Origin of the sequence: Streptomyces sp. CBMA291, from assembly GCF_014596525.1 — a bacterium.
GTDB lineage: Bacteria > Actinomycetota > Actinomycetes > Streptomycetales > Streptomycetaceae > Streptomyces.
Window position 1 is genome coordinate 57,672 of sequence record NZ_MSJP01000014.1, and the last position, 57,671, is coordinate 115,342.

The 57,671-nt window shown below is 71.8% G+C and carries 46 protein-coding genes, 1 tRNA gene and 1 pseudogene (1 of these 48 only partly in view); 19 read left to right on the plus strand and 29 right to left on the minus strand.

Annotation, left to right across the window (positions count from 1 at the left end):
• The first annotated feature begins 53 nt into the window (after positions 1-53).
• Entirely contained in the window at positions 54-1,175 is a 1,122-nt protein-coding gene (locus tag BU197_RS04095) for an ABC transporter ATP-binding protein (protein ID WP_188266798.1), read from the plus strand.
• Positions 1,176-1,267: 92 nt separating this feature from the next.
• Here BU197_RS04095 and BU197_RS04100 read toward each other — a convergent pair whose 3' ends face one another.
• Complete coding sequence (locus BU197_RS04100; RefSeq protein WP_188266799.1) at positions 1,268-2,380, minus strand: alpha/beta hydrolase; 1,113 nt, start codon at positions 2,378-2,380, stop codon at positions 1,268-1,270.
• Positions 2,381-2,548: 168 nt separating this feature from the next.
• Between BU197_RS04100 and BU197_RS04105 the strand changes: the two genes are divergently transcribed.
• The 6 genes from BU197_RS04105 (at position 2,549) to BU197_RS04130 (ending at position 7,613) form a co-directional block, all read left to right on the plus strand.
• Positions 2,549-4,528: a phosphatidylglycerol lysyltransferase domain-containing protein gene (locus tag BU197_RS04105; protein WP_188266800.1), complete on the plus strand. Its 1,980-nt coding sequence runs from the start codon at positions 2,549-2,551 to the stop codon at positions 4,526-4,528.
• 28 nt (positions 4,529-4,556) lie between these two features.
• Entirely contained in the window at positions 4,557-5,417 is an 861-nt protein-coding gene (gene folP, locus BU197_RS04110) for a dihydropteroate synthase (protein ID WP_188266801.1), read from the plus strand.
• Entirely contained in the window at positions 5,414-5,998 is a 585-nt protein-coding gene (locus BU197_RS04115) for a nuclear transport factor 2 family protein (protein ID WP_188266802.1), read from the plus strand. Before folP ends, BU197_RS04115 begins: the two co-directional genes overlap by 4 nt.
• A 133-nt stretch (positions 5,999-6,131) precedes the next feature.
• The gene (gene folB / locus BU197_RS04120) at positions 6,132-6,491 is read left to right on the plus strand and encodes a dihydroneopterin aldolase (protein ID WP_411158435.1); all 360 of its coding nucleotides are present in this window, start codon (positions 6,132-6,134) and stop codon (positions 6,489-6,491) included.
• Entirely contained in the window at positions 6,488-7,087 is a 600-nt protein-coding gene (folK, locus tag BU197_RS04125; protein WP_188266804.1) for a 2-amino-4-hydroxy-6-hydroxymethyldihydropteridine diphosphokinase, read from the plus strand. The genes folB and folK overlap by 4 nt, the downstream gene beginning before the upstream one ends.
• A gap of 46 nt (positions 7,088-7,133) precedes the next feature.
• Positions 7,134-7,613: a DUF3180 domain-containing protein gene (locus BU197_RS04130; RefSeq protein WP_188266805.1), complete on the plus strand. Its 480-nt coding sequence runs from the start codon at positions 7,134-7,136 to the stop codon at positions 7,611-7,613.
• A 62-nt stretch (positions 7,614-7,675) separates the two neighbouring features.
• On the opposite strand, the gene folE is transcribed toward BU197_RS04130, so the two are convergent.
• The 6 genes from folE to dacB form a co-directional block, all read right to left on the minus strand.
• Positions 7,676-8,281, minus strand: a complete 606-nt coding sequence (gene folE, locus BU197_RS04135; RefSeq protein WP_188266806.1) for a GTP cyclohydrolase I FolE — start codon at positions 8,279-8,281, stop codon at positions 7,676-7,678.
• Between the two features lie 99 nt (positions 8,282-8,380).
• Positions 8,381-10,399, minus strand: coding sequence for an ATP-dependent zinc metalloprotease FtsH (gene ftsH / locus BU197_RS04140; RefSeq protein ID WP_188266807.1), 2,019 nt, complete (start codon positions 10,397-10,399; stop codon positions 8,381-8,383).
• Positions 10,400-10,571: 172 nt separating this feature from the next.
• Positions 10,572-11,111, minus strand: a complete 540-nt coding sequence (gene hpt / locus BU197_RS04145) for a hypoxanthine phosphoribosyltransferase (protein WP_188266844.1) — start codon at positions 11,109-11,111, stop codon at positions 10,572-10,574.
• 40 nt (positions 11,112-11,151) lie between these two features.
• A complete protein-coding gene (tilS, locus tag BU197_RS04150) occupies positions 11,152-12,186 on the minus strand; it encodes a tRNA lysidine(34) synthetase TilS (RefSeq protein ID WP_188266808.1) in 1,035 nt (344 codons plus the stop codon).
• A gap of 313 nt (positions 12,187-12,499) precedes the next feature.
• On the minus strand, positions 12,500-13,636 hold the full coding sequence (locus BU197_RS04155) for a zinc-dependent metalloprotease (RefSeq protein WP_188266809.1): 1,137 nt from the start codon (positions 13,634-13,636) through the stop codon (positions 12,500-12,502).
• 71 nt (positions 13,637-13,707) lie between these two features.
• Positions 13,708-15,297 carry a D-alanyl-D-alanine carboxypeptidase/D-alanyl-D-alanine-endopeptidase gene (dacB, locus tag BU197_RS04160; protein ID WP_188266810.1) on the minus strand — a complete coding sequence of 530 codons (1,590 nt, stop codon included), beginning with the start codon at positions 15,295-15,297 and terminating at the stop codon, positions 13,708-13,710.
• Between the two features lie 102 nt (positions 15,298-15,399).
• Between dacB and BU197_RS04165 the strand changes: the two genes are divergently transcribed.
• Together BU197_RS04165 and BU197_RS04170 are read left to right on the plus strand one after the other, a co-directional pair.
• The gene (locus BU197_RS04165) at positions 15,400-15,891 is read left to right on the plus strand and encodes an inorganic diphosphatase (RefSeq protein WP_188266811.1); all 492 of its coding nucleotides are present in this window, start codon (positions 15,400-15,402) and stop codon (positions 15,889-15,891) included.
• Positions 15,892-16,038: 147 nt separating this feature from the next.
• The gene (locus BU197_RS04170) at positions 16,039-17,697 is read left to right on the plus strand and encodes a threonine/serine exporter ThrE family protein (RefSeq protein WP_188266812.1); all 1,659 of its coding nucleotides are present in this window, start codon (positions 16,039-16,041) and stop codon (positions 17,695-17,697) included.
• An 81-nt stretch (positions 17,698-17,778) separates the two neighbouring features.
• Here the strand turns inward: BU197_RS04170 and BU197_RS04175 are convergent, their stop codons facing one another.
• Positions 17,779-18,489, minus strand: coding sequence for a DedA family protein (locus tag BU197_RS04175; protein ID WP_188266813.1), 711 nt, complete (start codon positions 18,487-18,489; stop codon positions 17,779-17,781).
• Positions 18,490-18,683: 194 nt separating this feature from the next.
• On the opposite strand from BU197_RS04175, the gene BU197_RS04180 reads away from it, so the two are divergent.
• Together BU197_RS04180 and BU197_RS04185 are read left to right on the plus strand one after the other, a co-directional pair.
• Complete coding sequence (locus tag BU197_RS04180) at positions 18,684-19,052, plus strand: YbjQ family protein (protein WP_188266814.1); 369 nt, start codon at positions 18,684-18,686, stop codon at positions 19,050-19,052.
• A 307-nt stretch (positions 19,053-19,359) separates the two neighbouring features.
• Positions 19,360-20,640: an ion channel protein gene (locus tag BU197_RS04185; protein WP_317452066.1), complete on the plus strand. Its 1,281-nt coding sequence runs from the start codon at positions 19,360-19,362 to the stop codon at positions 20,638-20,640.
• A gap of 93 nt (positions 20,641-20,733) precedes the next feature.
• On the opposite strand, the gene BU197_RS04190 is transcribed toward BU197_RS04185, so the two are convergent.
• From BU197_RS04190 to BU197_RS04200, 3 genes are all read right to left on the minus strand, one after another.
• Entirely contained in the window at positions 20,734-21,357 is a 624-nt protein-coding gene (locus BU197_RS04190) for a PadR family transcriptional regulator (protein ID WP_188266816.1), read from the minus strand.
• A gap of 54 nt (positions 21,358-21,411) precedes the next feature.
• Positions 21,412-22,869 carry an aldehyde dehydrogenase family protein gene (locus BU197_RS04195; RefSeq protein WP_188266817.1) on the minus strand — a complete coding sequence of 486 codons (1,458 nt, stop codon included), beginning with the start codon at positions 22,867-22,869 and terminating at the stop codon, positions 21,412-21,414.
• Positions 22,870-22,952: 83 nt separating this feature from the next.
• Entirely contained in the window at positions 22,953-23,825 is an 873-nt protein-coding gene (locus BU197_RS04200) for a helix-turn-helix domain-containing protein (protein WP_188266818.1), read from the minus strand.
• Positions 23,826-24,153: 328 nt separating this feature from the next.
• On the opposite strand from BU197_RS04200, the gene BU197_RS04205 reads away from it, so the two are divergent.
• A complete protein-coding gene (locus BU197_RS04205) occupies positions 24,154-24,699 on the plus strand; it encodes an ATP-binding protein (protein WP_188266819.1) in 546 nt (181 codons plus the stop codon).
• A gap of 64 nt (positions 24,700-24,763) precedes the next feature.
• On the opposite strand, the gene BU197_RS04210 is transcribed toward BU197_RS04205, so the two are convergent.
• From BU197_RS04210 to BU197_RS04220, 3 genes are all read right to left on the minus strand, one after another.
• The gene (locus BU197_RS04210; protein WP_188266845.1) at positions 24,764-24,976 is read right to left on the minus strand and encodes a DUF397 domain-containing protein; all 213 of its coding nucleotides are present in this window, start codon (positions 24,974-24,976) and stop codon (positions 24,764-24,766) included.
• Positions 24,977-25,246: 270 nt separating this feature from the next.
• Positions 25,247-27,370, minus strand: a complete 2,124-nt coding sequence (locus BU197_RS04215; RefSeq protein WP_188266820.1) for an FUSC family protein — start codon at positions 27,368-27,370, stop codon at positions 25,247-25,249.
• Positions 27,371-27,861: 491 nt separating this feature from the next.
• Positions 27,862-28,986: a DUF2786 domain-containing protein gene (locus BU197_RS04220; protein ID WP_317452067.1), complete on the minus strand. Its 1,125-nt coding sequence runs from the start codon at positions 28,984-28,986 to the stop codon at positions 27,862-27,864.
• Positions 28,987-29,521: 535 nt separating this feature from the next.
• On the opposite strand from BU197_RS04220, the pseudogene BU197_RS04225 reads away from it, so the two are divergent.
• A pseudogene (locus BU197_RS04225) lies at positions 29,522-30,343 on the plus strand (ABC transporter ATP-binding protein); the annotation flags it as partial.
• Between the two features lie 266 nt (positions 30,344-30,609).
• The gene (locus BU197_RS04230; protein ID WP_188266822.1) at positions 30,610-32,703 is read left to right on the plus strand and encodes an ABC transporter permease; all 2,094 of its coding nucleotides are present in this window, start codon (positions 30,610-30,612) and stop codon (positions 32,701-32,703) included.
• Positions 32,704-33,343: 640 nt separating this feature from the next.
• Here the strand turns inward: BU197_RS04230 and BU197_RS04235 are convergent.
• Positions 33,344-33,913: a GNAT family N-acetyltransferase gene (locus BU197_RS04235; RefSeq protein ID WP_188266823.1), complete on the minus strand. Its 570-nt coding sequence runs from the start codon at positions 33,911-33,913 to the stop codon at positions 33,344-33,346.
• A 141-nt stretch (positions 33,914-34,054) separates the two neighbouring features.
• Here BU197_RS04235 and BU197_RS04240 point away from each other — a divergent pair, with 141 nt between their 5' ends.
• Positions 34,055-35,755 carry a bifunctional 3'-5' exonuclease/DNA polymerase gene (locus tag BU197_RS04240; protein ID WP_188266824.1) on the plus strand — a complete coding sequence of 567 codons (1,701 nt, stop codon included), beginning with the start codon at positions 34,055-34,057 and terminating at the stop codon, positions 35,753-35,755.
• A 63-nt stretch (positions 35,756-35,818) separates the two neighbouring features.
• Here the strand turns inward: BU197_RS04240 and BU197_RS04245 are convergent, their stop codons facing one another.
• Together BU197_RS04245 and BU197_RS04250 are read right to left on the minus strand one after the other, a co-directional pair.
• A complete protein-coding gene (locus BU197_RS04245) occupies positions 35,819-37,090 on the minus strand; it encodes a hypothetical protein (RefSeq protein WP_188266825.1) in 1,272 nt (423 codons plus the stop codon).
• 111 nt (positions 37,091-37,201) lie between these two features.
• Positions 37,202-37,711, minus strand: a complete 510-nt coding sequence (locus tag BU197_RS04250; protein WP_188266826.1) for a SigE family RNA polymerase sigma factor — start codon at positions 37,709-37,711, stop codon at positions 37,202-37,204.
• Positions 37,712-37,849: 138 nt separating this feature from the next.
• Between BU197_RS04250 and BU197_RS04255 the strand changes: the two genes are divergently transcribed.
• Positions 37,850-38,242, plus strand: coding sequence for a DUF6479 family protein (locus BU197_RS04255; protein ID WP_188266827.1), 393 nt, complete (start codon positions 37,850-37,852; stop codon positions 38,240-38,242).
• A gap of 499 nt (positions 38,243-38,741) precedes the next feature.
• On the opposite strand, the gene BU197_RS04260 is transcribed toward BU197_RS04255, so the two are convergent.
• The 6 genes from BU197_RS04260 to BU197_RS04285 all read right to left on the minus strand — a co-directional run bounded on the left by BU197_RS04260 (position 38,742) and on the right by BU197_RS04285 (position 46,370).
• Positions 38,742-39,398 carry a hypothetical protein gene (locus BU197_RS04260; protein WP_188266828.1) on the minus strand — a complete coding sequence of 219 codons (657 nt, stop codon included), beginning with the start codon at positions 39,396-39,398 and terminating at the stop codon, positions 38,742-38,744.
• Positions 39,399-39,403: 5 nt separating this feature from the next.
• Complete coding sequence (locus BU197_RS04265) at positions 39,404-41,062, minus strand: DEAD/DEAH box helicase family protein (RefSeq protein ID WP_188266829.1); 1,659 nt, start codon at positions 41,060-41,062, stop codon at positions 39,404-39,406.
• Positions 41,063-41,072: 10 nt separating this feature from the next.
• Positions 41,073-43,409, minus strand: a complete 2,337-nt coding sequence (locus BU197_RS04270; RefSeq protein ID WP_188266830.1) for an ATP-binding protein — start codon at positions 43,407-43,409, stop codon at positions 41,073-41,075.
• Positions 43,410-43,837: 428 nt separating this feature from the next.
• Positions 43,838-44,605, minus strand: coding sequence for a very short patch repair endonuclease (locus BU197_RS31220; protein ID WP_317452068.1), 768 nt, complete (start codon positions 44,603-44,605; stop codon positions 43,838-43,840).
• A 5-nt stretch (positions 44,606-44,610) separates the two neighbouring features.
• Entirely contained in the window at positions 44,611-45,936 is a 1,326-nt protein-coding gene (locus tag BU197_RS04280; protein ID WP_188266831.1) for a DNA cytosine methyltransferase, read from the minus strand.
• A gap of 200 nt (positions 45,937-46,136) precedes the next feature.
• Positions 46,137-46,370 carry a hypothetical protein gene (locus BU197_RS04285; protein WP_188266832.1) on the minus strand — a complete coding sequence of 78 codons (234 nt, stop codon included), beginning with the start codon at positions 46,368-46,370 and terminating at the stop codon, positions 46,137-46,139.
• 401 nt (positions 46,371-46,771) lie between these two features.
• On the opposite strand from BU197_RS04285, the gene BU197_RS04290 reads away from it, so the two are divergent.
• The gene (locus BU197_RS04290) at positions 46,772-49,024 is read left to right on the plus strand and encodes a WD40 repeat domain-containing protein (protein WP_223182713.1); all 2,253 of its coding nucleotides are present in this window, start codon (positions 46,772-46,774) and stop codon (positions 49,022-49,024) included.
• A gap of 123 nt (positions 49,025-49,147) precedes the next feature.
• Here BU197_RS04290 and BU197_RS04295 read toward each other — a convergent pair.
• The 4 genes from BU197_RS04295 to BU197_RS04310 form a co-directional block, all read right to left on the minus strand.
• Positions 49,148-49,221 (minus strand) — tRNA-Thr (locus BU197_RS04295).
• A gap of 84 nt (positions 49,222-49,305) precedes the next feature.
• Entirely contained in the window at positions 49,306-50,853 is a 1,548-nt protein-coding gene (locus BU197_RS04300; RefSeq protein ID WP_188266834.1) for an alpha/beta hydrolase, read from the minus strand.
• Positions 50,854-50,979: 126 nt separating this feature from the next.
• Positions 50,980-52,182: a DNA polymerase III subunit delta' gene (locus BU197_RS04305; RefSeq protein WP_188266835.1), complete on the minus strand. Its 1,203-nt coding sequence runs from the start codon at positions 52,180-52,182 to the stop codon at positions 50,980-50,982.
• 111 nt (positions 52,183-52,293) lie between these two features.
• Entirely contained in the window at positions 52,294-52,467 is a 174-nt protein-coding gene (locus BU197_RS04310; RefSeq protein WP_188266836.1) for a hypothetical protein, read from the minus strand.
• Between the two features lie 209 nt (positions 52,468-52,676).
• Here BU197_RS04310 and BU197_RS04315 point away from each other — a divergent pair, with 209 nt between their 5' ends.
• Together BU197_RS04315 and BU197_RS04320 are read left to right on the plus strand one after the other, a co-directional pair.
• On the plus strand, positions 52,677-54,023 hold the full coding sequence (locus tag BU197_RS04315) for a sensor histidine kinase (protein WP_188266837.1): 1,347 nt from the start codon (positions 52,677-52,679) through the stop codon (positions 54,021-54,023).
• Entirely contained in the window at positions 54,011-54,655 is a 645-nt protein-coding gene (locus tag BU197_RS04320) for a response regulator (RefSeq protein ID WP_188266838.1), read from the plus strand. The genes BU197_RS04315 and BU197_RS04320 overlap by 13 nt, the downstream gene beginning before the upstream one ends.
• A gap of 92 nt (positions 54,656-54,747) precedes the next feature.
• On the opposite strand, the gene BU197_RS04325 is transcribed toward BU197_RS04320, so the two are convergent.
• Together BU197_RS04325 and BU197_RS04330 are read right to left on the minus strand one after the other, a co-directional pair.
• Positions 54,748-57,321, minus strand: a complete 2,574-nt coding sequence (locus BU197_RS04325; RefSeq protein ID WP_188266839.1) for an ABC transporter permease — start codon at positions 57,319-57,321, stop codon at positions 54,748-54,750.
• Positions 57,318-57,671, minus strand: the 3' portion of a protein-coding gene (locus BU197_RS04330) for an ABC transporter ATP-binding protein (protein WP_188266840.1). 435 nt of this gene lie beyond the right edge of the window; the window shows 354 of its 789 coding nt (coding positions 436-789); its start codon lies off the right edge, out of view; its stop codon occupies positions 57,318-57,320. Before BU197_RS04330 ends, BU197_RS04325 begins: the two co-directional genes overlap by 4 nt.

The following is a 57,671-nucleotide window of genomic DNA, read 5'->3' on the forward strand; positions in this document are numbered from 1 at the left end:
CGGCAACACGCCCTTCACACATCCCTGTCATCCAGTGGCCAGAATGAGGAACCATGATCCGGTTCGAGCATGTGACCAAGCGGTACGCCGACGGGACGACCGCCGTGGACGACCTCTCCCTTGAGGTCGCCGAGGGCGAACTCGTCACCCTGGTCGGCCCGTCGGGCTGTGGCAAGACCACCACGATGATGATGGTGAACCGGCTCGTCGAGCCGACGTCCGGCCGGGTCCTGGTCGACGGCCGGGACGTCGCGGGCGTCGACCCCGTCGCCCTGCGCCGCAAGATCGGCTACGTCATCCAGCAGGTCGGGCTCTTCCCGCACCGCACGGTCCTCGACAACACCGCGACCGTCCCCGCGCTCCTCGGCTGGAAGAAGGCCGCCGCACGCGCGCGTGCCGCCGAACTCCTCGAACTCGTCGGCCTCGACCCCGCCGTCCACGGCCCCCGCTACCCCGCCCAGCTCTCCGGCGGCCAGCGCCAGCGCGTCGGCGTCGCCCGCGCCCTCGCCGCCGACCCGCCCGTCCTCCTCATGGACGAGCCCTTCGGCGCCGTCGACCCCGTCGTCCGCGAACGCCTCCAGAACGAGTTCCTCGCCCTCCAGGCCACCGTCCGCAAGACCGTCCTCCTCGTCACCCACGACATCGAGGAGGCCGTCCGGATGGGCGACCGCATGGCCGTCTACGGACAGGGCCGCATCGAGCAGTTCGACACCCCCGCCACCATCCTCGGTTCCCCCGCCACCCCGTACGTCGCCGATTTCGTCGGCAGCGACCGGGGACTCAAGCGGCTCGCCGTCACCCCCGTCACCGAAGCCGACCTCGACCCCGTACCGGAAAACCGGCACAGCACCGACGGGAACGGCCCCTCCCCGCGCGCGTACGAGGACCGTACGGACGGGAAGGACCGCGCCACGCGCGCGTACCCGGACCGAACCGAAGGAAACGCCCCCTCCCCCCGCACGTACGGCGACCCCGCCCCCGTCCCCCTCGGCACCTCGCTCAAGGACGCCCTCGCCGTGCTCCTCCAGCACGACACCGGACGCCTCACCGTCACCGACGCCACCGGACGCCCGCTCGGCGTCCTCACCCCGGACGGCGTCCACCGCGCCCTGCGCCGGGCCACCGAAGGACAGGACCGGGCCACCGACGGACAAGGCGGGGCCACGAGCGCGTAGGACCGGGCGACCGCCCGGGTTCCGGCGGGCGGCCCGGAACCGGGCCCCGGCGGGCGGGAGCCTCGGGCGGGCCCGTCGGGCGGGAGCCGTCCTCAGGCCGCGCTGAGCTTCCCGCTCAGCCACACCATGCCCGGCGGGATCTCCCGGTTCCAGGTGTTGAAGTTGTGGCCGCCGCTCTCCAGCGTGATCGACGAGACCGTCGCCGGGCTCTTCACCCGCGCGACGAACTCCCGTGTCCCCCGCAGGTTGTCCTCGCCCTGCTTCGACGTCGTCACCAGGAACGACGACTTCCCCTGCGTCAGGTGCCCCAGGCTCCACAGCAGGTCGGAGCGCCTGCGCAGCCCCTCGTCACCCCGGAAGAGATCCCCCGTCGTCACGTCCTCGGCCGCCCGGTAGTACGCGGAGAACCCCGCCGCCGCCGCGAACCGGTCCGGGTGGTGCAGCGCGATCTTCAGCGCGCAGTAACCCCCCGTGGAGTTCCCCATGAACCCCCAGTTCCGGGGCTTCGTCCCCACCCGGTACGTCCCCGAGACCGCCGCCGGCAGATCCCGTGCGAAGAACGTCTCCGTCCGCGGCCCCCCGGGCACGTCCACGCACTCCGTGTCCCTCGGCGGCGCCACCGTCGGCCGCAGCATCACCAGGATCATCGGCTGCATCCGCCCCTCCTTCGCCAGGAGGTACGCCGTCTTCGGATACTTCAGCCCCTCGATCAGGTTCTCCGCCGTCCCCGGATACCCCGTCAGCACCACCGAAGCCGGGAACACGCGCCGCGCGTACCGGGGCTGGAAATACTCAGGCGGCAGATACACGTACGCCGGCGAGACGATCCCCGACCGCTCCCCCGCCACCACCACCTTCTGTATCTGGCCGCCGACCTCCGGCCGCCCCCCGCCGGGCACGTCGAGCTGTCGCGTCCCCACCACCCGGACGTCCCGCGAACCGGCCCCGTGGTCGACGACCACCCCCATCTCCTGCTCCTGCCCGAACAGGTCCGCCCACGAGCCGTAGAACAGGAACGAACGGTTCGCCGCGAGCCCCACCGCCGCGAACAGCGTCACCTGCGTCACGAGCAGCAGTCCCGCCCGCCCCACATACGCGCGCCACCCCCGGCGCGCGAGGCGCGGCCACCACACGAGCGTCGCCAGGAACAGCAGCACCGCCAGCGCGACCGCTGCCCAGAGAACATTGCCGCTGGTGAGACCCATGGGGCGACCACCCCCGCCTTTCCGAGAATTTCCGGTGAACCGATGAACCCGAGCCCGCACGGCTCCGTCCTAGAAAGCGCACCATCCGGGACGACCCGCCGAAACGCACCATCGGGGCCTGACCGGACCAAGAACCCACACGCAGGACCACGGGAAGTACGGGAAGCCATGTCTGTCACGCTAGATGGGGACAAATCAGGATTGGTTCCGGTTCGGGTACGACGGATTCTGCGAGGCCCACGCCCCGAGACGGTGCCCGCCCTCGTCGGCACCGCCTGCACCCTCATCGGCCTCATCGACATCGCCGCCGGAGTCTTCCCCCGATTCCGCGCCAGCCGCGTCCACACCCTGGCCGAAATCCTCCCCGGCACCCTCGGCCCCCTCTCCGCCGCGCTCTCCCTGAGCGCCGGAGTCCTCCTCCTGCTCCTCGCCCACGGCCTCAAGCGCCGCAAGCGCCGCGCCTGGCGAGCCTCCGTGGTCCTCCTCCCCCTCGGCGCCGCCGCCCAGTTCGCCTGGCGCCACTCCGTCGTCGGAGCCCTGCTCTCCCTCTGCCTCCTCGCCCTCCTGCTGCGCCACCGCGAAGAATTCGCCGCCCTCCCCGACCCCCGCAGCCGCTGGCGCGCACTCGCCAACTTCGTCGTCATGGGCGCGGGCTCCATCGCCCTCGGCCTCGTCATCGTCAGCGCCCACCCCCGCCGCGTCATCGGCGACCCCAGCCTCGCCGACCGCCTCGAACACGTCCTCTACGGGCTCCTCGGCGTCGAGGGCCCGGTCGGCTACACCAAGGGCGTCGACTGGACCGTCGGCTACTCCCTCGGCGCCCTCGGCATGCTCACCGCCCTCACCACCATCTACTTCGCCTTCCGCCCCGAGCACCCCGCCGCCCGCCTCACCGACGAGGACGAGATCCGCCTCCGCGCCCTCCTCGACCAGCACGGCGCGCGCGACTCCCTCGGCCACTTCGCGCTCCGCCGCGACAAGGGCGTCGTCTTCTCCCCCAGCGGCAAGGCAGCCGTCTGCTACCGCGTCGTCTCCGGCGTCATGCTCGCCAGCGGCGACCCCATCGGCGACGTCGAAGCCTGGCCCGGCGCCATCGAACGCTTCATGGACGAGGCCAAGGCCCACTCCTGGACCCCCGCCGTCATGGGCTGCTCCGAGACCGGCGGCCAGGTCTGGACCCGCGAGACCGGACTCGACGCCCTCGAACTCGGCGACGAGGCCATCGTCGACGTCGCCGGCTTCTCCCTCTCCGGACGCGCCATGCGCAACGTCCGCCAGATGGTCAAGCGCATCGAGCGCAACGGCTACACCACCCGGGTCCGCCGCGTCGCCGACCTCGACCCCGAGGAACTCGAACAGGTCCGCCGCGCCGCCGCCGACTGGCGCGGCACCGACACCGAACGCGGCTTCTCCATGGCCCTCGGCCGCATCGGAGCCCCCGGCGACGGCGACGCGGTGATAGCGACCGCCCACAAGACCACCCCCACCGGCCGCCCCGACGACACCGCCGGTGCCGACAGGGCCTCCGACGCCGGCGCCTCCGGCGCCCCCTCCGCCGACACGACCGGCACCGGTACGGCCGCCGGAGACACCGGCACCGGCACCAGCCCCCGCACCCGTACCAGCCCCGACGACTCCCCCTACGGCGACCTCAAGGCGATCATCCACTTCGTCCCCTGGGGCTCCGACGGCATGTCCCTCGAACTCATGCGACGCGACCGCTCCGCCGACCCCGGCATGAACGAGCTGCTCATCGTCGCCGCCCTCCAGGCCGCCCCCGCCCTCGGCATCGAGCGCGTCTCCCTCAACTTCGCCATGTTCCGCTCCGCCCTCGCCCGCGGCGAGAAGATCGGCGCGGGACCCGTCCTGCGCGTCTGGTGCGGACTCCTCGTCTTTCTGTCCCGCTGGTTCCAGATCGAATCGCTCTACAAGTTCAACGCCAAGTTCCAGCCACGCTGGGAACCCCGCTTCGTCGTCTACCGCACCACCCGTGACCTGCCCCGCATCGGCTTCGCCGCCATGCAGGCCGAAGGCTTCGTGACCCTTTCCCGGCCCCGCCCCTTCGCCCGCCGCCGCCCCGCCCCCGCCCCACGGCCCTGCACCCACATCGTCGCCGCACCCACCGAGCGCGAGATCCACGCGGCCTGAACCCTCCGCCACGCCCTACGCTGGTCGTATGAGTACGACGATCGACCGGGGTACCGCCCGAGGCCTGCCGGAGTGGGACCGCTGCGCGGTCATGGGCGTGGTCAACGTGACCCCCGACTCCTTCTCCGACGGCGGCCGCTGGTTCGACACCGCGACCGCCGTCAAACACGGCCTCGACCTCGTCGCCCAGGGAGCCGACCTCGTCGACGTCGGCGGCGAGTCCACCCGCCCCGGCGCCAGCCGCGTCGACGAGGACGAGGAACTCCGCCGGGTCATCCCCGTCGTCCGGGGTCTGGCCGCCGAAGGCGTCACCGTCTCCGTCGACACCATGCGCGCCACCGTCGCCGCCCGCGCCGTCGAAGCCGGCGCCCTCCTCGTCAACGACGTCAGCGGCGGACTCGCCGACCCCGGCATGGTCCCCGCCGTCGCCGCCGCCGAGGTCCCCTTCGTCGTCATGCACTGGCGCGGATTCAGCCAGGACATGAACAGCCTGGCCGTCTACGACGACGTCGTCGGCGAGGTCGTCGACGAGCTGCGCGTCCGCCTCGAAGCCGTCGTCGACGGCGGCATCGACCCCGAGCGCCTCATCGTCGACCCCGGGCTCGGCTTCGCCAAGCTCGCCCCCCACGACCTCGCCCTCGTCGCCCGTCTGCCCGCCCTCCGCGCGCTGGGCCGCCCCCTCCTCGTCGCCGCCTCCCGCAAGCGGTTCCTCGGCCACGTCCTCACCCGCGAGGGCGCCGCCCCGCCGCCCGCCCGCGAACGCGACGCCGCCACCGCCGCCGTCTCCGCCCTCGCCGCCCACGCCGGCGCCTGGGCCGTACGCGTCCACGAGGTCGGCGCCTCCGCCGACGCCGTCCGCGTCGCCCGCGCCGTCGAAGGAGCCGTGTGAGCCCCGAAGAGCACCCGAGCGACGAAGAGAACACCCCGGACGACGACGGGCCCACCGGCCGGCACGGCGGCGGCGAGCGCCCCGACGCCGAGCGCACCCACTCCGAGCGCACCGACTCCGAGCGCACCGACCGAAGCGCCGTGGAAGCCGCCAACACCGCCTTCTACGACGCGATGGAGACCGGCGACTTCGACACCGTCGCCGCGCTCTGGCTCGACGACGGCGCCACCCCCATCACCTGCGTCCACCCCGGCTGGCCCGTCCTCACCGGGCGCGGCGAGGTGCTCCGCTCGTACGCCCTGATCATGGCGAACACCGACTACATCCAGTTCTTCCTGACGGACCTGGAGATCTCCCTCGCCGACGGCTTCGCCATCGTCACCTGCACCGAGAACATCCTCAGCGGCGGACCCGCCGAGAACGGCGCCGAACTCGGCCCCCTCGTCGGCCAGCTCGTCGTCGCCACCAATGTGTTCCGGCACACACCCGAAGGCTGGCGGATCTGGTCCCACCATGCCTCCCCCGTCCTCGCCGAAACCGAGGATTCCAAGGCCGAAGACCCCGGTACGGACGACAACTGAATCCCCTGGCCTGACCCGCCCACCGCCCCCAAGGGCAAGCCCTGTCAGTGCCCAAAGGTAGATTCGAGGACGGACACCGGCCGCCGCACTCGGCTGCGTGACCACCCGAACTACGACAGCAGGAGTGATTCGCGTGGATCGTGTCGCGCTGCGAGGCCTCAAGGCCCGGGGCCACCACGGCGTCTTCCCCAAGGAGCGCGAGGAAGGCCAGACCTTCATCGTGGACCTGGTTCTCGGCCTCGACACCCGCCCGGCCGCCGCCGAGGACGACCTGACGAAGACCGTGCACTACGGGATCGTCGCCGAGGAGGTCGTCGCCGTCGTCCAGGGCGATCCCGTCGACCTCATCGAAACCCTCGCCGAACGCATCGCGCAGCAGTGCCTCCGCCACACCGGGGTACAGGAGGTGGAAGTGGTCGTCCACAAGCCGGACGCGCCCATCACCGTTCCCTTCGACGACGTGACCGTCACGATCACCCGGAGCCGACGATGAAACCGACCCAGAGCGACCCGACCGTCCAGCCCGTACCCGCCTCCGTCGTCGAGACCGTCGACGCGGCCGACGTGACCCTCTCCAACCCCCGCTGGGCCGTCCTCGGCCTCGGCGCCAATCTCGGCAACCGCCTGGAGACCCTCCAGGGAACCGTCGACGCCCTCGCGGACACCCCCGGTCTCCGGGTCAAGGCCGTCTCCCCCGTCTACGAGACGGAGCCCTGGGGCGTCGAGCCGGGGACCCAGCCGTCCTACTTCAACGCGGTCGTCCTCGTGAAGACCACCCTGCCGCCCTCCTCCCTCCTGGAGCGGGCCCAGGCCGTCGAAGAGGCCTTCCACCGCGTCCGCGAGGAGCGCTGGGGCGCCCGCACGATCGACGTCGACATCATCGCGTACGCCGATGTCGTCTCGGACGACCCCGTCCTCACCCTGCCTCACCCCCGCGCCCATCTGCGGGCCTTCGTCCTCGCGCCCTGGCACGACGTCGACCCGGCGGCCGAGCTGCCCGGTCGCGGAGCCGTCGCGGGACTCCTCGCCGCCCTCGGCACCGAAGGCATCGGCGTCCGCGCCGACCTGGAACTCCGTCTGCCCGAGTAGTCGTTACGCTCGTGGCAACCGACCGCGCCCACATGAAGGACACCCGGTGAAACAACTGCGGCTGAAGGTGCTCGCCGGACTGTTCCTCGTGGCCGGGGTGCTCTCCTGGGGCACCGCCCGGCTCTGGGACTCGGTGGGCACGCTGCCCAGCGTGCCGCTCGCCGCGCCGATCGTCCTCGCCGTGATCGCGGTCGTCCTCGCGGCGACCGCCCTGTCGATCCGCGCCCGCCTCAAGGCCCAGCGCGACCGCCGCCCCGGCGCCAAGGGCGTCGAACCCCTGATGGCGGCCCGCGCGGTCGTCTTCGGCCAGGCGAGCGCCCTGGTGGCCGCCCTCGTCGCCGGAATGTACGGCGGCACGGGCGTCTTCCTCCTCGGCCACCTCGACGTCCCGGCCCGCCGCGACCAGGCCCTCTACGCGGGCGCCTCGGTCCTGGCGGGCCTCGGCGTCATCGCCGCCGCCCTCTTCCTCGAACGGATCTGCAAGCTCCCCGAGGACGACGACAAGAACGCCTCACCGGCGGCCTGAGGGCCCGGCCGGGGCGGCCGGGCCCTCAGGGCACGCGGGACGGGCACGGGGGCGGATCGCCCTTATCGGGCGAGTATCAGGGACATGGCCTCGGCGCGCGTGGTGGCGTTGCGCAGCTGTCCCCGTACCGCCGAGGTCGTGGTCTTCGCGCCCGGCTTGCGGACCCCGCGCAGGGTCATGCACATGTGCTCCGCCTCGATGACGACGATCGCGCCGCGCGCTTCGAGGATCTCCATCAGGGAGTCGGCGACCTGCGTCGTCAGGCGCTCCTGGACCTGCGGGCGGCGGGCGTAGACGTCGACCAGCCGGGCCAGCTTGGACAGGCCGGTGATCTTGCCCGACTCGGCCGGGATGTAGCCGATGTGAGCCACGCCGTGGAACGGCAGGAGATGGTGTTCACAGGTGGACATCAGTTCGATGTCCTTCACCAGGACCATCTCGTCGTGGCCCAGGTCGAACGTGGTCGTCAGGACGTCCTCGGGCTCCTGCCAGAGCCCCGCGAACAGCTCCCGGTACGCCCGCGCCACCCGCGCCGGCGTCTCCTTGAGCCCCTCGCGCTCCGGGTCCTCGCCGACCGCGATGAGCAGCTCCCGTACGGCGGCCTCGGCGCGCTTCTCGTCGAACTCGCCGATCGTGCCCGTGCCGTCCAGCGTCACCGGGTCGGTCATCTCTGTGCCTCGTTCCGTCCGAACTGAAGTGCGCGAAATGCCGCGCCCCCACAGGCTAAAACCTGTGGGGGCGCGGCAGCCATTCCGGGGTCGGTCCGGTCAGTCCTCGGGGGTGTCCACCGGGGCGATGTCGATGCCCTTGGTGGTGTCGACCGCCGGGGTCGCCGAGCCGTTCGCCGTGTTCGTCAGGGCCAGCTCCTTGGGGGAGAGGACCGGCGGACGCGTCGACGGGGTACGGCGGGAGGAGCCGGTCCACGCGGGGCGGGCCGGGCGCTTGACGAGGTGGGCGAAGATCTCGGCGATCTCCTCCTTGCCCAGCGTCTCCTTCTCCAGGAGGGCGAGGACCAGGTTGTCGAGGACGTCGCGGTTCTCGACGAGGATCTCCCAGGCCTCGTTGTGCGCGGTCTCGATGAGCTTCTTGACCTCTTCGTCGACCAGCGCCGCGACCTCTTCCGAGTAGTCGCGCTGGTGCGCCATCTCGCGCCCGAGGAACGGCTCCGTGTTGTCGCCGCCGAACTTGATGGCGCCGAGCCGCTCGGTCATGCCGTACTGCGTCACCATCGCGCGGGCGGTGGCGGTGGCCTTCTCGATGTCGTTGGCCGCGCCCGTGGTCGGGTCGTGGAAGACCAGTTCCTCGGCGGCGCGCCCGCCCAGCATGTACGCGAGCTGGTCGAGCATCTCGTTGCGCGTGGTGGAGTACTTGTCCTCGTCCGGCAGGACCATCGTGTAGCCGAGGGCACGGCCCCGGGACAGGATGGTGATCTTGTGGACGGGGTCGGAGTTCGGGGAAGCCGCAGCGACGAGGGCGTGGCCGCCCTCGTGGTACGCGGTGATCTTCTTCTCCTTGTCCGACATGATGCGGGTCCGCTTCTGCGGGCCCGCGACCACACGGTCGATCGCCTCGTCCAGCGCGTGGTTGTCGATCAGCTTCTGATCGCTGCGGGCGGTGAGGAGCGCCGCCTCGTTGAGGACGTTGGAGAGGTCCGCGCCGGTGAAGCCGGGGGTCCGGCGGGCGACGGCGCCGAGGTCGACGTCCGGGGCGACCGGCTTGCCCTTCTGGTGGACCTTGAGGATCTCCAGACGGCCCTGCATGTCGGGGCGGTCGACGGCGATCTGCCGGTCGAAGCGTCCGGGGCGCAGGAGGGCGGGGTCGAGGATGTCGGGCCGGTTGGTGGCGGCGATGAGGATGACGCCGCCCTTCACGTCGAAGCCGTCCATCTCGACAAGGAGCTGGTTGAGCGTCTGCTCGCGCTCGTCGTGGCCGCCGCCGAGGCCGGCGCCGCGGTGGCGTCCGACGGCGTCGATCTCGTCGACGAAGACGATGGCGGGTGCGTTGGCCTTGGCCTGTTCGAAGAGGTCGCGGACGCGGCTGGCGCCGACGCCGACGAACATCTCGACGAAGTCGGAGCCGGAGATCGAGTAGAACGGCACACCGGCCTCGCCGGCGACGGCGCGCGCGAGGAGCGTCTTGCCGGTTCCGGGGGGCCCGTAGAGCAGGACGCCCTTGGGGATCTTGGCACCGACGGCCTGGAACTTCGCGGGTTCCTGGAGGAATTCCTTGATCTCGTGGAGTTCCTCGACCGCTTCGTCGGAGCCCGCCACATCCGCGAAGGTGGTCTTCGGGGTGTCCTTGGTGATGAGCTTCGCCTTGGACTTGCCGAACTGCATGACGCGGGAGCCGCCGCCCTGCATCTGGTTCATCAGGAAGAGGAAGACGACCACGATGAGGACGAAGGGGAGGAGGGAGAGCAGGATCGAGACGAAGGGCGACTGCTTCGTCGGCGAGACGGTGTAGCCCTTCTCGATCTGTCCGGCCTCGAACTTCTCCTGGAGCTTGTCGGCGATGTCGACGCCCTGGCTGCCGATGTACGGCGCCTGGACCTTGCCGCTGTTGTCGATCTTCTGGCCTTCGACGAGCTCGATCTTGATCGACTGCTCGTCACCAGTGGTGATCTTGGCCTGCTTGACCTGGTTCTTGTCGATCGCCTGGACGACCTTGCCGGTGTCCACCGTCTTGTAGCCCTCGGACGAGCCGACGACCTGCATCAGCACGACCACGGCGAGGACGGCCAGCACGATCCACATGACCGGCCCACGGAAGTATCGCTTCACGTCCATCCATACGGAGCGATGACGCCCCGTCCCTCCTGCCCGTAGGAAAATGCTGCTGTGAGAGCTGCTGTATGAAAAAGCTGTTCTTCGGACGGTACCTCAGCATCGTCGCCCGCGACCGCCTTCCCGTGGTTCAACGGGGGGAAGGCGACGCGGGTTCCCCGTACCGCCTCGGGCTTCAGCCGCCGTAGACGTGCGGGGCGAGCGTGCCGACGAACGGCAGGTTCCGGTACTTCTCCGCGTAGTCGAGGCCGTAGCCGACGACGAACTCGTTGGGGATGTCGAAGCCGACCCACTTGACGTCGAGGGCGACCTTCGCGGCCTCGGGCTTGCGCAGCAGGGTGCACACCTCCAGGGAGGCGGGCTCGCGCGAGCCGAGGTTCGACAGGAGCCAGGACAGGGTCAGGCCGGAGTCGATGATGTCCTCGACGATCAGGACGTGCTTGCCCTTGATGTCGGTGTCGAGGTCCTTGAGGATGCGGACGACGCCCGAGGACTGGGTACCGGCGCCGTAGGAGGAAACGGCCATCCAGTCCATGGTGACGGGGGTGGACAGGGCGCGAGCCAGATCCGCCATCACCATCACGGCGCCCTTGAGGACACCGACGATGAGCAGGTCCTTGCCCGCGTATTCCGCATCGACCTTCGCGGCCAGCTCTGCCAGCTTGGCGTCGATCTCTTCCTTGGTGATGAGCACCGACTGGAGGTCGGTGCCCATGTCCTTCTCGTTCACCCGGGTCACTTTCGTTGCGCGTGCGTCAGCCTTGCCGGATGACCAGTCTGCCACCCTGACGGCGTGCTTCGACGCGTCCGGGCAGGTTGATGGCCCCCTGGCCGCGCCAGCCGGTGATGAGGCGGTCGACTTCCTCGATGTGGCGGGCGAAGAGGGATCCGGCGGGGGCGCCCTCGGCGATGACGGCGCGGCGCAGGACGCGGCGGCGTACGGCGGTGGGCAGGCCGAAGAGCTTGGCGCATTCGAGGGCGCCCGCCTCGTCGCGTACGGCGGTCTCCGCGTCGGCGGCCCAGGTGTCGAGGGCGTCGGCGTCGTCGCGGGAGAGCTGGGCCGTTCGGGCGAGGGCTTCGACGACGCCCTTGCCGAGGGCCTTCTCCAGTGCGGGGAGGCCCTCGTGGCGGAGTCGGGAACGGGTGTAGGCGGGGTCGGTGTTGTGGGGGTCGTCCCAGACGGCCAGCTCCTGGGCGACGCAGGCCTTGCGGACGGTCTGCCGGTCGAGCTGGAGGAAGGGCCTGCGGTAGCGGCGGGTGGCGCCGGAGACGGCGGCCATGCCGGAGAGGGACCGGATGCCGGAGCCCCGGGCGAGGCCGAGGAGGACGGTCTCGGCCTGGTCGTCGCGGGTGTGGCCGAGGAGGATCGCGGTGGCTCCGTGGCGCTCGGCGGCGGCGTCGAGGGCCGCGTACCTGGCGTCGCGGGCGGCGGCTTCGGGGCCGCCTTCGCGGCCGACGGTGACGGCGACGACTTCGGCGGGGGCGAGGCCGAGGGCGGCCATGCGTCCGGCGACTTCCCGGGCGCGGAGGTCGGAGCCGTGCTGGAGTCCGTGGTCGACGGTGACGCCGCCGGCGCGGAGGGGGAGCTTGCGGGCTTCGAAGGCGAGGGCGGAGGCGAGGGCCATGGAGTCGGCGCCGCCGGAGCAGGCCACGAGAACAAGGGGGGCGAGGGGGCCGTGGGGGGTGTCGCCGGCTGCCGTGGTGGGGTCGGTCTGGTGCTCGGTGAGGACGTCGTGGAGTACGCGGCGGACCGCCAGGCGTATCGCCGCGACCGCAGGATGGGGACCCATGTCCGCTGCCCTTCGTGATGGGGGTGGGGTGCCTCGGTCGGAGTCTTTAACGGTCGGAGTGGGGGGTTCGGTCACTCAGCGTGCGTCGATGGTGACAGAAACTCGACCATTACCCGAGCATCGCACGGCTCACCCCCTGCTCAGGGTCCCTCGGATGGGTGATTAGCGGGGCTTTCTGAGCCATTCCTGTGTCGTGTGCCGCTCCAGCCTCAGGAGTCTGCCTTACGGTGCGCCCTCGCCCGCCCCGGGAGTCCGTCCGGCGGCCGGTCCTCTTCCCGCCCCCGGAGTCCGTCCGTGGCGCGCCCTTCCCGCCTCAGGAGTCCGCCTTGCGGTGCACCCGGGCGATCCAGTCGGCGGGGGTGGCGATCTCGGCCTTGGTGGGGAGGGTGTTGGGCGAGGTCCAGACGCGGTTGAAGCCGTCCATGCCGACCTGCTCGACGACCGTGCGGACGAAGCGCTCTCCGTCGCGGTACTGGCGGAGCTTGGCGTCGAGGCCGAGGAGCTTGCGCAGGGCGAGGTCGAGGCGGGAGGCGCCCCGGGCGCGGCGCTCCTGGAACTTCTCGCGGATCTCCGCGACGGAGGGGACGACCTGGGGGCCGACGCCGTCCATGACGTAGTCGGCGTGGCCTTCGAGGAGGGACATGACGGCGGTGAGACGGCCGAGGATCTCGCGCTGCTCGGGGGTCTGGACGAGTTCGACGAGGGAGGGGGCGGGTTCGCCCTCCTCGGCTTCGGGACGGCCGCCGACCAGGGTCTGGGCGGCTTCGCGGAGACGTTCGACGAGGGTGCCGGGGTCGACGTCGGTGGCGGCGAGGAAGGACTGGATCTCGCCCTGGAGGTGGTCGCGGAGCCAGGGGACGGCGGTGAACTGGGTGCGGTGGGTCTCCTCGTGGAGGCAGACCCAGAGGCGGAAGTCGCGCGGGGAGACGCCCAGTTCCCTTTCGACGTGGACGATGTTGGGGGCGACGAGGAGGAGGCGTCCGCCGCCGGTTCCGGCGGGGAGGTCGCGGGTGGCGGGGGCGAAGGTCTCGTACTGGCCGAGGATCCGGGAGGCCAGGAAGGACAGGAGCATGCCCAGTTCGACTCCGGTGACCTTGCCGCCGACGGCGCCGAGGACGGCGCCGCCGGGGGTGGCGGAGCGGCGTTCCTGCATCTTGCCGAGGAGGGGGGTGAGGAGCGCGCGGAAGCCCGCGACGTTGGCCTTGATCCAGCCGGCCCGGTCGACGACCAGGACGGGGGTGGCGGGCGGTTCGGTGCCCTCGGGGATCATCCGGGTGTACGCGCGGACATGGGCCTCGGCGGCCTTGGCGTGCTCGCGGAGTTCGGCGACGACCGCGCGGGCCTCGTCGCGGCCGACCTCGGGACCGGGCCGCACGAGGCGGGTCGCGGTCGCGACCGCGAGGTTCCAGTCGACCATCCCGGATGTGCCTGCGCCACCGAAGCTCGTCATGCGTCAACCGTACGGTCTCGGCGCTCGTTCGGTGAGGGTTCGGGTGAGGCGGGAGTGGGGCGGGGTGCGGGTCAGCGGGGTGCGGCGAGGGCGGCGGAGAGCCGGTCGAGGGCGGGCTGTGCCGCGTCCGGGGAGGGGGTGTTCCCGGCGAGGAAGGCGAAGGCGAGGAGACGTCCGTCGGGGGTGACGGCCGTCCCCGCGAGGGTGTTGACGCCGGTGAGGGTGCCGGTCTTGGCGCGGACGAGCCCGGCGCCCGCGGGGGCGTCGGCGAAGCGTCCGGCGAGGGTGCCGGTGAAGCCGCCGACGGGCAGCCCGGTGAGGACGGGGCGCAGAGCGGGGCGGGCGGGGTCGGCCGCGCGGGTGAGGAGAGCGGTGAGGAGGTCGGCGGTGACGCGGTCGCGGCGGTCGAGTCCGCTGCCGTCGGCGAAGCGGGCACCGGTGACGGGGAGGCTCAGGCGGGCGAGTTCGGCGCGGACGGCGCGGCCCGCTCCCTCGAAGCTCGCGGGCTCGCGGTGGGCGAGGGCGGTCTGCCGGGCGAGGGCTTCGGCGAGGTCGTTGTCGCTGTGGGTGAGGGTGTGCTCGGCGAGGTCGGCGAGGGGGGCGGAGCGGGTGGTGGCGAGGGGTGCGGCCCCCGGGGTACGGCCGGGGGCGGGGGCGCCGGTGACGGTGACGCCCGCGTGGGCGAGGTGGGCCGCGAAGGCGGTGGCGGTGTCGCGCGCGGGGTCGGTGGAGCGGGGTGCGGGGCCGCTGCGGCTGTCGTCGAGGCGTCCTTCGCGGGTCATCAGGGCGACGACGGGGGCGAGGTTCTCGTTGGGGCCTATGGGGTGGAGTACGGGGCCGGTGTAGAGGCTCGTGTCGTACGCGAGGCGTATGGAGGTGCGGCCCCGGGCGGTCAGGGCGCGGGCGGTGTCGGCGGCGAGGGCCTTGAGGCGGGCGGGGTCGAGGGTGGGGTCGCCGCCGCCGGTGAGGGTGAGGGTGCGGCCGTCGGGGGAGGAGGTGACGGTGGTGGATATGCGGTGGTCGGGGCCGAGGGCGGAGAGGGCGGCGGCGACCGTGGCGATCTTGATGGTGGAGGCGGGGGTCATGGGGGTGGCGGCGCCCGCGCCGTAGAGACGGTGTCCGGTGGCGGTGTCGACGACGGCGGCGGCGCGCAGGGGGCCGAGCCCGGGATCGGCGAGGAGGGGGGTGAGGAGGGCGGCGAGCTTCGCGGCGTAGGCCTTGTCGGGGTCGGCGGCGGAGTCGGCGGCGGGGGTTCCGGAGGGGTTTCCGACGGGGTTTCCGGAGGGGTTTCCGACGGAGCCGGTCGAGGGGTCGGCTCCGGGCCTGGCCTCGGGGCCGGTTCCGGGACCCGTGCCGGATGCGGTGGTGCCTTCGGATCCGGTGGTTCCGGTGGTGCCTTCGGATCCGGTGGTGCCCGGGGTGCGCAGGGCGGTGAGGACGTCGGGGGCGCTGGGGGCGGGCGCGGGGCGGTAGGGCGTCGGGGGCGCGGGGGCTGCGGCGTGATGTGCGCCACCCGCTTCCCGGGCGGCGGCGGCGCGGGCGCGTTCGGCCGTACGCTGACCGGAGTCCCATGGCCCGGCCGCGGTCACCGCCGCGGTGGCCAGGGCCACTCCGAGGGCGGCAGAGCCTGCCACGAGCTGCCACGTCCTCGGCTCGGGCATTGCTGACCAGCCCCTTTCGCGATCACGGTCCTGCGTGAGGGACACTTAATCACCGCGCGTCGTCGCGAGCATTCACTTGTGTTGATTCAGGAGGAGCCACCCGTGGAGTTCGACGTCACCATCGAGATCCCGAAGGGGTCGCGTAACAAGTACGAGGTCGACCACGAGACGGGGCGCATCCGTCTGGACCGGCGTCTCTTCACCTCGACGGCCTACCCGACCGACTACGGCTTCGTCGAGAACACCCTCGGCGAGGACGGCGACCCGCTGGACGCCCTCGTCATCCTGGACGAGCCGACCTTCCCCGGTTGCCTGATCAAGTGCCGCGCGATCGGCATGTTCCGGATGACGGACGAGGCCGGTGGCGACGACAAGCTGCTGTGCGTCCCGGCGACGGACCCGCGCATGGAGCACCTGCGGGACATCCACCATGTGTCGGAGTTCGACCGTCTGGAGATCCAGCACTTCTTCGAGGTCTACAAGGACCTGGAGCCCGGCAAGTCCGTCGAGGGCGCCGACTGGGTCGGCCGCGCCGAGGCCGAGGCCGAGATCGAGCGCTCGTACGCCCGGCTCAAGGAGCAGGGCGGCCACTGAGGCCGCGGGTCACGTGCGGGGTGGCGAGTGAGCACCCTGTGACGTGATCGTGTGAAGGCGGTGCACCTCTTGGGGTGCACCGCCTTTCGCACATCCGTCTCACCTTCATACTGGAATCCACGATTCCCTGGGGATGAGGCGGAGAGAGTGGTGGCGGAGCCGGAGGGCCCCGAGGAGGCTCCGGAGGACCGGAAGCCTCAGTCGGACGAGGCGCGGAGCGCGTTCGTTCCGCCGGCGGGGGTGGAGCAGCCCGCGCCCGCGGAGGAGGAGCATCCGACCTCCGAGTTCGCCCTTCCGCCGGGGCTGACGTCGGAGCCGCCACCGGGGCAGGAGGGCTCGGCGTTCGCCAAGCCCGCCACGTACTCCTCGCGGAACTCGCCGCCCGCGTTCACGCCCGCGACCGGGATACCGCTGGTGCGGCTGCCGCAGGACGCGCCCTGGCAGGACCGGATGCGGACGATGCTGCGGCTGCCGGTGGGCGAGCGCCCGGTGCCGGAGGCGCCGCGCAAGGAGGACGAGTCGGGGCCCTCGGTGCCGCGCGTGCTCGACCTGACGCTGCGTATCGGGGAACTGCTGCTCGCGGGCGGGGAGGGCGCGGAGGACGTCGAGGCGGCGATGTTCGCGATCTGCCGTTCGTACGGGCTCGACCGGGTGGAGCCGACGGTCACGTTCACGCTGTTGTCGGTGACGTACCAGCCCTCGCTCGTGGACGATCCGGTCACGGCGAACCGGACGGTACGGCGGCGGGGGACGGACTACACGCGGCTCGTGGCGGTGTACACGCTGCTCGCGGACATCAACGCGCGGGCGCACGAGGTCTCGCCCGAGGAGGCGTACCGGCGGCTCGCGGAGATCCGGCGCAACCGGCATCCGTATCCGGGCTGGGCGCTGACGGCGGCGGCGGGGCTCCTCGCGGGGGCGGCGTCGATCCTGCTCGGCGGCGATACGACGGTGTTCTTCGTGGCGGCGCTCGGTGCGGTGCTCGGCGACCGGCTCGCGTGGCTGTGCGCGGGGCGGGGGCTGCCGGAGTTCTACCAGTTCCTGGTGGCGGCGATGCCCCCGGCGGCGATGGGGGTGCTGCTCACGCTGCTCCACGCGGATCTGCGCCCCTCGGCGGTGATCACCGGTGGTCTGTTCGCGCTGATCCCGGGGCGGGCGCTGGTGGCGGCGGTGCAGGACGGTCTGACCGGTTTCTACATCACGGCCTCGGCCCGGCTCCTGGAGGTCGCGTATTTCTTCGTCGCGATCGTGGTGGGCGTGCTTTCGGTGCTCTACGTGGCGGTGCAGTTCGACGCGCAGCTGAATCCGGAGGGGGCGCTGCGGCCGGTGGAGCGGCCGGTGACGCAGATCCTGGCGTCGATGGTGCTGTGCGCGACGTTCGCGATCCTGTTGCAGCAGTCGCGGTCGACGGTGCTGTTCGCGACGTTGAACGGCGGGGTGGCGTGGGTCGTGTACGCGTCGATCGCGGTGGTGGCCGATGGTTCCGCGGTGATGGCGACGGCGGTGGCGGCGGGGCTCGTGGGCCTCTTCGGGCAGTTGATCGCCCGGTACGAGCACACCTCGTCGTTGCCGTACGTGACGGCGGCGATCGGGCCGCTGCTGCCGGGTTCCGCGACGTACTTCGGGGTGCTCGCGATCGCGCAGCACAATCTCGACCAGGGGTTCGCCTCGCTGGCGAAGGCGGCGGCGCTGGCGCTCGCGATCGCGATCGGGGTGAACCTGGGAAGCGAGCTGGCGCGGATGTTCATGCAGGCGCCCGGGGCGGCGGCGGTCCGCCGGGCGGCGAAGCGGACCAGGGGCTTCTAGCCGCCTGGTCCGCTCGGGGTGGGCCTTACGGGGCCCTGCCGGGGTTCCGCGGACCCGCTACGGGGCCCTGCCGGGAGGGGGTCAGCGCTTGGCGTGACGGCCCCGGGGGGCCTGGGGGGCCTGGGTCTGGGCGCCGGGGACGAGGTCGTGACCGCCCTCGGCCTGCTCCTTCTTCGCGCGGGAGCGGGCCCGGAGGAACTCGATCGCGATCGGGACGACGGAGATCAGGACGATGCCGACGAGGATGAACTCGATGTGCTCGTGCACGAAGTCGATCTGGCCGAGGGCGGCGCCGAGCAGGGTCACTCCGGCGCCCCAGAGCACACCGCCGATGACGTTGAACGTGATGAACGAGCGGTAGTTCATCCCGCTGACGCCCGCGATGATCGGCGTGAAGGTCCGCACGACGGGCACGAAACGGGCCAGGACCAGCGACTTCGGGCCGTGCTTCTCGAAGAACTCGCTCGCCTTCTCGACGTTCTCCTGCTTGAACAGTCTGGAGTCGGGGCGCTTGAAGAGGGAGGGCCCGACCTTCCGGCCGAAGAGATAGCCGACCTGGTCGCCGAGGACCGCCGCGATCACCACCAGGGTGCACATCAGCCACAGCGGCATGTCCAGCTTGCCGGTCGTGACCAGCAGACCGGCGGTGAAGAGAAGCGAGTCGCCAGGCAGGAAGAACCCGATGAGGAGTCCGGACTCGGCGAAGACGATGGCGAGGATTCCGATGGGACCAAAGGTGTGGATCAGATAGTCCGGGTCCAGCCAGCTCGGTCCGAGGGCAAGCGTGTTCACGGGTTTCCGGGCTCCTGCGGTCGGTGGGGGCGGGGACGGCTGGCCCCAAGCTATCAACGCGGGCCGAACGCGCCCGGTTCCACCCGGGGTCCCGGGGTGCGGGAGCCTGCCGGAAGTTGCGAAGATCGTTTTCGGCCGGGACTCTTTCTTCTGAGTCTTCCCTTGAGTCTCGCCGAACAGGAAGGTGTGTGTCGATGGGCATCGAGGAGTACGGGGGCGGCCAGGGTCCGCACCCCGACGTACTGGTCGTGACGACGAACGACGTACCGGGCTACGAGGTCCGCCAGGTGATCGGCGAGGTCTTCGGGCTCACCGTCCGCTCCCGCCATCTGGGCAGCCAGATCGGCGCGGGCCTGAAGTCGATGATCGGCGGGGAGCTGAAGGGCCTGACCAAGACCCTGGTGCAGACCCGCAACCAGGCCATGGAACGCCTGGTGGAGCAGGCGCGGGCGCGGGGCGCCAACGCCGTGCTCATGTTCCGCTTCGACGTCACCGAGGCGGCGGACGTGGGCACCGAAGTCTGCGCGTACGGCACAGCCGTGGTGATCGAACCGCGCGCCTGAGCGGGTGAGGCGGTACGGATACGGGGCGGGGGCCGGGCTCCCGCCCCCGCCCCCGTATCCGTATCCGTATCCGTATCCGCCCTGTGTCCGCCTCCGCGCCCGCCCGGTATCCGCCTCCAGGCCCGCCCTGTATCCCCCTCCGCGCCCGCCCTGTGCCGCGCCCCCGCCCGTCCCCGTATCCGTATGTGTATCCGCACCCCCGTCAGCCCCCGTACCCGTCCTCGTATCCGAGGGCATTCCGTCCGGCACGGGGTCCCACCCGCCCGACCTACGGAAAATGCGGCTTTTGCGCATTTATGGTGAGGCGGTGGCTCTCGATCACGCCTCTCCCCCGCCCGACGGCGCACCGGCCCTCCGCGTCCTGCTCCCGCAGATCCTGCCCGCGCTCGGCGTCGGCGTCGGCGGTGGGCTGCTCTTCCTGGGGATCAGCTACGTCTCGGAGCGGCTCCAGCACGTCCTGTGGAGCGTGCTGCCCGACGCCCTCGGGGTCGACGGCTACTCCGCGCTCTGGATCGTGTCCCTCCTCACCGCGACCGGCGTCGCCGTGGGCCTGGTCGTCTGGAAGGCTCCCGGGCACGCCGGGCCCGACCCCGCCACCACGGGGCTCGGCGGGGCGCCGCTCTCCCCCGGCACCACCCCGGGGCTGCTCCTGGCCAGCGCGCTCGCCCTGGCCGGCGGGGTCAGCCTCGGCCCGGAGAACCCGATCATCGCCACCAACGTCGCCCTCGCCTACTGGCTCGGCCGCAAGGCGGCGCCCGCCGTGCCCGGTGCCGCCTGGGTCGCGCTCGCCTCCGCCGCCACCATCGGCGCCCTCTTCGGCACCCCGGTGGCCGCCGCCCTCGTCATCTCCGAGGCCCTCACCGGACAGCCGGGGCCCGGCTCGCTCTGGGACCGGCTCTTCGCCCCGCTGGTCGCGGCGGGGGCCGGGGCGATGACCACCCAACTGCTCGCCGAGCCCAGTTTCGCCCTGGGCCTTCCGCCGCTCGCCGACCCCGGCTGGGGCGATCTCCTCGCCGCCCTGGCCATCGCCTCCGCCGCCGCCCTGTTCGGTCTGGCCGCCTGTTTCGTCTTCCCCGCCGTCCACGCCGGCTTCCGGCGGCTGCGCCACCCGATGCTGATGCTGCCCGCCGGAGGGCTCGTCCTGGGCCTCCTGGGGGCCCTGGGCGGCCATCTGACGCTCTTCAAGGGCCTGGCGGAGGTCAAGGAGCTGACGGCCTCGCTCGGCAGCTGGTCCTCGGGCGAGCTGGCGAAGCTGGCCGTGGTCAAGCTCGTGGCCCTTCTCGTCGCCTCCTCCTGCGGCTTCCGGGGCGGCCGGATCTTCCCCGCCGTCTTCGTCGGGGCCGCCTTCGGGCTGTTCGTCCAGGCGCTCGTCCCCGAGACGCACCCGACGGTCGCGATCTCCGCCGCCGTACTCGGCGTCCTGCTCGCCACCACCCGGCAGGGCTGGGTGAGCCTCTTCACCGCCGCCGTCCTCGTCGCCTCCCCCGCGACCCTCACCCTGCTCTGCCTGGCCTCGCTCCCCGCCTGGCTGCTGGTCACCGGCCGCCCGCAACTGGAACTGGACGAACAGGGCCGCCCGCTGCGGTGACCCGAGCTTCGGGAGACGTACGGGGTCAGGAAGCGTACGGGTCGGGAGGCGTACGGCTTCAGGCGGACGTACGGGGTCAGGAGACGTACGGGCTCAGGAGGCGTACGGGTTTCGCTCGCCCTCGGCGAGGACGCCCACGAACGGCTCCCCCTCGCCCGCGAAGACGTACGCGCCGCCCTCGATCCGCTCGATCAGACCGAGGGTCCACTCCTTGCCCGCGTCGGCCGAGTGGAGCCACAGGTGCATGATCTCGCCGATGTGCCCGAGCCCGGCGGGGCCGTCGGCTCCCTCGGCCGGGAGGTAGTACTCGGTGACCGAGGTCCGCCACTCGTCGAGCGCGCGCACCCGGCGGCGCAGCAGCTCGGCGGCCTCCGCGCGGGGCAGGTCCACCATGAAGCCGATGGCCGCCGACAGGACGTCCGTCTTCTGGTCGTACGTGGTCAGGGCCTCGCGCAGCAGCGCGAAGTACGCGCCGAGACCGGCATCGGTCAGCTCGTACTCGACGCGCGGCGGCCCGCCGACCGCGCTCGGCGCCACCTCGTGCGCGTGCAGCAGCCCCTGCTTGGCCATCTGCTTCAGGGCGTGGTAGATCGAGCCCGGCTTGGCGCGGGACCACTCGTGGGCGCCCCAGTACTCCAGGTCGTTGCGGACCTGATAGCCGTGGGCGCGGCCGTGCTGCCTGACCGCGCCCAGGACGAGCAGCCGGATCGCCGACATCCCTCGTACCTCCCCGTCGATTCCGACCAGGGTACGCGGGCCGGAACCGGCGGTTCAGAAGGGGAAACGGCTCCGGCCGTGCTGGATGGAGATCCACTTCTGGGTGGTGAAGGCCTCCACCATCGCCTCGCCGTTGAGGCGTCCGACGCCGGAGTGCTTCTCGCCGCCGAAGGGGACGATCGGCTCGTCGTGGACGGTGCCGTCGTTGATGTGGATCATGCCGGTGTGGATCTCCTTGGCGATCCGCACCCCGCGCTCCACGTCCCCGGTGTGGACGGCGCCGCTGAGCCCGTACGGGGTGTCGTTGGCGATCCGTACGGCCTCCTCCTCGCCGTCGAACGGGATGATCAGGGCCACCGGGCCGAAGATCTCCTGGCCGAGGACCGGGGAGTCGGGGGCGAGACCGGTGAGGACGGAGGGGGAGACGAGGTTGCCGTCCACCGTGCCGTGCAGGAGCGCGGTCGCCCCGGCGGCCACCGCCTGCTCGACCACCGAGGAGACGGCCTCCGCCTGCTGGGAGTTGATCAGCGGGCCGATGTGGGTGTCCGGGTCCGCCGGGTCGCCGACGCGCAGGCTCGCCACCTTGGCGACGAACTTCGCGGTGAACTCCTCCTCCACCGACCGGTCGACCAGGACGCGGTTGGCGGCCATGCAGACCTGGCCCTGGTGCACGAAGCGGCTGAAGACGGCGGCGTCCACGGCGTAGTCGACGTCGGCGTCGTCGAGGACGATCATGGCGCTGTTGCCGCCGAGTTCGAGGACCGCCTGCTTGAAGTTCTGGGCGCAGACCGTGGCGACGTGCCGTCCGACCCGGTCGGAGCCGGTGAAGGAGACGACCTTCGGGACCGGGTGGGTCAGGAGGGCGTCGCCGATCTCGGCGATGTCGGTGACGACGACGTTCAGCAGACCGGCCGGGAGACCGGCTTCCTCCAGGACCTTGGCGACGAGGGTGCCGCCGCAGATCGGGGTGTTCTGGTGCGGCTTGAGGACGACCGCGTTGCCGAGGGCGAGGGCGGGCGCGACCGACTTGATCGAGAGGAGGAAGGGGAAGTTGAAGGGCGAGATGACGCCGACCACGCCGACCGGGACGCGGTAGACGCGGTTCTCCTTGCCGTCGATCGGGGAGGGCAGGATGCGGCCCTCGGGGCGCAGTGCCAGCTGGATCGCCTCGCGCAGGAACTCCTTGGCGAGATGCAGTTCGAACGCCGCCTTGAGGCGGGTGCCGCCGAGTTCGGCGACGATCGTCTCGGAGATCTCCGCCTCGCGGTCCTCGACGATGCGCAGGGCGCGCTCGAAGACCAGTCGGCGGGTGTACGGGTTGGTCCGCGCCCACGCGGTCTGGGCGCGGGCGGCGGCGCGGTAGGCGAGGTCGACCTCGCCCGCGGTGGCGACGGTGATCGACGCGAGCTTCTCCCCCGTGTAGGGGTTGAAGTCGATGATGTCCCACGAGCCGCTGCCGGGCTTCCACTCGCCGTCGATGTACTGGTGGGCCAGGTCGGTGAAGTGCGACATGGATCGAGACCCCTCTACCCGCTCTACCTCTGCGTGCGACAGAAGTGACATCGGAACTGATGTCACGTCATCGTACTGATGTGTTAGGAGAGTTGGAGGAGGCCCCTGAGAAGATCTCGGGTTTCAGCCGGATCGGGCCCGTCCTTCTGGAGCCTTTCCATCACTCGCTGGTACTGGCCGACCTCCTCGCGCTTGTCGAGGTAGAGGGCGCTGGTGAGCTGTTCGAGGTAGACGATGTCGGAGAGGTCGGACTCGGGGAAGCTGAGCATGGTGAAGGCGCCGCTCTCGCCCGCGTGCCCGCCGTAGCTGAAGGGCATGACCTGGAGGGTGACGCCGGGGTGCTCGGAGATCTCGATGAGGTGCCTCAACTGGCCCCGCATGACGGCCCGGTCGCCGTACGGGCGGCGCAGCGCCGCCTCGTCGAGGACGGCGTGGAACTGCGGGGCGCGCTCGGAGACGAGGACCTTCTGGCGTTCGAGGCGGAGGGCGACCCGGCGGTCGATCTCGGCGGCGGGGGCGTCGGGCATGCCCCGGGTGACGACCGCCTGGGCGTACGCCTCGGTCTGGAGCAGTCCGTGGACGAACTGCACTTCGTAGACGCGGATGAGGGAGGCGGCGCCTTCCAGACCGATGTACGTCTGGAACCAGCCGGGGAGGACGTCGCCGTAGCTGTGCCACCAGCCGGCCACGTTGGCCTCGCGGGCGAGTCCGAGGAGCGAGCCGCGTTCGGCCTCGTCCCCGACTCCGTAGAGCGTGAGCAGGTCTTCGATGTCCCGTGCCTTGAAGCTCACCCGTCCCAACTCCATACGGCTGATCTTGGATTCGGACGCGCGGATCGAGTATCCGGCCGCCTCGCGGGTGATCCCGCGCGACTCGCGCAGCCGCCTCAGCTGGGAGCCCAGCAGGATGCGCCGCACCACGCTTCCGCTCGCTCCGCCCGATTCGCCTGCGGTCACGGCTCCAGCCTCCCCTATGCGGTGTGAGCCCCCGTCGAGCCCCGGATTCTGCCACCAAACACTTCGGCGCGTACACATTCGATTACGGAAAGGCGGCGAGATCCGGGCATCCGTGAGCACAGTGCGTGCAGATCGTGGAAAGTTCCCCCTGATGAGCGCAAGACTTATGCACAGATTCGGCACGGGGGTGGACAGGTCCGGCGCGTGCACGTGCATCTGCCCTTGCATCCAGTGGGCGCATTGGGAACCATGGTGCCCGCGCAAGCCGCGTACTCGTTCGTGTTGTCGTGTTGTCGCACCACAGTCGCGATTCCCGGGAGTGCCTCGCATGGGGACGAATGGATCGACCGTGCTCGAGCCGTTACGGCAGGGCCTTCCACCGATCGATCCCGGAGCCGTCTCCACCTCCGCCTCGTGTGCCCTGCCCGCACGGTACGAAGCCGTGCGCGGGGCGCGGAAGTTCACCAGCACCACCCTGGACCGGTGGGAGCTGTCCGAACGTTTCGACGATGTGGCCCTGGTCGTCTCCGAGTTGGTCACCAACGCACTGCGGCACGCCGTGCCCGGCGACGCACCCGCCGAGGACGGCCGGAACACACCGGTCAGACTGCATCTGATGCGCTGGTCCTCGCGCCTCGTGTGCGCCGTGCGCGACCCCAGTCAGGAGAGCCCGGAGGCTCGCAGGGGCGAGGAGGACTTCGCGGCGGAGTCGGGCCGGGGGCTCTTCCTGGTCGACTCCTTCAGCGACAGCTGGGGCTGGCACCCGCTCGCCGGGACCCTGCGGGGCAAGGTGGTGTGGGCGCTGTTCCGGATAGGCCCCGAGGAGCAGCGACGGCGACAGGTGGAGCCCGCGGAGACGGTGGCGGGGCTCTGAGGGCCCATGGGGAAGGGCCCCGCGCGGGATGCGCGGGGCCCTTCCCCGTACGTATGCGCCGCACTCACACCAGGTGGTCGAACTCCCCGTCCTTGGCACCGAGCAGGAGTGCCTCTATCTCCGCGGGCGTGTAGACGAGCGCGGGTCCCTCGGGGTGCCGCGAGTTGCGCACGGCGACCTCTCCCCCGGGAAGCTTGGCGAACTCCACGCAGGATCCCTGGGAGTTGCTGTGCCTGCTCTTCTGCCACACGACGCCTCGCAGCTCCGCGGCCGCCATGCCGTTGTACGCGTGATGCGCGTGATGCACTGGTAGCTCCCCGAATTGCTTGGTGCAGGTGTCAACTTCCTCGGATCATAGCTGTGTTCACGTGCGGATGCGTGAGCAGATGCACGTGCACGGGGGGTGGCGTAGCGGCTACGCGACTCAGCGTGCCGGCGCTCGGGGGCGGGCCCTCGGACCCGTCGTCACCAGGCTCACTGTACGGCGCTCCGACCGGTGCCGGCCGGTGGCGCCACGGGCCGGCCGCGGGGTGGCCGCGGGGCGCTTTCAGCGGCGCCGGGACTCCATCAGGGCCGTCGTCAACTCCTCCAGTACCTCCAGGAGAAGGGTCGCCGCCTTGCTCAGGAGGAAGTGGTCCGGCGGGGCGGTCTTCCAGGCCTCCACCGTGCGCCGCAGTTCCTCCCAGCGCGGCACCCTGCCCTCACGCACCTCCTTGGCGCCCCGTTCCGTCGACCGGCGCAGCGCCTCCGCGAGGAGCCCGGCGGCGGGCACGGGCGAGGCGTCGCGCTCCGGCACGTGCGCCTCCAGGAGCATCGCGACCCGCCCGAACTCCGCGAGCGCGTCGTCCGCCTGTTCCGCCGCCGCGCGCGAGAGCCCCCGGTGCCGCACCGGCTCCTGGGCGGCCCGCTCCAGGGCCTCCTGCCAGGCGACCCGGGCCGCCCGGGTGTCCAGCAGGGCCTCGCGCACGTCGGGCCCGTCCGGACCCGCCGCCGGGTCGGCGTACCGCTCGACGACGACCGACGCGTACCGCCCGACCGAGGCGAGGCGGTCCGCGAGCCTGCCGCGCAGCCGGGGCGTCTCCCAGGCGGGGTAGACGGCGTACGCCAGCATCGCGAGGACCCCGCCGAGCAGGGTCAGCAGCACCCGTTCCCGTACGGTCTGGGTCAGGCCCTCGCCCTGCATGCCGAGCAGGAACACCACGTACGCGGAGACGAAGACCTGGCCCGCCGCGTACCCCGTGCGCATCAGCAGGTACATCGAGAAGGCGCACAGCACGGCGAGTCCCGCCGACAGATACACGTCCGGGTGCGCCGCCTGCATGACCGCCGTGGCCAGCGACACCCCGACCAGGGTGCCGCAGAAGCGCGCCACCGAGCGCTCGTACGTCTGCGAGAAGTCCGGGCGCATCACCATCACCGAGGCCATCGGCGCCCAGTAGCCGTGCCCGAAGGGCAGCGCCGTGCCGAGGAGATAACCGGCGGCGGTCACCGCCGAGACCCGGACCGCGTGCCGCAGCACGGCGGAGTCGCGCCGCAGCTCGCCCCTGACCTGGGCCAGGATGATCGGCGCGAGACGTACGAGGGTGGGCTTGGCGCGGGTGCGGCCGGGGACGTGCCGGGCGCTCGGGGTCACCTCGGAGACCTCCGGGGTGGTGCCGGGCGGGGCCGGGACCTGACGGACGCCCGTGCCCGGCTCCGCCGTCTCCACGACGTCGCCGAGCAGCGCGGCGAGCCGGACGGCCGCGCGGCGGGAGGGGCCGGTGAGGATGGCGCCGGTGTCCGGGGTGCGGAGCGTGGCGAGGGCGGCGGGGGACAGGTCGACCGGTTCGCCGTGCCGGATCGCGTGCGCGGCGGCGTCGAGGACGGTGCCCGCCGCGCCCAGGAGTTCGCGTACCCGGGCCCGCTCCGGGCCCTCCTCCGGCACCCCGACCGCCGGGTCGGCGAGCGAGGCGAGGACCGGCCGGATGCGCTCCGCGAGCCCCCGCGAACCGTGCAGCTCCGCCGGGCGGCGGCGCGCCTGCCGGGGCGTCAGGGCGGCGGCGCTGCGGGCCGTCATGAGCGGCAGGGGGTCGAAGGGCGCGACCGGGTCGTGCCGCAGCCTGCGGGCGTAGTCCGCCTCGGCGGCCAGCGCGTCCGCGAGCGCGTCCCGCTGGGCGCCCCAGGGGCGTACGGGCAGGGCGACCACCAGGACCGCCTGGACGACCCCGCCGGTGAAGATCATGGCGGCGTGCCCGGCGGCGGTGGCGATGGAGGTGGGCAGGGTGATCGTGACCAGCATGATCGCCACGTTGGAGGAGGCGATGATGCCCGCCGTGGGCCCCGCCGCCCAGGCCATCCCCGCGAGAAAGGTCCAGAGCAGCAGCAGGGCGAGGAACAGGGGCTCGTGGGAGCCGGTGAGATAGCCGAGGAAGGTCGACACGGCGAGGGTGGTGGCCGAGGCGAGGGCGAGCGTGGGCCGGGGCCGCCAGGACCGCTGGAAGGTGGCGATGGCCGCCTGGAAGGCGCCGAACGCGGAGGAGGCGGCGACGGCGGGCCCGAAGAACGTGAGCGAGACCCCCACGACGAGAGCGAGCCCGAAGGCGGCCCGCCCCGCGATGACGGGATCGAGCCGCCGCCGCTCGATGGTGAGTCCGGAGCGCGCGGTCTCCTTCAACGCCCGGAGCCAGCTCATGAGCCGAGCGTATCGGTCATGTGACGCTAAACGGGCATTTCGGTGGGGCGTGTGGGCGGGGAGGGTGAGGGTGAGGGGGGGAGGAGTGAGAGGTGGGGGGTGAGTGAGAGGTGAGAGGTGAGAGGTGAGGGAGGTGGGGGTGAGGGGTGAGCGAGAAGGCGGGGGTTGCCCTGTCGGCCGGAACGGCGGACGCGCGGAACGGCGGACGCGCGGAACGGCGGACGCGCGGAACGGCGGACGCGCGGAACGGCGGACGCGCGGAACGGCGGACGCGCGGAACGGCGGACGCGCGGAACGGCGGACGCGCGGAACGGCGGACGCGCGGAACGGCGGACGCGCGGAACGGCGGACGCGCGGAACGGCGGACGCGGGCTTGGGCCGGGGCCCAGCCCGCGTCCGCCTCTCCGCCTCTCCGCCTCTCCACCTCCCCGCCGGGTTCCGGCCGGCCCCGTCGGGCCCGACGCGCCTCGCGCTCCCGCCGTGAGCCGTCCCTACTCCGTTCCCTCCACCCGCTTCCGGCCCGGGTGCAGGCCCGCGCGGTCCGCCGCCGAGGCGCCGTGGGTCCAGCCCTCCTCGTCCCAGGCGGCCCTGACCCGGGCCGAGCGGGTCTCGGGGAACAGCTCGTCCGTACGGCTGGTGACCGCCAGATCGCGGGAGGCCAGGGCCGGAAGCAGCGTCGGCGTCTCGGCCGCGACCCGGCGGGACGTCGCCGAGAGCCGGGTCCCGAGCCGGTTCGCGTACGCGAGCAGGAAGGACTGCCGGAACGACTTGGTGCGCTTGCGGCCCCCGGCCCGCTGCTCCGCCTCCGCCCGGGTCATCGCGGCCGTACCCTGCACGAGCAGCGAGGTGTAGAGCAGTTCCACCGGGTCCAGGTCCGCCTCGAAGCCGACGACGGTGGAGAAGCCGTACGCCTCGTTCCACACGGCCCGGCAGTGGTTCGCCGTCGCCACCGCGTCGAGCAGGATCGCCTTGGCCTGCTCGTACGGCGGCTCCACCCCGATCCTGATCGCCCCCGGCGTCTCCGGCGACGGCGCGCCCGCCGCGAGCGTGGCCTCGTCGAGGCTGTGGCGGGCCATCAGCTCCTGCGCCTTGGCCGTCAGCGCCTCCGCCTCCTCCGGGTACCCCGTCGCCTCCGCCTTCGCCAGCAGCGCCCGGATGCGGCCGAGCATCCTCGGCTCCCCCGCGACGGCCGGCGGCAGCGTCTCGCCCGGCACCGGGCCGACCGCGTCGAGGCGCGGCAGCCGGACGAGCAGGCGGTACAGCTCCAGGACCGTCGTCGCGTACGAGAACCGGTCCGTCGGACGCCCGGGAACCGCCCCCGGTTCGTCGAGCTGCGCGCGCCAGCGGTGCGGGAGCGTCGCGTAACGGGCGGTCTCGGCCCTGACCAGCTCCCCGAGCACCCGCAGATGCTCGTCCGCGAGGTCGCGCCGGACGAGCCGGGTGACGTCGGCGGGCTGCCAACCGCGCTCCCACAGAGTGCGGACGAAGCCCTCGCCGCGCCGCGCCAGCTCCGCGTCGGCCCCCGGGTCGGCCGCCAGGAGGGACGCGGCGGTGTCGAGCGACCCGTCGTCGCTCACGTACAGCGCCTCGAAAGCCTTGTCGATGGTGGTGCTCACGCCGTCCTCGCGTCCGTTTCCTCGTGATTCCCGGGGCCGTGGTTCATGGGGCCGTGGTTCCTGGGGTCGTGGTTCCCGGGACCGACGGTTCACGGGCCGACAGTTCATGAGCCGGTGGTCCCGGGGCCGTGGCTCGTGGACCAGTGACCCTGGGGCCGTGGCTCGTGTGCCGGGGCCCTCCCCCGATGGTCTCAGCCCGGCCCGGCGGCGGGGCTGGGGAGGGTGGGGCCGGGACTACCGGCCGGGCGGGTGGGTGGTCGGGCGGGCGGAGATCCGCCCCGGGGATGACACAGCCGGGTCCGCCCCAGCGGACAGCAAGGCCGGGCCCATCTCCCGCACGGACGACAAGGCCGGGCCCGCCCCCCGCGCGGACGGCACGCCCCATGCCGGTCCGCATCGCCGCCCCCGACGACAGGACCCGCCCCCGCGCGGACCGCACGACCGGACCCGTCCCAAGACCGGTAGGGCCTGCCCTACCTCCGGAACGCCCTCCACTGGTCGTGTCCTGCGGTGGCGGAAACGGTTCGCTGGGGTCATGACCTCGACAGTCCGTCCTCCGGCCGCTCTCCCCGGCACCGACACCCACACCGGCACCGCGTCCAGCACCGCGTCCGGGCCCGTCCCCTTCGCCGTACGGCTCCGGGGGCTGACCCGGCACCACGGCGCCGTCCGTGCCCTCGACGGCGTCGACCTCGACTTCGCCACCGGGACGTTCACCGCCGTCATGGGCCCCTCCGGCTCCGGCAAGTCCACGCTCCTCCAGTGCGCCGCCGGGCTCGACCGGCCCACCGCCGGGCGGGTGGAGGTCGGCGGCGTGGCCCTCGAAGGGCTCGGCGAGCGGCGGCTGACCCTGCTCCGGCGGGACCTGATCGGCTTCGTCTTCCAGTCCTTCAACCTGCTGCCCTCCCTGACCGCCGCGCAGAACGTGGCGCTCCCCCTCGGGCTCGCGGGCCGCCGCCCGTCCCGGCAGCGGGTCCGGGAGGCGCTGGCACGCGTCGGGCTCGCGGACCGGGCACGGCACCGGCCCGGCGAACTCTCCGGCGGCCAGCGGCAACGGGTCGCCATCGCCCGCGCGTTGATCACCCGCCCCGCCGTCCTCTTCGGCGACGAGCCCACCGGCGCGCTGGACTCGACGACGAGCCGGGAGGTCCTCGACATGCTGCGGGAACTGGTGGACCGCGAGGGCCAGACGATCGTCATGGTGACCCACGACCCGGTGGCGGCGGCCCGCGCGGACCGGGTGGTCTTCCTGGTCGACGGCCGGGTCGCGGGCGAACTCCCCTGCCCGACGCCGGAGTCGGTGGCGGCCAGGATGGCGGCGCTGGAGGCGGGTGGGGCGGGTGGGGCGGGTACGGCAGGTGGGATGGGTGCGATGGGTGGGGCGGATACGGCAGGCAGGACGGGTGCGGCAGGTGCGACGGGTGCGGCAGGTGCGACGGGTGCGGCTCCAGACGCAGCCTCATCCCCCGTCGCCACGGCGACCACCACAAGCACCCCTGGCACCTCCAGCACTTCCAGCAGCCCCGGCACCCCCAACACATCAGGCACCACAGGCACCACAGGCACCCCCAGCACCACACCCCCCACAAGCACGGAAGGCGCACCGAACGCCGCAGGTGCGGCATGCTGATCGTCGTCCTCTCCGGGCTACGGGTCCGCTGGGCCTCCCTCCTCGGCGGGTTCGTCGCGCTCGCCCTCGGCGTGGGGCTGCTCGCGGCCACCGGGCTCGGCCTCGCCGCCACCTTTCACGCGCCCGAGCGTTCTCCAGAGCGGTTCGCCTCGTCGTCCGTCGTCGTCCAGGGGCGGGACCGGCTCGTGCTCGACGTGCGGCGCGGGCCCGTGACCGTACCCCTGGCGCTGCCGCTCGACCGTCCACAGCCTGTGGACGGGGAAGTGCTCCGCGCACTCCGGGCCCGTTGGCCGGTCACCGTCTCCGGCGGTCCCGACGCCGTCGGCGTCGACGCCCCCGCCGCAGCCGTCCGCGCCCTCGTCGGCGACCGCGCCCGGGTCCTCACCGGGCAGGAGCGGCGCCGCACCGACCCCGGCGCGGCCGAGGACGCGGAGGTCCTGCTCGGGCTCGGCGTCGTCCTGGGCACCTCCGGAGGGGTCACCGCCTTCGTCGCCGTCTTCGTCGTCGCCTCCACCTTCGCCTTCGCCGTGGCGCTGCGCCGCCGCGAGTCCGGTCTGCTGCGGACCGCCGGAGCCACCCCGGGGCAGCTCCGCAGGCTGCTGCTGGCCGAGGCGGCGGCGCTCGGCGTCCTGGCCTCGGCCACCGGGTGCGGGCTCGGCGCCTTCGGGGCGCCGCTGCTCACCGGGGCACTGGTCGACGCCGGTCTCGCGCCGGAGTGGTTCGCGCCGGGCGACGCGGTCTGGCCCTTCCCCACGGCGTTCTGGACGGGTGTGACGGTCGCCCTCGCGGGGGCGGTGGCCGCGTCCCGGCGGGCGGGCCGCACCGGCCCCGCGGCGGCGCTGCGGGACGCCGACGTCGACGCGGACGTGCTGCCCCCGGGCCGCGCCGTCCTGGGCGCCGGGCTGCTCCTGGCCGGTCTCGCGCTGCTGGCCTGGACGTACGCCACGGACCCGGCGTCGCTCCTGAAACGGAAGACGTACACGACCCTCCCGATGCTTCCGATCGCCGGAGCGGCCCTGCTCGCCCCGCTGTTCGTCCGCCCGGCCGCGCGACTCCTGAGGTCCCGGGGAGCGGTGGGGACGCTGATACGGGAGAACAGCGCGGCCTCGGTACGCAGGACCGCCGCCGTCGCCGCGCCCGTCCTGGTGACCGTGGCGCTCGCCGGGACTCTCTTCGGCTCGGCGACGAGCGTCACGCGCGCGAAGGACGTCGAGGCGCGGGAGCGGACGACGGCGGAGTACGCCGTGACCGGGCGGGCGCTGCGACCGGTCACGGCGCCGCCCGGGGCGGTGGTGTCCGCCTCCGGGGCGACGTCGGTGTTCGTACGGGACGGGGCGGAGGCGGTCGTGAAGTACGGGGCGCGGGCGGTCGCCGACCCGGCGGCCTTCGCGGCACTGTCCCGGCTGCCGGTGACCGCCGGTGACCTGCGGGGGCTCGACGACCACTCGATCGTGGTGAACGAGGAGTTCGAACGGCACGAGGTGGGCGGGACGGTCGAGGTCTGGCGGGCGGACGGGACGGGACCGGTACGGCTCCGGGTGGTGGCCGTCCTCGCCCCCGGGACCGGCGACAACGGGCCGTACGTCACCCGGGCGAACGCCCCCGGTTCGACGACGGACCTGATCGAGGCGAGGGGCGGCGGTACGGCCACGGCACGGGCCCTCGCGGCGAGCGGCGGCACGCCGGTGACCGGCGAGGCGGGGAACCGGAACCCTGCCGCCGGGTTCGGGACGCGCCTGCTGCTCGGCATCGCCCTGGTCTACACGGTGATCGGGCTCGTCAACACCCTGCTGATGGCGACCTCTGTACGGGGAGCGGAACTGGGCGCGCTCCGGCTGGCCGGGGCCACCCGCTTCCAGGTGCTTCGGGTGGTGACGGGCGAGGCGGTGCTGGCCGTCGGGATCGGGACGCTCCTCGGCCTGGCGGTGACCGCGCTGGTCCTGGGCACCCTGGGCGCCGGGCTCGCCGCACTCTCGGCCCCGGTGGCACTGGCCCTGCCCTGGGGAACGGTCGGCACGGCGGCGGGCGTCTGCACGACGACGGCGGTCGCCGCCTCGGCACTCCCCGCGTGGCGCGCGACCCGCTGACCGGCGAAGGTGGGACGGACGGAGCGGCGACCGGGGTCGGAGCCGGGTCACCGCTCCGTCCGGAACGGGGGGACTGCTCGGTCGCCGGAACGGGGGCACCACTCCGTCTGGAACGGGGGGACGCCGCGCGGTCGGGAACAGGGCCACCACTCCGCCCGGGAGCAGGCCACCCGCACCGGCCCCGAAGCCAGGTCACCGCTCCGCCCGCAGCAGGGTCACCGTACGGTCCGGAGCCGGGTCACTGTACGGTCCGGTGAGCCGGGCCACCGTAAGGCCCGGAGCCGGGCCACCGCTCCGCCCAGAAACAGGCCACCCGCACCGGCCCCGAAGCCAGGTCACCACCCGGCCCGGAACCGGGCCACCGCTCCCCCTCCCCCCGAAGGGATGCACCGCCCATCCCGGAAGCAGGTCACCGCTCCGCCCGGAAGGGGTGCACCCCCAGGCCCGGAAACAGGTCGCCGCCCCGCCCGGAAGGGGTGCACCCCCAGGCCCGGAAACAGGTCACCGCCCCGCCCGGAAGGCCCGGTCCCTCCCCGTCCAAAGCCAGATCACCGCCCGCCCCGGAAGCAGACCACTCCTGGCCTTCCTCCCCCAGCCCCTCCCCCAGCCTCAGAGCCCCAGCGCCAGCGCCAGCCCCGCCCTACGCGTTCTCGCCCTCCCCCTTGGCCGCCCGCCACTCCGGGGCGAGGACCGACCAGATCTCCTGGTCGTGGCGGTGGCCCCGGTAGGGGAAGCTCTCGCGGAGGACGCCGTCCCTCGTCATGCCGAGGCGGCGGGCCACCGCGATGCTGGGGGCGTTGTCGGAGTTCACGACCCACTCCACCCGGTGCACTCCCCGTGCCTCGATCGCCCAGTCGATGAGCGTCCGCGCGGCCCGGGTGACCAGGCCCTTCCCGGTGGCCGCCGGCTCCAGCCAGCAGCCCGCCTCGGCCGTGCCGCGTACCGCGTCCAGGGTCCGCAGGATCACCGCGCCGACGAGGACGCCGTCCGACCAGATGCCGTGGATACGCCCGGTGTCGGCCGCGGCCTTCTCGGCGTACGCGCGGAGGAACGCCCGGCTGGACTCCAGGTCCTTGACGACGTCCGGGAGCCCGTTGCGGGCGCCTATGAAGGCGCGTCCCCGGTCCATGTGCGCCAGGAACTCCTCGGCCTGCCACGGTTCCAGCGGGCGCAGTTCCGCCCCGTCGTCGCCCAGGGACATCGCGTACATGTGGCCGCCTTCCAGGTCGTTTCCCGTACCCACCGAGGGCGGGAGGGGTGGATCATCTCATCCCACTTTCGTACCGGCCCTGGAGCCGGAGAGGCCGCCGCCTCCCCGCCGTTGTCAGTGGGCGGTGCCAGACTCGTATCCATGAGCGAGAGGTGGGCGCTTGCGGTCGAGGCGGAGGGGGACGGAGCACTGCTCGTGCCCCTCGGCCCGGACGGGCTGCCCGCCGGGGAGGTGCGCAGGGAGCCGGATCTCGTCGCGGCCGTGCGGGCCCGCCCCGGGGTGACGCGCTGGGTGTGGCGGTCGACGGCCGAGGTGTATCCCCGGCTGCTCGCCGCCGGGGTGCGGATCGAGCGCTGTTACGACATGGAGGCCGCCGAGCAGCTGCTCCTCGGGCACGAGGGGCGCCTCGGGGAGCCCCGTTCGGCGGCGGCGGCCTGGGCCCGGCTGCGGAACGAGCCGGTGCCCCCGGACCCGCCGCAGCGGGGCGCCGAGCCCGGCTCTCAGGACTCCCTCTTCGAGCCGCGCCCGACGGTCTCCGTCCCCTTCGAAGGGCTGCTCGCGGTCTACGCGGAGCAGCAGCGGCGGCACGACCGGGCGGAGCACCCGGGCAGGATGCGGCTGCTCACGGCGGCCGAGTCGGCGGGGATGCTGGTGGCGGCCGAGATGCACCGGGCGGGTCTGCCGTGGCGGGCGGACGTGCACCGGGAGCTGCTGGGGGAGCTGCTCGGCGAGCGGTACGCGGGCGGGGGCGAGCCGCGCAGACTGGCCGAGCTGGCGGACGAGGTGTCGGCGGCGCTGGGGCGCCGGGTCCGGCCGGACCTCCCGGCGGACGTGGTGAAGGCCTTCGCGGCCGCGGGCGTACGGCTGAAGTCCACCCGCCGCTGGGAGCTGGAGGAGCTGGACCATCCGGCGGCGCGGCCGCTGATCGCGTACAAGAAGCTGTACCGGATCTGGACGGCGCACGGCTGGTCGTGGCTCCAGGACTGGGTGCGGGACGGGCGGTTCCGGCCGGAGTATCTGCCGGGCGGCACGGTCAGCGGGCGCTGGACGACCAACGGCGGCGGGGCGCTCCAGATCCCGAAGGTGATCCGGCGGGCGGTGGTCGCGGACCCGGGCTGGCGGCTCGTGGTGGCCGACGCCGACCAGATGGAGCCCCGGGTGCTGGCCGCGATCTCCCGGGACCCGGGCCTCATGGAGGTCGCGGGGCACCCCGACGATCTGTACACGCGCCTGTCGGACCGGGCCTTCTCCGGCGACCGGAACCACGCGAAGCTGGCGCTGCTCGGGGCGATCTACGGGCAGACCAGCGGGGACGGCCTGAAGAACCTGGCGGCGCTGCGGCGGCGCTTCCCGCGCGCGGTGGCCTATGTCGACGAGGCGGCGAAGGCGGGCGAGGAGGGCAGACTCGTCCGGACCTGGCTGGGCCGGACGAGCCCCCGGGCGGTGGGCGCGGGCGACGCGGAGGAGGCCGGTCTACCGCAGGAGGAGGCCGAACAGGTCCCGGAGGAGGGCGGGTCCGCCGGGTACACCCCGGGATACGCCTCGGGCAACGGGCGGGCGCGGGGCCGGTTCACCCGTAACTTCGTGGTGCAGGGCAGTGCGGCCGACTGGGCGCTGCTGATGCTGGCCGCGCTGCGGCGCTCGCTCGCCGGGATGCGGGCCGAGCTGGTGTTCTTCCAGCACGACGAAGTGATCGTGCACTGTCCGGTGGAGGAGGCGGAGGCGGTGACGGCGGCGATCGGGGCGGCGGGGGACGAGGCGGGCCGGATCACCTTCGGGGAGACGCCGGTGCGGTTCCCCTTCACGACGGCCACGGTCGAGCGGTACGCGGACGCGAAGTAGGCGGGGGTACGGGGGCGGAGCCGCTGCCCCGCCCCCGTACCCCCACCGTCCCCCGTACTCCTCTTACTTCAGGGACACCTTGCGCCACTTCGGGTCCAGGGCGATCGCCTTCAGCTGGTCCATGGTGAGCGCGGGCTCGGCGCGGGTGGCGGCCTGGTACTGCGCGCCGGAGTTGAAGGCGGAGACGACGACGCGGAAACCGTCGGGCGTGATGGTGTCGACGTTCCACCAGACGACCCCGGCGCCGCCCTTCTCGCCGGGCTGCCGGGTGGCACGGACCTTGCGCCCGTCGGAGAGCGTGACGACGTCGGAGCCGCCGAAGAGGTCGCTGATCAGGCTCTTGGAGGAGGGCTGGACGTCGATGCCGACGAGGCTCGCGCCCTTCCCGTCGTCGACGACGAGGTAGCCGTGGCTGCCCGAACCGCCCTTGCTCCGCACGTCGAGGCCCTGGGGCAGCTTGAGGCGCAGGGTGTCGCGGACGGCGGTGCCGGTGGACTCGTCGGTGCCGTGGTGACCGCCCGGCTTCTGCGGGACGGTGTGCAGCCGGGCGAGGAGCGGGCGCCAGTCGGCGGTGGTGACGAGTGCCTTCAGCTGGTCCGGGCCGAGGGGCGGGTTCTTCCGGGTGACGGAGGCACCCTTCTCGGCGGGGGCGTTGTACTCGCTCGCGTCGACGAGGAAGCCGTCCTTGGTGAGGAGGACCGCGCGCCAGTTCTTGGTCTCCTCGCGCTTGTCGGGGTACTCGTACCCCTGGAGGACCATGAGCCGGTCGCCGTTCGGCAGCGTCCGGGAGGAGCAGGCATCGAACGGGACGAGGACCTTGTCGGGGCAGGTGACCTGGTCCTTTCCGCCTTCGCCGGTGCCGGGGGCGCTGTAGAGGCCGACGCTGACGGCCGCCTTGCCCTTGCCGTCGTCGAAGACGCCGAGGGCCGACTGCCCGGTGCCGGAGAGGTCGCCGAACTCCCATGTCCCCTTCGGGGAATGGGCCTTGAGGACGTCGGCGATGTCCTTGACCGGGATCTCGTTCTCGCCCGGGGGGCGCTTCCCGGGAGCGGCGGAGGAGCCGAGGGCGGGGGCCGCGGCGACGGAGGCGGTGGTGGTCGCTCCGGCGGGGTCGAGCAGCGAGCCGCCGTACACCCCGCCGAGACCGACGGCGGCGAGCGCGAGGGCGCCACCGGTCACGGCGAGCCGGCGGCGGACCAGGCGGCGGCGCCCGCGCACGAGCGCGCCGTCGACGAGGGCACGGCGGTCACCGGCGGCGAAGGTGTCGCCGGTCCGGCGCAGGACGGCGCCGAGCTGGTCCTCGAATCCGTGCGGGTTCTCTTCGTTCTGGGGCATGTCGAATTCACCGTCTCCGGTCGGAAGGAAGTCGGAAGGAAGTCGGAAGGGAGGTCCGAGACGAGCGAGTGAGCGACTCGGCCCGGGGATGTCTCAACGGGCGGCGGCGGCTCAGCGGGCGGCCAGCTCGCCGATGCTGCCGCCGAGAAGCCGCCGCAGCTTGGCGAGCGCCCGTACGGAGCGGGTGCGGATCGCGGCGGAGCTGACGTGCAGGGCGTCGGCGGTCTCCTCGACGCTGCGGTCCTCCCAGTACCGCAGCACGACGACGGCCCGGTCCTTGGGCGCGAGCCCGGCGAGCGCGTCGAGCAGGGCGACCCGGAGCGCCGGGTCCTCGTCGCCGAGGGGGGCGAGGTCGGGCAGTTCCCCGATCGGGCGCTCGGTGGCCGATCGGCGGCGCTGATGGCTGAGGAAGGTGCGGACAAGGACGGTCTGGGCGTACGCGGCGGGGTTGCCGATCCGGGCCATACGTCCCCAGAGGGCGTACATCCGGCCCAGCGTCTCCTGGGTGAGGTCCTCGGCGAGATGGATGTCTCCGCTGGTCAGCAGACACGCGGAGCGGAAGAGGTGACCCGAGCGTGCGGAGGCGAACTCCAGGAACTCGTCCGCGCGGGACTTTCGCATGCCCCTCCTTTCGCTTCGCTCGCAGGGGTGATCGTCGTACACCTCATTGACGCGATGGCGGCGCGGGAATGTTTCAAGGTTCTTCGAAGGTCTTCGCCCGGGGAGTACAAAACTGGAGAAAACGGGTAATCCTGGAGTATGAACACTCTCAGCGCAGCACAGACGCTGGCTGCGGGCGTCTGGCAGTCGGGCCTCGGGCAGCTCATCGGCGGCCTCGTCATCGTGGCCGTCCTGATCGGCGCGGTCTGGCTGGGCTTCCGGGTCCGCGACCGCGAGTCCCGCACACCCACGCCCGACGAGCAGCCGCACCGGCCGGAGACGGACCGGTTGCCCGGCGAGATGACCGAGTACCGCAGGCCGGCCGAGATGCCGCACACCGACGGCGAGCACCGGCTCATGCCCTACCAACTGAAGGACGCGGGAACGGCGGGCACGGAAACGTCCCCGGACCCGCCGTCGGAGGAGAAGCGCAAATGGGGAGGCATCTCCAGCGGCGGCTTCGGCAGCGGGGGGACGGGGCACGGGGACTGAGGGCTTGGTTCCGTGAACGGCACGGCGATGTGGCCAAGGCGTTCCTCACCGCCGCCCGCAGAGGGGACACGGCCGCCCTGCGCTTCCTGCTGTTCCTGGAAACGGGTCCTTACGCACGGACACTCCCGACGGCGGTCCGCCCATCACCGGAACCCGGGGCCCACCGAATCGCCCAAACCACAGTTCGTCAAGGAGCCGAATCGAGGGCGTGCCCGCGCCGGGATCGGCGTGGGCGGACCCGTACGGCCAGCCCGTACGGCGACCGTCGTGACCACCGGATGCCGACACGGAATTCACCGGCACACCCTGTGGGCTTCTAGGCGCTGTCCGGTGGACACAGCCTCGACGGCACCACCCACCCGCACTTCGAGACCGTCTGCGCCCACCTGACCGAGGCGGCCCGTCTCCTCAAGAAACAGGGCGCTGTCGGGCAGGCCGGCTACACACGTCCGTTCCGTCGTGCCGCACAGACGCGAAGAACGACAAATGGGATCAACGGCTAGTCCACGAGTGTAGGTTGCAGCTGACCGCGGCCACCGTCCGTCGCCCCGAGATAGTCCGGGTTAGGCATCATCTCGCGATGCAGGTATCGCAGGTCCGCTCCGCAACGCAGCGCGAGCCGGTCCTGACGCGTTCGCTCGGCTGTGGAGACGGTTTCGCCGTTGCGGGTGGTGATGACGATCGCGGGCCGCTCAGTCGAGTCGATGGCCTCGTTCAACGCGGCCCAGACGAGATCACGGAAGTTCCCGGCGCGACCCCAGCAGATGTACCGGGTGGCACCATCGGCGACGGCGTAGCAGTGGTTCGGCTTCTCCCCCACCGAATCCGGTTTCATCACCCAGCCGCTGCCGCATGCCGCGCGAACGATCTCCTCCGGCCCCTGGAACCGATTCACGGCGTAGCGGACGTAGTTCCCGATCCCTTCCTGCGCTCGGGCGTACTCCTTCATAGGGACATCCTTGATCCAGACCCTGGCGTCCTTCTCTGGCCCATAGGCGAGCAGAACTCCGCCAACCTTGGGGTCCTCGATCCATCGCCGGTACTGGTTGGTCTTCTCCGTGTTACTCAAGAACTCCCAGTCCAAGGCGTTGGCCTGCTGGTAGATCTCGATGAGAAGGCGCTCCCGAATGGGTGCGGGCAGCTGCTGCAAGGCCACGGTGATTACTCCTGAGGGACGCGTGTGGCGGGGAACTGGAGTCGGTGTTCGTCGTACGCGGTCTCAAGACTGGCCGCGTCCTTGATCCACTCGTCCATGAGGGTCGCCACCTTCTGGTCGCTGAAGTCGACGTTCGACGGGGTGATCTCCGCCAGGGTCTCGATGTCGCCGCACCCGTCAAGCGTGCGTTTGAGCTTGAGCGCGGCAGCGATGCGGCGAAGGTCGCTGACGAAGTCGAGCACGGTGACTCGCTCTTTGCCGTCGCGCAGGCGAAGACCGCGCCCAAGCTGCTGAACGAAGATGCGGCGGGAGTGAGTGACTCGCGCGAAACAGAGGATATTCACGTCCGGCACATCGACACCCTCGTTGAGGATGTCGACCGCAGTCAGGATGGGCACTTCGCCGGACCGGAAGGCGAGTAGGCGGTTCTGCCGCTCCCTCTTGGCCAGTCCGGCATGGATGGCGAGAGCACCTGACCAAAGGGGGGTGCGCCGCAGCATGTCAGCGAGCCGCTCGGCGTGCTCGATAGTCCGGCAGAAAACAATGGCCCGGGGACTTCGTGTACCGGCCCACGCCATGGCCAGCTCGTCGCGAATGGCCTCATCCCGCTGAGGCAGAAACAGCTTGGCGTTGAGTTCGGCCAATCCGTACGCATGATCGCTGGCCTCGCGGACGATGTCCCAATCGATGTCGTCGACGAACAGGCGGTAGTCGACCTGCGCGAGGTATCCGCGCCGCATGCCCTCCTCGATCCCCAGACTGAAGCTGGGTTCGCCAAGCTGGTGGGTGATGTCGTGCTTGTCCCCACGCCATGGGGTCGCCGTGACGCCCAGGTGTCTGGCGGAGCTCAGGAGTTCCAGCAGCTCGTCGTACTGCCCTTCTTCACTCACGTGGTGGGCCTCGTCGATCATGACGAGGCCGGGACGGTATCCGAATCGCGCCGCAGCCAGCGCCGAGCCCACCGTCGCGCAGGTGAGACCGGAAAGATCGTCGGGACGAGTGTCGCCCGTGAGGAGCCGCGTCGGGACATCCTTGGGCAGGTGCCGCCAGAGCGCCCGCTCCAGTTGCTGAACGAGGTCCTTCGCATGCGCGACGACCAGGACCTGGTCCTGGGGGCAGCGTCGCAGGTGTGCCGCGATCACCTCACCTCCTACGACCGTTTTGCCAAGGCCGGTGGCCAGCACGAGCAGCGCACGCCCCGAGGAGTCGAGATCGGAGTCCAGCGCTTGGAGCGCCTCGGTCTGATACGGCCTTGGCGTCACTCGTCCGAAGCGGGGTGGTACCCGGTCGAAGCTCGTCGTCAGATCCGTTCCGCCCCACAGCAGGATCGCAGGGCCTAGGCGTGCCAGATTCGCCACCCGCTTCAGGGCCTCGGGGCTGAACCGAGTGTTGGTGACGACGACGGCTTTGTGAGCGCGATAGTGGTCCCGGGCCCGAGCGACCTCGTCCACCGCGTCGGCCCCTACGGCCCTCCGGCGCTTCCACTTGCACTGGAACACCCAGGTCTCACCTCTGTGCCGGGCGAGGATGTCACCCCCCTCGTCACCGGAGCCGTCGATGTTGGACACATCGGAGAATCCCAGGTGCCACAGAAGGCGTTCCACGCGCCGAGGAAACTGCGTGGGGCCGGAGTCCAGCAGAGCGGCGGCGTCAAGGAATCGCATTCCACCCTCCCTACGTGTTGTCGGCGAGATCACGCGCGATGAGTCTGCAGCTGATCCTGATTCGTGCCAGCTCCTCCACATCGAGGCGTGGGCGGTGCTGTTCCAGAAGCGCGAGGTCCCCCAGGGGGTTGATCAGACGCTCCACGACGAGCGCCCGGGCGCCGGGATCGCTCAGAGCGATGTACCCACGCTTGAAAACGCACCCATCGAGGAAGGTCCCCGGGGAGCCCTGGATGATGCGGATGACTGCACTGGCCGGTACATAGCGGATAAACGCACCGCTGGAGATCGCGTCGTTCCAGGGAGTCACTCCGCCGGCCTCGACCGCGAACCGGCGCTCGGAGTCAGCTCGCTCATCCTTCGTAAGCAGCAGCCAGTGCACCGCCGGGTCCGCCGAGATAGGCGCCACCATCGCCTTGCGCACCAGTTCCAGAAGCCTCTCGGATTCCTCCGCCGTCGCCGCCGACGTCAGCCGAGGGCTGGAGGTGTGGCTCTTGAGCTGCGCCACGATCTCGCTCAAGGGCATCGATACGTTGTTCGCCCTGACCCGCATGAACTCCGCGACCTCGACGAGCGCGAGGTCACGAATGTCCGCCCCATGCTCGCGAAAGAGCGAGTGGCCCGCGTCGACGAACACATCCAGGCGTGGGGCTCGAACCATCGAGACGATCACAGGTGCGGGCCGCTCGTCCTTGGTGGCGAGGCTCTGCCCTCGGACCGCCCAGGCCGTCAGGTCCACGCGGCCCAATTCCTCAAGGTAGTACGAGCCTGTCAGATCCACGATGGGGTCGGCGCTGTCCCGGTATCGCTGGAGCCGCTGATCCAACGTCTCCACCGTTGCGACCTCGGCCTCGGCGAGCGTTTCGCCAGCCGAGGTCGTGCCCGGCGCCGTACCGCCTTCCGGCTCGACATCCGGTTCAAGGAGTCCCGCCCCGAATCCGGGGAGGATCTCGTCGTTCTCCGGTTGAGGATCCACCACTATCGGGTTGTCGTGATGGTAGGCGGCGCGGTACCACAACTCGTCACTCTGATAGTCGTAGCCACCCAGCCGCATCAGCCCGGCCCACTTCACCGCCGTCTCGTGCAGAGCGTTACGTCCATCGCCAGGGATCAGGTAGTTGAGCCCTGGGTCCTGTCGGCGGAATCCCGCGAAAAGCAGGGCGAGAGGACTGCGATTCTCCGCCCGTCCGAGAGACTTGGCGATCTTGGGACGCAGGGGACTTGTCCCGCGGACCTCGCGCAGGACTTGACGCCACTCGGCTGTCTCGAACTCGAAGGCGGTTTTCTGATAGTTCGGCGTAACATGATCGCAATGGATCTCACCGACGATCCGGCCCATCTGCACAGCGCCCGAGTCGATGGGGTACTCCAGCTCCGCCTCGTCGATGTCGTCCTCGTCCTGCCACAAGAAGACACGCTTGTCCTTGAGCATGATCTTGCGCCCGTTACGGAGGAAGTCCAGCCCGTAGTCGGTGCGATGAAGGTAGCGCTGGATCCCGATCCAGCCCCAGATCTTGCGCTCGCGCAGCTCCAGGCGGTCCTGACCGCATTCCTCACAGTGCTCCGCATCGGCGGTGCTCCAGTACCCGCACGCCATGCAGGCTTTCTTGGAGCTCAGCGTACGGTCGATTCTCTGAACGGCATGGATCTCGACACCCTGGCGGGTGACGGTCCTCTTCTCGTCCCAGACACAGGGCAGACGCGGCCTGACCTTCTTGCCATTGAGCGTGAGTAGGAAGCCCTTCTCGGCCAGCAGATAGCTGTATACGTCTCCGAGCTTTTCCCGGATCACATTCTGCGTCTTAGGACGGCAGAGTGTGGCGTACTGCTCCTGCTTGAGCTCGCTGATCGTGACCGTCGTGCCATGCTCGCCGCGATTGGCCTTGGGGACCAAGCGGTACGGTGCCTGGTACTTGGAGGAGTTGGCGATCCGCGCCAAATCCAGGGTCACCTCGATCCAGTCCGAATCGCCGGCACGGCTGGTACGTACCGTGGTTCTCCGACCGAGCCGGGCCGTGCTGATGTTGAAGCCCATTCCGAACAGGCCGAGGGAACCGTGTCGACCGTTGCTCGTCCAGCCCGCGCTGATGGCGTTGGTGACGGCCTCCAGGCTCATGCCCCGGCCGTTGTCCTGCACCTTGATCTCAGCTGTCGCACGTTGTGAGTTCGCCGGGGGGAGCGAGACCGCAACCGAGGGCCGGTCCACCGTTCCGCCAGCCGCCTGGAACTCGTCGAAGGAGTTGTCGATCAGCTCGGCCAAGCACTGCCAGTGAGAGAACTCGATGTCGCCGAGCACGCCCAGGATACGTGGGTGTGGCGTGACGTTGATGTACTGGTTCTCGGTCACTGCCGACCCCCGTCTTCCTCGTAAACAGATGCGTAGCGGGCAAACGCCAAGCGCGCCCACCCGTGACTCGGTGCCCCCGCCGGCCGTGGCCTCGGCCCATCCACCAGCATGGCGTCAACCCTAATGGGCAGCTCCAGCACCTGCGGGGCATAGATCTCGAAACCCTGGCGGGAGCCGTTCCGCAGCCTGCCCAGGAGAGCGTTCCCCCGCGGATTCCCGTGGGTGGGGCTCACCTCACACACGGGAACGCGCGGGAGTCACCATCGATCCGAGCGGCGGTACGGATCCACTCGGGTCCCTCGCCCGAGGCAGGTCTCGTCGCGGGAGGCTGTCCTCGCGCAAGACGACGGCAGTGGCCGCATCGCTTCACGCGGGCTGTCCGATGTCGTCGATGCCCCACCGCATGGCGAGAAAGCCGTATTACACGACTAGTGGTTCGCGCGGCGGACCGCAGGGATGATCCGTCGTGCCACGTCCTCCGGTGCCTCGTGCTCCCAAGCCCGGATGACCGTCCAGCCCGCTTCCTCCAGGATCCGATTGGTCTCGGCGTCCCGCCGCTGGTTCTCCGCGAACTTCTCGCTCCAGAACTCCTTGTTCCTCATCGCCGGCCGATGGTGTTCCGGGCAGACATGCCAGAAGCAACCATCGACGAAGACCGCGACTCGGGCCCTCGGGAACAGCACATCCGCGCTACGCCGGAGGCCCTGGATGGGCGGTGCGTTGACCCTGTAGCGGAGCCCCTTCTTGAAGAGGAGAGACCTGAGCTCCCTTTCGGGCCTCGTGTCCCTCCCTCGGTTGCCCTTCATCGATGCGCGGACCGCAGGCGTCGAAGCCGTCGACCCCTCGGGCAAGGTCGCCTCTCTCAAGAGGCCCTTGGCCCAGGCCAGCCGCCACCCCTCAGCGAGGTTGGCCTCGCGACTAGCGTGCTCGACCTCGCCCAGATAGCGCTCCGGGGACTTCCTCCCGTCGCCCCAACGCAATGACGCGCGGATGCGCCGCGTCTTGGGCAGGACCCTCAAGGAGACCGAGGCATGAGCCACGCGGCCGTCCCCCAGGTCAACCTCACGCCGGTGGCGGCCACCGGCCGCTTTGTCCTGCTCGGTGGACAGGGTCTTCCGAGTCCTCCCCGGCCGCCCTTTCCAGGCGCGATCAGGCGGTGGCTTGTCCTTCCAACCATTCTGAGGTGGCTTCGCCACATCACTCACTGTCCTTGGCCGGGTGCCGTATCGAGGGCTTTGGCCACCGCGTCGGCGAATACCGCGCCAAGCTTCACGGGGACCGCGTTGCCCAGCTGCCGCATTTTCTCCCCCCGGGGGCCTTCCAGCTTCCAATCATCGGGAAAGGTCATGACGCGCGCGGTCTCGCGAACAGTCATGTACCTGTGCCTGTAGGCGGTGCCTCCAGGAGTCTCCAGATCATCGGTCAGCATCACGGACTCCCCACCCGGGACGCCGTGCACACCGGCCTTCACGGTCTTGGCGGGACGGTCCAATTCATTGGGCGTATGACCCTTGTAAATCCGAGCGCCGGGCCAGCCGATGTGATCGGTGAACCCGCCGGCACGATACTCATTACGGTCGAGCCTGTCCCACGGAATCTTCGGAAGAGGCTTGCCCTCGTTCTCGTCGATGCCGGTAATGGCGTCCCGGAAGGTGCGCCAGGGCCTCGATTCATCCGGGATGAGCGAATCATCCTTGCGGAGTCCGGCCCTGGCCCTGGCCTTGGCCGCATCGCGCACGCGATCGGGAGTTTCGGGATGGCGCTTCCAGTAAGAGCCGCCGAATTCGTCCAGCATGGACCGGAATAGCGCCTGATCGGAGTAGTGGGGAAGCACATCCTTGCGGAACTGTTCGATGTCGACGCAGAGGTCCTCACGGAAGGCGACAATGATAATACGGTGCCTGATCTGGGGGACTCCGTAATCGGCGGCATTGACGCGCGTCATCACCACTTTGTATCGCTCCGCGGGATCACCGGCCTTCCCACGTCCAGCATCGATGAGATTCCGGTCGTGCTCATGCCAGGGTGTATTGGGATCCCGCAGCTCGAAAGGCATCTCCATCTCGCGCAAGATGTAGTCGAGGTACGGTTTGAACGATGGCCTGAGCAGTCCCACGACATTCTCGCAGATGACAGCCTTGGGCCGGATCTGTCGCATCGCCCTGAACATCTGCGGGAACATGTTGCGCTTGTCCTCGTCCCCCTTGGCGATCCCACCCAGGCTGAACGGCTGGCATGGTGGACCGCCAGCGAGTACGTCCACACGGCCGCGCAGATACCGCATGTCCAAGTCCTGGACGTCACCCTCCACCAGCGGCCACGGCTCCCCGGGCTCGGGAACACGCTCCTCGTCCCCCCGAGGCTTCGCCCCGTTCGCCTCAAGGGTCTGACACGCCCGCGGCGCGAACTCGTTGAACAGCAATGGCCGGAAGCCCGCCCCGTGGACCGCCATGGCCAGGCCGCCCGCCCCCGCGAACAACTCGACCCCGGTGCGATCACGCTTTGGCTCTTCTTGCAGTTCAGACATTATGAAAGCATACCGCGGAAACGATGATCGCGGGAACCGCTGTCGAGAACACCTCCCGTAGGCAGCCGAGCATGGCCAGACCGGCCAACCCGCCGTCCCCCGGCGACGAAGGCCGATCACATCCCGCGCGGGAAACGGCGGCGCCCATGAGGCGAAGGGCCGCTACGACTCCCGGGCGACCGCCAGGACACCAGGGCGTCTCACTGTCGCGGCGACCTGCCATTCCAGGCCGCGAACAGCCCCAGCCCCACGCTGGTGACCGCGGTGAACGCCTCGGATCCGGCGATCATGAAGACGCCCGCCACCAAGGTGATCAAGAGCATCAGCGCGACCAGGTCGAGCACTCGCCCACGGGTCGGCGCCTCCCGCGACGACCCCGCCGCAGGGTCGATCCGAGAATCGGACGGTGTACCGGTCTCTTCGATCTCATCCATGCGCCCAGCCCATCAGCCCCGCCCGGCGCACCCAACGCGGCACGAAGGAATCCGGATAAGCTCGATCACCGCAGGCCATCGCCGGACGACATGACCAGGCGAGCGAACACGGACTAGGTACGGTGGGGTTCGGCAGAATTCGGTCCTGTTCGACGAGCGCGTCCTACGCTGAGGCCCACAGACCACCAGGGGGGACATACGTGGCGCACGGGGACGCTTCCGGAAACCCGTTTCAGGACGAACTCGCGAACTTCGCCGCCAAACTCCGGAAACTCCGGATCGGATGCGGTAGCCCCACCTTGCGTGAGATCAGCCGGGCCGCCCCCCACGGAACGTCGTTGTCCAGCTCCGCGATCAGCGAGGTCCTCAGCGGAAAGCGCCTACCCGGCGTCGACTTCGTCATGGCTCTCGTCCGGGCGCTGCACGGCCTCGCGAGCGACACCCCTTCCCCAGTGGGCCATAACGATCCAAGGGTCGAACCATGGCGTACCGAATGGACCCGACTCGCGAACCTACGTGAGGAGACCCGCTACGCGGCCACCGCACCCGCGTCGACGTCGGCCCCAGCCGCCGCCCCGCCGTCCTCAGGCCCCGCCGGGTCGGCCCTCGGAACGCCGGTTCCGGTCGTGGCCCCGCCTCCGCCGGTGGGGAGCGGCCCACACGTGGAGTACCGTCCCGCACCACCGATCCTGCCCCACCCCGGTTTCGTTTGGTCCGTGGCGTTCTCGCCCGACGGCAACCTGATGGCCACGGCCGGCGCCGCTGGAATGGTGGCCATCTGGGACCCCGTCACCCACCAAGCGGTCGGCGAGCCACTGATCGGCCACGAGCACACCGTGAGGTCCGTCGCGTTCTCCCCCGACGGGGCTCTGCTGGCCACCGCCAGTGAGATCGGATCCGTACGGCTCTGGGATCCGACGACCCGTGAACCGGCCGGAACCCTCCCAACGACAAACCAGGACGCCGTCACCGCCGTCGCCTTCTCCCCCGACAGCGCGCTGCTGGCCACCGTCGGCTTCGATCGCACGGTGCGGCTGTGGAACCGTTACACCTGCGAGGCGGTCGGCAAGCCTCTGACGGGCCACTCCGGCCCCATCACAGCGGTGGCGTTCTCCCCCGACGGAAAACTGCTCGCCACCGCCGGCTTCGACGGCATGGTGCGTCTCTGGGACCCGGCGATCTGCCAAGCGGTCGGCAAGCCCCTGCTCGGCCACACCGGACCCGTCAGATCAGCGGTCTTCTCGCCCGGTGGCGATCTGCTCGCCACGGCCAGCGACGACGGCATGGTACGGCTCTGGGATCCGGCTGCCCATCAGGCCATCGGAGCACCGCTCACCGGCCATACGGGCTCCGCCACAGCCGTGGCGTTCTCCCCGGACGGTGGCCTGCTCGCCACCGCCGATTTCGATGGTGTCGTACGGCTGTGGGACCCGGTTGTCCACCAGCCCGTCGGAGCACCCCTCACCGGCCATACCAGCAGCGCGACCGCTGTGGCGTTCTCCCCCGACGGCGGCCAGCTCGCCACCGCCGGCTTCGACCGCGCGGTGCGGCTTTGGGACGCCCATGCCCTGCCTGTGTCAGTCCCGACTCAACGGGCACGGCGCGATGGGGATCCCGGCGAGGACTCGATCGCGCAGAGCGCTCGGCTACGCGCTCGATTCGACCGCCTGACCGCCCGTGGCCTCGCCAGTAGGAGTGTCCTCACCGCGCTCCAGAACGGCGAAGCGATCTCGCTGGCACCCATGTTCGGGCACCGTGACACGGTCTGCGCGGTGGTGTTCTCTCCCGACGGGTCCCAGCTCGCCACCGCCGGCGCCGACGACACGGTGCGCTTCTGGGACCCGGCCAACCGGCAATCAGTCGGCAAACCCCTCACCAATCACCGTTACTCCGTGAGTGCGGTGACGTTCTCTCCCGACGGCGCCCTGATCGCCACCGCGGACCGCGGCGGCGCGGTGCACCTGTGGGATGCCGCGACCCGGACACCAGCGGGCAGCCTTCCGACGGACCGCCCCGGCCCCATCTCGTCGGTGGTCTTCTCGCCCAACGGAACCCTCCTCGCCGTCGCCGGTGGCGACGGCACCGTAAGGCTGTGGGTACCGACCACGCGACAAGCCGCCGGTGGGCCACTGGCCTGTCACCAGGGGCTCGTCACCGGGGTCGCGTTCTCCCCCGACGGCAGGCTGATCGCGACCGCCACCGATGCCGGGACCGTGCGGCTGTGGGACTCCACAAGCCTTGTGCCCGCGGGCGAACTCCTGGATGGCCATGGTGGCTCCGTCAGCTCGGTGGCCTTCTCTCCCGACGGCAGCCTGATCGCCACCTCCGGCGATGACCACTCGATACAGTTGTGGGACGTGGCCACACATCAGCCGATCGGAAAGCCCCTGACCGGCCATGCCGACGCTGTCACCGCTCTGACTTTCGCTCCCAGCGGCGGCCTTCTCGCCACGGCCAGCGACGATCGCACTGTCCGTCTCTGGGATCCGGCCACACATCAGCCTGTCGGCGAACCTCTTGTCGGCCACCTTGATGCCGTGACGGCGGTTGCCTTCTCCCCCGACAGCTCCGTACTCGCCACCGCGAGCGTCGACCGCACCGTTCGATTGTGGGTGCCTTCGATGGCAAGCAGCCTTGCTACACCTCATGGCTGACCCGACGGAAACCCACGCTCACGACAGGCAAGTGGTGGCTGACACTCCGGCCGCGCGAGTCACACAAGCCCCCAAGCAACACAAAACCCCAGGTCACGGCGAGTGAGTCCTGGGGTTTCGCAGAGCCGCCTTCGGGATTCGAACCCGAGACCTACGCATTACGAGTGCGTTGCTCTGGCCAACTGAGCTAAGGCGGCACGCCCTGCGTGCCCACGGAGGGTGCAGCAGCGTCGCCAAGTCTACACAGTTTCGCGGGGTGCTCCGACCAGGCCCTCGGGGGGCTACGAGCAGCGCTTTCCCTTGGTGGGTGGGGTGCCTTCCAGGAGGTACGTGTTGATCGTCGTGTCCACGCAGTCGCTGCCCCGGCCGTAGGCCGTGTGGCCGTCGCCCTCGTAGGTGAGGAGCGTGCCCGAGGAGAGCTGGTCGGCCAGGGAGCGGGCCCAGCGGTAGGGGGTCGCCGGGTCGCGGGTGGTGCCGACGACCAGGATCGGGGCCGCGCCCTCGGCGGTGATGCGGTGGGGGCGGCCGGTCGCGGGGGTCGGCCAGTGGGTGCAGTTGAGCGCCGCCCAGGCCAGGCCCCGGCCGAAGACCGGCGAGGCCTTCTCGAAGGACGGGACCGCCTTCTCCACGTCCGCCGGGCCCCCGTACGCCGGTGGCAGGTCGAGGCAGTTCACGGCCGAGTTCGCGAACATGAGGTTCGCGTACGTGCCGTCCGCCTCCCGCTCGTAGTAGCCGTCCGCGAGGGCCAGCAGGCCCGAGCCCTCCCCGCCCATCGCCCGGGTCAGCGCCTCCCGCAGCTGCGGCCACGCCCCCTCGTCGTACATCGCCGCGATCACCCCGGTCGTCGCCAGGGACTCGCCCAGCGTCCGGCTCTCGTCGGTCGGGACCGGCTTGGCGTCCGCGTCCCGGAAGAACTTCCGCAGCGCCTCGCCCGCCGACTCCACCGAACCCGTGCCGAGCGGGCAGTCCGCCTTCCGTACGCAGTCGGCGGCGAAGGCGCGGAACGCCGTCTCGAAGCCGGCCGTCTGCTGCCGGTTGAGGTCGAGCGCCGAGAGCGAGGGGTCCATCGCCCCGTCCAGGACGAACCTCCCCACCCTGTCGGGGAAGAGTTCCGCGTACGTCGCGCCGACGAACGTGCCGTACGACGCCCCCACGTAGGCGAGTTTCCGGTCGCCGAGCACCGCCCGCAGGATGTCCATGTCCCGGGCCGTCTCCGCCGTGGACACATGCGGCAGGATCCGTCCCGACTTCTCCTCGCAGCCCGCCGCGAACTCCCGGAACGACGCGCTCAGCGCCGCCACCTCCGCCGCGTCGTCGGGCGTCAGGTCGGCCTGGGTGTACGCATCCATGCGCGGGCCCGTCAGGCATTCGACCGGTTCGCTGCGGGCGACCCCGCGCGGGTCGACGGCCACCATGTCGTAGCGGGCGCGGACGGGAGCCGGGTAGCCGATGCCCGCGTACCCCTGGAGGTAGCCGACGGCCGAGCCCCCGGGGCCGCCCGGGTTGACCAGGAGCGAGCCGAGCCGCTTCCCGGGGCCGGTGGCCCGCACCCGCGAGACCGCGAGGTCGATGCTGCCCGCCTCCGGCTTCGCGTAGTCCAGTGGAGCCCGCAGCGTCGCGCACTGGAAGCTCTCCACACCGCAGTCACGCCACTTCAGCTTCTGCGAGTAGTACTTCTTCAGGGCCTCGGGCGTCACCGCGGCCGCCGTCGTCCTCGGCGGTGTCGTGCGGGTCGCCGACGCGTCGTGTCCGCCGGAACAGCCGGACAGGATCAGGCCGACCATCGCGAGGGCCGGAGCGGACGTACGGAGCAAACGCCTGGAGTCCATACCCGGAGCGTATCCGGACGAGTGCGGACCGTGTCCAATCGCCGACCCCACCCGTCACCGGGGACTGATCACGCCCCCTCAGCCCCTCAACTCCTCAGCCCCTCAGCCCCTCAGCCCCTCAGCCCCTCAGCCCCTCAGCGCCATCGTCATCGCCTCCACCGCGAGCAGCGGTGCCACGTTCCTGTCGAGGGCCTCCCGGCAGGACAGGATCGCCTCGATGCGGCGCAGGGTGCGCTCCGGGGGCGTGTCCCGGGCGATCCGCTCCAGCGCGTCCCGCACATCCGTGTTGGCCAGGGCCGTCCGCGTACCCAGCTGGAGCGCGAGCACATCGCGGTAGAAGCCGGTCAGGTCCGAGAGCGCCAGGTCCAGGCTGTCGCGCTGTGTACGGGTCCTGCGGCGCTTCTGCCGGTCCTCCAGCTCCTTCATCGCCCCCGCCGTGCCCCGGGGCATCCGGCCGCCCTGCGCCGCGCCGAGGGCCGTCTTCAGCTCCTCGGTCTCCTTGACGTCGATCTCCTCGGCGACCTGCTTCGCGTCCTCCGCCGCCGCGTCCACCAGCTCCTGCGCCGCCTTCAGACAGCCGCCCACGTCGGCCACCCGCAGCGGCAGCTTGAGCACCACGGCCCGGCGCGCGCGGGCCCGCTCGTCGGTCGCCAGCCTCCGCGCCCGGTCGATGTGCCCCTGTGTGGCGCGCGCGGCGGCGAGCGCCGCCTCCGGCTCCACGCCGTCCCGTCGTACGAGCACGTCGGCGACGGCCTCCACCGGCGGGGTGCGCAGCGTCAGGTGCCGGCAGCGGGAGCGGATCGTGGGCAGCACGTCTTCGAGGGAGGGCGCGCAGAGCAGCCAGACCGTGCGGGGCGCGGGCTCCTCCACGGCCTTCAGGAGCACGTTTCCCGCGCCTTCGGTGAGCCGGTCCGCGTCCTCGAGGACGATGACCTGCCAGCGTCCGCCCGCCGGGGACAGCTGGGCCCGCCGGACCAGCTCGCGGGTCTCCTTCACACCGATCGACAGCAGGTCCGTACGGACGATCTCGACGTCCGCGTGCGTGCCGACCAGGGTCGTGTGGCAGCCGTCGCAGAAGCCGCAGCCCGGGGCGCCGCCGAGGGCCCGGTCCGGGCTCACGCACTGGAGGGCGGCGGCGAACGCCCGCGCCGCCGTGGCCCGTCCGGACCCCGGCGGGCCCGTGAAGAGCCACGCGTGGGTCATCTTCGAGGCCTCGGGGGTGGGCTCTCCCGCCGCGTGGGCGGTCACGAACGCGTCGGCGTCCCGCGCGGCGGCGGCGAGCTGTTCCTCGACCTTCGCCTGTCCGACCAGGTCGTCCCATACGGCCATGTCTGCCCCTCCTCAGGTACGTCTCCATTGTGGGGCAGTCCTCTGACAACCCCCGCCGGGCACGGCTCCCCGCGCGAGGCCGGGGCCCTCAGTTCCCGGTACGGAGGGCGGTCAGTTCTCCGTACGGGGGCGGGTCAGCCAGAGGCCGACCGCCGAGCCCAGCACCACCACGCCCGTGCCGGAGCTGCCGACGACCTGCTGGGCGCCCTCCCAGCCCGAGAAGGTGTTGACGTAGACGTTGGCGACGACGGAGAGGGTGAGCATCAGCCAGAACACGGGGCGCATGGGGACTCCAGGCAGGAAAGGAAGGAACGGGGTGGGAGGTGGGAGGTGGGAGGTGGGTGACGGGCGGGGCCGGAGCCCTGTCCGTTCGGTCGCTCCGTACGATTCGAGTCTTCCAGTGCCGCCTTTCCCGCACGACGGTGCCCGCCCCCGGAGCGATGGTGGAGCAGGCTCCACCGCGACCGGTCCCGGCTCCCGCTTAGCCTGTCGTCATGCGCGACGCGATCAGGGATGCGGGCCGGGCCTCCCTCCACCTCCTGGGCGGGGCCGCGGTCGCGCTCCTGTGCTATCTGATGGCCGGTGTCGTCCTCTTCACCGCCGTCCTCACCGTCACCGTCATCGGCGCGGGTGTGCTGCCCGAGAGCGTGCTGCTGCTTCGCCGGCTCGCGAACTTGGAACGGCGCCGCACCGCCGCCCTGACCGGGGCGCCCGTACCCGAGGCGTATGTTCCGCTCGAAGGGCCGCTCCCCGCGCGCGTACGGATCGCCGTCACCGATCCGGAGACCGGCCGGGACCTGATCTGGGGCGCCGCACAGCTCTTCTACGGGCTGGCCCTCTGGTACGTCTCCCTCGTGCTGTGGGTGCCCTCGCTGCTCGTCGACGGCTTCGTGACCGGGCTCATGGGGCGACGGCCGGTGGCCCTGCCGCTCCAGGGCAGGCTCGCCGCGCTCTCCGCCGAGTGGTCACGGGCGCTGCTCACCCCCGCCCCCTCCGCCGTCCGGGACGCCCTGCTCGCCGCCCGGATCGAGCAGCTGACGGCGACCAGGGCGGGTGCGATCGCCGCGCACGGGGCCGAGCTGCGCCGGATCGAGCGCGATCTGCACGACGGCGCGCAGGCCCGTCTGGTGGCGCTCTCCATGCGGATCGGGCTGGCCAAGCGCGCGTACGACTCCGATCCCGCGACCGCGCGCAAGCTTCTCGACGACGCCCAGACACAGGCCGAGGAGGCGCTGGCCGAGCTGCGGCACGTGGTGCGCGGGATCCATCCGCCGATCCTCACCGACCGAGGTCTGACCGGTGCGGTACGGGCTCTCGCCGCGAGCAGCGGGCTTGAGGTACGTGTACGGGTGACGGGGCTCGGAGACCCCTCCGGCAACGACGGGGGCGGCCTGACAAGGAGCGCTCGGAGCGGCCCTCCCGAAGCCTCCGGAAGCGGCGCTCAGGAACCCCCCGCGCGCCCCCTCAAAACCCCCGAAACCCCCGAAGCCCCTGCGGCTCACGAAGCCCTCGAAGTTCTCGAAGGGCCTCCGGCTCACGAAGGGCCCCGGGCCCCCGCCGCCGTCGAGGCCGCCGCGTACTTCGTCGTCGCCGAGGCCCTCACCAACGCCGCCAAGCACAGTGGTGCCGACCGTGCCTCCGTCGTCCTCTCCCGCGAGCCCGCCGCCCTGCGCGTGCGGGTGGCGGACGAGGGGCGGGGCGGGGCGGAGGCGGGTGAGCGCGGCGGTTCCGGGCTCACCGGCATGCGCCGCCGGGTCGCCGCGCTCGACGGCACCGTCCGACTGACCAGCCCCGTGGGGGGCCCGACTGTGATCGAAGTGGAGCTTCCGTGCGTGTGGTGATCGCCGAGGACAACGCCCTGTTGAGGGAGGGTCTGGTGCTGCTCCTGACCTCCTCGGGCCATGAGGTCGCGGGGGTCGCGGCCACCGGGCCCGAGGTCCTGCCGCTGCTCCTCGAACACCGTCCTGACGTGGCCGTCCTCGACGTACGGATGCCGCCCGGCTTCCGTGACGAGGGGCTGCGGGCGGCGCTCGCCGCCCGGGAGGCGATGCCCGACCTGCCGGTGCTCGTGCTCTCCCAATACGTGGAGGAGACGTACGCCGCCGAGCTTCTGGGCGGCGGCGCGCGGGGCGTCGGCTATCTCCTGAAGGACCGGGTGGGCCGGGTCGACGAGTTCCTCGACGCCCTGGAACGGGTCGCCGCGGGCGGTACGGCCCTGGACCCGGAGGTCGTCACCGAGCTGCTCGCCCGGCGCCGCGACGATCCACTGGACTCCCTCACGCCCCGCGAGCGCGAGGTCCTGGAGCTGATGGCGCAGGGCCACGACAACGCGACGATCGCCCGCTCGATGGTGGTCACCGAGCGGGCCGTGCACAAGCACATCGGGAACGTCTTCCTGAAGCTCGGTCTCCCGCCGACCGACAGCGGCGGCCACCGCCGGGTCCTCGCGGTCCTCGCCTATCTGAACGCCTGAGACGACCCGGGGGCGGGACGGCGAGGGGGAGGCGACCGGGGCGGCCCGGGGCGGCCCGCTCCCGGGCCTCGCCCCGGGTCGCCCCCACCTCCTCAGCCCCGTACCCCCCGACCCGTCCCCGGCAGCAGCACTCCCGCCGTCACCGTGAGCAGCACCGCGCCCGCGATCAGCCCCGCGTGGACCGGGTCCACGTGCGGAAGGCCACCGGTGAGGGCCCAGGCGAAGGAGAACAGCGGCAGGGCCGCCACCGCGGCGCCGAGGATCAGTCCCGTCGCGACGAGGAACCCCGCCTCCAGACCCAGCATCCGGCGCAGCTGGCCGGTCGTGGCGCCCACCTGGCCGAGCAGCCGGAGTTCACCGCGCCGGCCCGCGCCGATCAGGGTGAGGGTGCTGAGGACGGCGAGGAGGGTGAGCCCGCCGATCGCGGAGACGATGGCGGCCGAGACGATCCCGTTCAACTCGGCTCCCGGCATGACGACTTGCTCGGGATCGACGGCACCCGCGCCGGGTACGGACTTTCCGCCCGCAGCCGGTCCGCCCGCCGCCAGGACGCCCCTCGTCGGGTCGCCCGCAGCCAGTACGCCCCCCGTCGGGCCGCCCGCCGCCAGGACGCGCTCCCCCGAGTCGCTCGCCGCCAGGACGCGCGCCGGGTACGGATCGCTCATGTGCGGGGCCAGTTCGGCCTTCGGCAGCAGGAACTCGCCGAGCGCGAGGGAGCGTTCGTAGACCGCGACCACCCGCAGTCGCCTCGGCGTCCCGTCGCCGAGCCTCAGCTCGACCGTCGAACCGGGGCGTACGTCCAGCGAGTCGGCCATGGTGACGCCGACCGCGACCGTGCCCGTGCGGGCGAGTCCGGCCAGGTCGCCCGCGACGACTCCCGGGTCGAGCGTGCCCCGCAGGCCGTTCGCGTCGACGCCGAGCACCGGAAGCCGTTCGAGGCGCGGGGTACCGGCCTCGGTGCGGGCCAGGACCACCGTCGAGCGCAGGACGTCCGTCGCGGCGGCGACCCCCGGCAGTCGGCGTACCCGCTCCGCCGTCGTCCCCGTGAACGCGAGGTCCGCCGTGGTCGCGGTCCGCGCCTGCGCCTCGGCGGCGCGTTCCATCGTGGTGCCCGCCGAGAGCTGCACGAGGGCGAAGGCGGTGACGAGGACGACCGGGACGAGCGCGGCCCCGAGGCGGCGCGAGTGGGCATCCGCCCCGGCGGCGGCGAGCCGCCCGGGGGCGCCGCCGAGCCGCCGGAACGGACGGTCGAGGACCCTCATCGCGGCCCGCGCGATCCAGGGCCCGAGCAGGGCGCACCCGGCGACCAGCGTCACCGTGGCCGCACCCGCGGCGGCAGCGGCGGCCGCCCCGCCCATCGCGGTGGCGGTTCCGGCGGAGGCCACGCCCGCGAAGAGCAGCACGAGCCCGCCGACCCGCCGGGCGGTGCCCTTCCCCGGGGTGCCGGCTCCGCGTGCCGTGAAGAGGACGACGAGCCGGACGAGACCGGTGACGAGGGCCGCGACGACGAGGGCGGTGGCGAACAGCCAGGGCGGGGCCGGGAGTTCGAGGCCCTCGGGGACGACTCCTGGACGGTCGCGCAGCACCTGCCACAGCGCCGGGAACAGGGGTACGCCCGCGAGCGCGCCGAGCAGCGCGGCCGGGCCCGCCACCCGGGTCGCCTCGCGGCCCGCCGCCGCCCGTATCTGCCGGGGCGTCGCGCCGACCGAGAGCAGCAGGTCCCGCTCGGCGGCGCGCTGCCCGAGGGCCTGGGCGACGAGCGAGGCGAGGACGAGGACGGCGACGAGGAGGACGGTGCCGGAGACGGCGGCGAAGAGCTGGAGCAGCTCGGTGCGGGCGGGCGGGGCGGCGAGGTGTTCGGCGACGCCCCGCCCGTCCCCGGTGAGGGCCCTGAGCGGCTGCCCGGAGGCCGTGTCGGTGAGCCCGGCCCGGTCCAGGGCAGCCCGTACGCGCGCGTGGAGGGTGTCCACGGGGACGCCGGGCTCGGCGAGGATCCCGACGGCGTCGACGGCATCGGCGGCTCCGCCGGGGCCGGGGTGCCCGGCCTGCTTCCGTGCCTCGGCCGCCGTGACGTACAGCGTCGCGGGCCCGTCGGCGATCCCGACGACCGTGCGCCCGGCGACGGTCTCCCCGACCCGGACCCCCGCCTCCCGTCCGGCCACCGTCTCGGAGCCGTCGCGGGGCGCCCGGCCCTCGACCAGCCGGCGGGGCGCGAGCCGTGCGGCGTCCCAGGAACGGACCTCGTGGACCCGGGGCGCCGGGGAGCCGCCGGGCGCGGGCGGGGCGGGGTCCGCGACCGGGTCCCGTACGACGGACACGTGGTCCGGTATCGCCTCCCGTACGCCCGGGACCGCGCGCAGGACGGCGACGGTCTCCTCGGGGACGCGGACCCGCTCCGTCAGACCCGCCCGTTCGGTGACCGGTTCGCTTCCCCAGGGCTTCGCCGTCCAGCGGATCTCCTGGTCGCCCGCGACCACGACGGCGGCGGCCGCGTACCGCTCCACGCGCGCGTGGCCGAGGGCCGTCGAGCCGAGGGCGAGCGCCAGGGCGCCGACCAGTGCGGAGGTGACGGCGACGGCCGCGAAGACCGCCGTCCAGGCCTTCCGGTGCGTCCGCAGGGACTTGGCCGCGAGCAGCCGGACGGCGGAGTCGGCGCGCGGGCTCATCGGGCCACCGCCGTACGGCCGTGTCCGGCACCCAGGATCTCCCGTACCCGGCGCTCGTCCGGCCGGTCGAGACGGTCGACCAGCCTGCCCCGGTCGAGGAAGACGGCCTCGTCCGTCCAGGCGGCGGCCACCGGATCGTGCGTGACGAGGACGACGGTGGTGCCCCGCTCGTCCGCCGCGCGCCGCAGCAGCGCGAGGACCTCGGCGGCGGTGACCGGGTCGAGCGCGGCGGTCGGCTCGTCGGCGAAGACCACCTCCGGCTCGTTGACCAGGGCGCGGGCGATCGCCACCCGCTGCCGCTGGCCGCCGGAGAGGCGCTCGGGGCTGTCCTCCGCCCGGTCGGCGAGGCC

Excerpts from the sequence above, each read along its gene's own strand:
- BU197_RS04180 (WP_188266814.1), top strand. The coding sequence starts at position 18,684 with ATGGGCATCGAGGAGTACGGGGGCGGCCAGGGTCCGCACCCCGACGTA.
- BU197_RS04230 (WP_188266822.1), top strand. The coding sequence starts at position 30,610 with ATGCTGATCGTCGTCCTCTCCGGGCTACGGGTCCGCTGGGCCTCCCTC.
- BU197_RS04280 (WP_188266831.1), bottom strand. The coding sequence starts at position 45,936 with ATGTCTGAACTGCAAGAAGAGCCAAAGCGTGATCGCACCGGGGTCGAG.
- BU197_RS04325 (WP_188266839.1), bottom strand. The coding sequence starts at position 57,321 with ATGAGCCCGCGCGCCGACTCCGCCGTCCGGCTGCTCGCGGCCAAGTCC.
- BU197_RS04310 (WP_188266836.1), bottom strand. The coding sequence starts at position 52,467 with ATGCGCCCCGTGTTCTGGCTGATGCTCACCCTCTCCGTCGTCGCCAAC.
- BU197_RS04215 (WP_188266820.1), bottom strand. The coding sequence starts at position 27,370 with ATGAGCTGGCTCCGGGCGTTGAAGGAGACCGCGCGCTCCGGACTCACC.
- BU197_RS04305 (WP_188266835.1), bottom strand. The coding sequence starts at position 52,182 with ATGGCCGTATGGGACGACCTGGTCGGACAGGCGAAGGTCGAGGAACAG.
- BU197_RS04300 (WP_188266834.1), bottom strand. The coding sequence starts at position 50,853 with ATGGACTCCAGGCGTTTGCTCCGTACGTCCGCTCCGGCCCTCGCGATG.
- BU197_RS04315 (WP_188266837.1), top strand. The coding sequence starts at position 52,677 with ATGCGCGACGCGATCAGGGATGCGGGCCGGGCCTCCCTCCACCTCCTG.
- BU197_RS04105 (WP_188266800.1), top strand. The coding sequence starts at position 2,549 with ATGTCTGTCACGCTAGATGGGGACAAATCAGGATTGGTTCCGGTTCGG.
- folP (WP_188266801.1), top strand. The coding sequence starts at position 4,557 with ATGAGTACGACGATCGACCGGGGTACCGCCCGAGGCCTGCCGGAGTGG.
- BU197_RS04100 (WP_188266799.1), bottom strand. The coding sequence starts at position 2,380 with ATGGGTCTCACCAGCGGCAATGTTCTCTGGGCAGCGGTCGCGCTGGCG.
- BU197_RS04155 (WP_188266809.1), bottom strand. The coding sequence starts at position 13,636 with ATGACGAGCTTCGGTGGCGCAGGCACATCCGGGATGGTCGACTGGAAC.
- folK (WP_188266804.1), top strand. The coding sequence starts at position 6,488 with ATGAAACCGACCCAGAGCGACCCGACCGTCCAGCCCGTACCCGCCTCC.
- BU197_RS04240 (WP_188266824.1), top strand. The coding sequence starts at position 34,055 with ATGAGCGAGAGGTGGGCGCTTGCGGTCGAGGCGGAGGGGGACGGAGCA.
- BU197_RS04285 (WP_188266832.1), bottom strand. The coding sequence starts at position 46,370 with ATGGATGAGATCGAAGAGACCGGTACACCGTCCGATTCTCGGATCGAC.
- BU197_RS04205 (WP_188266819.1), top strand. The coding sequence starts at position 24,154 with ATGGGGACGAATGGATCGACCGTGCTCGAGCCGTTACGGCAGGGCCTT.
- folE (WP_188266806.1), bottom strand. The coding sequence starts at position 8,281 with ATGACCGACCCGGTGACGCTGGACGGCACGGGCACGATCGGCGAGTTC.
- BU197_RS04250 (WP_188266826.1), bottom strand. The coding sequence starts at position 37,711 with ATGCGAAAGTCCCGCGCGGACGAGTTCCTGGAGTTCGCCTCCGCACGC.
- BU197_RS04210 (WP_188266845.1), bottom strand. The coding sequence starts at position 24,976 with ATGGCGGCCGCGGAGCTGCGAGGCGTCGTGTGGCAGAAGAGCAGGCAC.
- BU197_RS04255 (WP_188266827.1), top strand. The coding sequence starts at position 37,850 with ATGAACACTCTCAGCGCAGCACAGACGCTGGCTGCGGGCGTCTGGCAG.
- BU197_RS04095 (WP_188266798.1), top strand. The coding sequence starts at position 54 with ATGATCCGGTTCGAGCATGTGACCAAGCGGTACGCCGACGGGACGACC.
- BU197_RS04245 (WP_188266825.1), bottom strand. The coding sequence starts at position 37,090 with ATGCCCCAGAACGAAGAGAACCCGCACGGATTCGAGGACCAGCTCGGC.
- BU197_RS04290 (WP_223182713.1), top strand. The coding sequence starts at position 46,772 with ATGGCTCTCGTCCGGGCGCTGCACGGCCTCGCGAGCGACACCCCTTCC.
- hpt (WP_188266844.1), bottom strand. The coding sequence starts at position 11,111 with ATGGGCACCGACCTCCAGTCGGTGCTCATCACCAAGGAAGAGATCGAC.
- BU197_RS04235 (WP_188266823.1), bottom strand. The coding sequence starts at position 33,913 with ATGTACGCGATGTCCCTGGGCGACGACGGGGCGGAACTGCGCCCGCTG.
- ftsH (WP_188266807.1), bottom strand. The coding sequence starts at position 10,399 with ATGGACGTGAAGCGATACTTCCGTGGGCCGGTCATGTGGATCGTGCTG.
- BU197_RS04195 (WP_188266817.1), bottom strand. The coding sequence starts at position 22,869 with ATGTCGCACTTCACCGACCTGGCCCACCAGTACATCGACGGCGAGTGG.
- tilS (WP_188266808.1), bottom strand. The coding sequence starts at position 12,186 with ATGGGTCCCCATCCTGCGGTCGCGGCGATACGCCTGGCGGTCCGCCGC.
- dacB (WP_188266810.1), bottom strand. The coding sequence starts at position 15,297 with ATGCCCGAGCCGAGGACGTGGCAGCTCGTGGCAGGCTCTGCCGCCCTC.
- BU197_RS04265 (WP_188266829.1), bottom strand. The coding sequence starts at position 41,062 with ATGCGATTCCTTGACGCCGCCGCTCTGCTGGACTCCGGCCCCACGCAG.
- BU197_RS04190 (WP_188266816.1), bottom strand. The coding sequence starts at position 21,357 with ATGTCGGCGATCCGGCTGCTCGTCCTGGGCGCGGTCAGGCAGCACGGC.